The organism is Pseudomonas sp. NFXW11, assembly GCF_049887815.1.
Classification (GTDB): domain Bacteria; phylum Pseudomonadota; class Gammaproteobacteria; order Pseudomonadales; family Pseudomonadaceae; genus Aquipseudomonas.
The window spans coordinates 170309-212093 of the sequence record NZ_JAGEKI010000012.1; the positions used below are offsets into that span (position 1 = coordinate 170309).

Annotated in this window: 54 protein-coding genes and 1 pseudogene (1 of these 55 only partly in view); 46 read left to right on the forward strand and 9 right to left on the reverse strand. The window is 62.3% G+C overall.

The annotated features are described in order from the left end of the window. From J4P02_RS19380 to recX, 41 genes and pseudogenes are all read left to right on the forward strand, one after another. Positions 1-1340 carry the 3' portion of a phage tail tape measure protein gene (locus J4P02_RS19380; protein WP_426193169.1) on the forward strand. It extends 1297 nt beyond the left edge of the window, so only the last 1340 of its 2637 coding nucleotides appear in the window; the start codon falls outside the window, past its left edge; its stop codon occupies positions 1338-1340. Positions 1341-1349: 9 nt separating this feature from the next. Next, a complete protein-coding gene (locus tag J4P02_RS19385; protein WP_426193171.1) occupies positions 1350-2195 on the forward strand; it encodes a phage tail protein in 846 nt (281 codons plus the stop codon). Further along, complete coding sequence (locus J4P02_RS19390) at positions 2170-2376, forward strand: tail protein X (protein ID WP_426193173.1); 207 nt, start codon at positions 2170-2172, stop codon at positions 2374-2376. The genes J4P02_RS19385 and J4P02_RS19390 overlap by 26 nt, the downstream gene beginning before the upstream one ends. A 61-nt stretch (positions 2377-2437) precedes the next feature. Further along, positions 2438-3481 carry a phage late control D family protein gene (locus J4P02_RS19395; protein WP_426193175.1) on the forward strand — a complete coding sequence of 348 codons (1044 nt, stop codon included), beginning with the start codon at positions 2438-2440 and terminating at the stop codon, positions 3479-3481. An 87-nt stretch (positions 3482-3568) separates the two neighbouring features. Continuing rightward, positions 3569-4720 carry a glycosyl hydrolase family 18 protein gene (locus J4P02_RS19400; protein WP_426193177.1) on the forward strand — a complete coding sequence of 384 codons (1152 nt, stop codon included), beginning with the start codon at positions 3569-3571 and terminating at the stop codon, positions 4718-4720. A gap of 49 nt (positions 4721-4769) precedes the next feature. After that, a complete protein-coding gene (locus J4P02_RS19405) occupies positions 4770-5354 on the forward strand; it encodes a phage tail terminator protein (protein ID WP_426193179.1) in 585 nt (194 codons plus the stop codon). After that, positions 5351-5533, forward strand: coding sequence for a DUF2635 domain-containing protein (locus tag J4P02_RS19410; protein WP_110724295.1), 183 nt, complete (start codon positions 5351-5353; stop codon positions 5531-5533). The genes J4P02_RS19405 and J4P02_RS19410 overlap by 4 nt, the downstream gene beginning before the upstream one ends. Beyond that, positions 5533-7029 (forward strand): phage tail sheath subtilisin-like domain-containing protein, encoded by a 1497-nt coding sequence (locus J4P02_RS19415; RefSeq protein ID WP_426193181.1) that lies wholly within the window; start codon positions 5533-5535, stop codon positions 7027-7029. Before J4P02_RS19410 ends, J4P02_RS19415 begins: the two co-directional genes overlap by 1 nt. A 66-nt stretch (positions 7030-7095) precedes the next feature. Then, positions 7096-7443, forward strand: a complete 348-nt coding sequence (locus J4P02_RS19420; protein WP_426193183.1) for a phage tail tube protein — start codon at positions 7096-7098, stop codon at positions 7441-7443. Beyond that, positions 7440-7736, forward strand: coding sequence for a phage tail assembly protein (locus tag J4P02_RS19425; RefSeq protein ID WP_426193185.1), 297 nt, complete (start codon positions 7440-7442; stop codon positions 7734-7736). The genes J4P02_RS19420 and J4P02_RS19425 overlap by 4 nt, the downstream gene beginning before the upstream one ends. Positions 7737-7866: 130 nt before the next feature. Next, positions 7867-9384 carry a hypothetical protein gene (locus J4P02_RS19430; protein WP_426193187.1) on the forward strand — a complete coding sequence of 506 codons (1518 nt, stop codon included), beginning with the start codon at positions 7867-7869 and terminating at the stop codon, positions 9382-9384. Further along, complete coding sequence (locus J4P02_RS19435; protein WP_426193189.1) at positions 9377-10621, forward strand: DNA circularization protein; 1245 nt, start codon at positions 9377-9379, stop codon at positions 10619-10621. Before J4P02_RS19430 ends, J4P02_RS19435 begins: the two co-directional genes overlap by 8 nt. A gap of 3 nt (positions 10622-10624) precedes the next feature. Then, a complete protein-coding gene (locus J4P02_RS19440) occupies positions 10625-11665 on the forward strand; it encodes a phage baseplate assembly protein (protein ID WP_426193191.1) in 1041 nt (346 codons plus the stop codon). Between the two features lie 37 nt (positions 11666-11702). Continuing rightward, on the forward strand, positions 11703-12209 hold the full coding sequence (locus J4P02_RS19445; protein WP_426193193.1) for a phage baseplate assembly protein V: 507 nt from the start codon (positions 11703-11705) through the stop codon (positions 12207-12209). 2 nt (positions 12210-12211) lie between these two features. After that, positions 12212-12610, forward strand: a complete 399-nt coding sequence (locus J4P02_RS19450) for a phage GP46 family protein (RefSeq protein WP_426193195.1) — start codon at positions 12212-12214, stop codon at positions 12608-12610. After that, on the forward strand, positions 12600-13640 hold the full coding sequence (locus J4P02_RS19455) for a baseplate J/gp47 family protein (RefSeq protein WP_426193197.1): 1041 nt from the start codon (positions 12600-12602) through the stop codon (positions 13638-13640). Before J4P02_RS19450 ends, J4P02_RS19455 begins: the two co-directional genes overlap by 11 nt. Further along, positions 13628-14227 carry a YmfQ family protein gene (locus tag J4P02_RS19460; RefSeq protein WP_426193199.1) on the forward strand — a complete coding sequence of 200 codons (600 nt, stop codon included), beginning with the start codon at positions 13628-13630 and terminating at the stop codon, positions 14225-14227. The genes J4P02_RS19455 and J4P02_RS19460 overlap by 13 nt, the downstream gene beginning before the upstream one ends. Positions 14228-14278: 51 nt before the next feature. Next, positions 14279-15125 (forward strand): annotated as a pseudogene (locus J4P02_RS19465) (phage tail protein); the annotation flags it as partial. Between the two features lie 271 nt (positions 15126-15396). Then, entirely contained in the window at positions 15397-15774 is a 378-nt protein-coding gene (locus J4P02_RS19470) for a phage tail assembly chaperone (protein WP_426193200.1), read from the forward strand. Positions 15775-15824: 50 nt separating this feature from the next. Next, a complete protein-coding gene (locus tag J4P02_RS19475) occupies positions 15825-16388 on the forward strand; it encodes a glycoside hydrolase family 19 protein (RefSeq protein WP_426193202.1) in 564 nt (187 codons plus the stop codon). Between the two features lie 41 nt (positions 16389-16429). Continuing rightward, the gene (locus J4P02_RS19480; RefSeq protein ID WP_426193204.1) at positions 16430-16942 is read left to right on the forward strand and encodes a hypothetical protein; all 513 of its coding nucleotides are present in this window, start codon (positions 16430-16432) and stop codon (positions 16940-16942) included. A 21-nt stretch (positions 16943-16963) separates the two neighbouring features. Next, positions 16964-17491: a hypothetical protein gene (locus tag J4P02_RS19485; RefSeq protein WP_426193206.1), complete on the forward strand. Its 528-nt coding sequence runs from the start codon at positions 16964-16966 to the stop codon at positions 17489-17491. A 3-nt stretch (positions 17492-17494) separates the two neighbouring features. Beyond that, positions 17495-18106: a phage baseplate assembly protein V gene (locus tag J4P02_RS19490; RefSeq protein WP_426193208.1), complete on the forward strand. Its 612-nt coding sequence runs from the start codon at positions 17495-17497 to the stop codon at positions 18104-18106. Positions 18107-18116: 10 nt separating this feature from the next. After that, entirely contained in the window at positions 18117-18449 is a 333-nt protein-coding gene (locus tag J4P02_RS19495; protein ID WP_317071666.1) for a phage baseplate protein, read from the forward strand. Beyond that, a complete protein-coding gene (locus J4P02_RS19500) occupies positions 18446-19441 on the forward strand; it encodes a baseplate J/gp47 family protein (RefSeq protein WP_426193210.1) in 996 nt (331 codons plus the stop codon). Before J4P02_RS19495 ends, J4P02_RS19500 begins: the two co-directional genes overlap by 4 nt. Then, on the forward strand, positions 19438-20073 hold the full coding sequence (locus tag J4P02_RS19505; RefSeq protein WP_426193212.1) for a phage tail protein I: 636 nt from the start codon (positions 19438-19440) through the stop codon (positions 20071-20073). Before J4P02_RS19500 ends, J4P02_RS19505 begins: the two co-directional genes overlap by 4 nt. Next, a complete protein-coding gene (locus J4P02_RS19510; protein WP_426193214.1) occupies positions 20074-21957 on the forward strand; it encodes a phage tail protein in 1884 nt (627 codons plus the stop codon). 4 nt (positions 21958-21961) lie between these two features. Continuing rightward, the gene (locus J4P02_RS19515; RefSeq protein ID WP_426193216.1) at positions 21962-22378 is read left to right on the forward strand and encodes a tail fiber assembly protein; all 417 of its coding nucleotides are present in this window, start codon (positions 21962-21964) and stop codon (positions 22376-22378) included. A 97-nt stretch (positions 22379-22475) separates the two neighbouring features. Beyond that, positions 22476-22697 carry a hypothetical protein gene (locus J4P02_RS19520; protein WP_426193218.1) on the forward strand — a complete coding sequence of 74 codons (222 nt, stop codon included), beginning with the start codon at positions 22476-22478 and terminating at the stop codon, positions 22695-22697. Between the two features lie 2 nt (positions 22698-22699). Further along, positions 22700-23866 (forward strand): phage tail protein, encoded by a 1167-nt coding sequence (locus J4P02_RS19525; protein ID WP_426193220.1) that lies wholly within the window; start codon positions 22700-22702, stop codon positions 23864-23866. Further along, on the forward strand, positions 23866-24372 hold the full coding sequence (locus J4P02_RS19530; RefSeq protein WP_426193222.1) for a phage major tail tube protein: 507 nt from the start codon (positions 23866-23868) through the stop codon (positions 24370-24372). The genes J4P02_RS19525 and J4P02_RS19530 overlap by 1 nt, the downstream gene beginning before the upstream one ends. Positions 24373-24462: 90 nt before the next feature. Next, a complete protein-coding gene (locus J4P02_RS19535) occupies positions 24463-25059 on the forward strand; it encodes a phage tail assembly protein (RefSeq protein WP_426193224.1) in 597 nt (198 codons plus the stop codon). After that, the gene (locus J4P02_RS19540) at positions 25056-25181 is read left to right on the forward strand and encodes a hypothetical protein (RefSeq protein WP_426193226.1); all 126 of its coding nucleotides are present in this window, start codon (positions 25056-25058) and stop codon (positions 25179-25181) included. The genes J4P02_RS19535 and J4P02_RS19540 overlap by 4 nt, the downstream gene beginning before the upstream one ends. Positions 25182-25187: 6 nt before the next feature. Next, a complete protein-coding gene (locus tag J4P02_RS19545) occupies positions 25188-27683 on the forward strand; it encodes a phage tail tape measure protein (protein ID WP_426193228.1) in 2496 nt (831 codons plus the stop codon). Beyond that, positions 27680-28063, forward strand: a complete 384-nt coding sequence (locus tag J4P02_RS19550) for a phage tail protein (protein WP_426193230.1) — start codon at positions 27680-27682, stop codon at positions 28061-28063. Before J4P02_RS19545 ends, J4P02_RS19550 begins: the two co-directional genes overlap by 4 nt. Then, the gene (locus J4P02_RS19555) at positions 28056-28268 is read left to right on the forward strand and encodes a tail protein X (RefSeq protein ID WP_426193232.1); all 213 of its coding nucleotides are present in this window, start codon (positions 28056-28058) and stop codon (positions 28266-28268) included. The genes J4P02_RS19550 and J4P02_RS19555 overlap by 8 nt, the downstream gene beginning before the upstream one ends. A 9-nt stretch (positions 28269-28277) precedes the next feature. After that, positions 28278-29288: a phage late control D family protein gene (locus J4P02_RS19560; protein ID WP_426193234.1), complete on the forward strand. Its 1011-nt coding sequence runs from the start codon at positions 28278-28280 to the stop codon at positions 29286-29288. Between the two features lie 54 nt (positions 29289-29342). Continuing rightward, positions 29343-29516 (forward strand): Com family DNA-binding transcriptional regulator, encoded by a 174-nt coding sequence (locus J4P02_RS19565; RefSeq protein WP_426193236.1) that lies wholly within the window; start codon positions 29343-29345, stop codon positions 29514-29516. A 119-nt stretch (positions 29517-29635) separates the two neighbouring features. Then, positions 29636-30136: a CinA family protein gene (locus J4P02_RS19570; protein ID WP_426193238.1), complete on the forward strand. Its 501-nt coding sequence runs from the start codon at positions 29636-29638 to the stop codon at positions 30134-30136. A gap of 83 nt (positions 30137-30219) precedes the next feature. Then, positions 30220-31272: a recombinase RecA gene (gene recA / locus J4P02_RS19575; protein WP_092320155.1), complete on the forward strand. Its 1053-nt coding sequence runs from the start codon at positions 30220-30222 to the stop codon at positions 31270-31272. Positions 31273-31280: 8 nt separating this feature from the next. Continuing rightward, positions 31281-31748 (forward strand): recombination regulator RecX, encoded by a 468-nt coding sequence (gene recX / locus J4P02_RS19580; protein ID WP_426193240.1) that lies wholly within the window; start codon positions 31281-31283, stop codon positions 31746-31748. A gap of 43 nt (positions 31749-31791) precedes the next feature. Here the strand turns inward: recX and J4P02_RS19585 are convergent, their stop codons facing one another. After that, positions 31792-32910 carry an LOG family protein gene (locus tag J4P02_RS19585; protein WP_426193242.1) on the reverse strand — a complete coding sequence of 373 codons (1119 nt, stop codon included), beginning with the start codon at positions 32908-32910 and terminating at the stop codon, positions 31792-31794. Positions 32911-33349: 439 nt separating this feature from the next. Here J4P02_RS19585 and J4P02_RS19590 point away from each other — a divergent pair, with 439 nt between their 5' ends. Next, complete coding sequence (locus tag J4P02_RS19590; protein WP_426193244.1) at positions 33350-33544, forward strand: hypothetical protein; 195 nt, start codon at positions 33350-33352, stop codon at positions 33542-33544. On the opposite strand, the gene J4P02_RS19595 is transcribed toward J4P02_RS19590, so the two are convergent. Next, entirely contained in the window at positions 33545-33970 is a 426-nt protein-coding gene (locus J4P02_RS19595; RefSeq protein WP_426193246.1) for a PA3611 family quorum-sensing-regulated virulence factor, read from the reverse strand. A 191-nt stretch (positions 33971-34161) separates the two neighbouring features. On the opposite strand from J4P02_RS19595, the gene J4P02_RS19600 reads away from it, so the two are divergent. Then, positions 34162-34872, forward strand: a complete 711-nt coding sequence (locus J4P02_RS19600; protein ID WP_426193248.1) for a tRNA-uridine aminocarboxypropyltransferase — start codon at positions 34162-34164, stop codon at positions 34870-34872. Here J4P02_RS19600 and J4P02_RS19605 read toward each other — a convergent pair. Further along, entirely contained in the window at positions 34856-35761 is a 906-nt protein-coding gene (locus J4P02_RS19605) for a DMT family transporter (RefSeq protein ID WP_426193277.1), read from the reverse strand. The two genes, J4P02_RS19600 and J4P02_RS19605, sit on opposite strands and share 17 nt — an antisense overlap. Before the next feature lie 238 nt (positions 35762-35999). Here J4P02_RS19605 and erdR point away from each other — a divergent pair, with 238 nt between their 5' ends. Together erdR and J4P02_RS19615 are read left to right on the forward strand one after the other, a co-directional pair. After that, positions 36000-36650, forward strand: coding sequence for a response regulator transcription factor ErdR (erdR, locus tag J4P02_RS19610; protein WP_426193250.1), 651 nt, complete (start codon positions 36000-36002; stop codon positions 36648-36650). Positions 36651-36724: 74 nt separating this feature from the next. After that, positions 36725-37087: a diacylglycerol kinase gene (locus J4P02_RS19615; RefSeq protein ID WP_426193252.1), complete on the forward strand. Its 363-nt coding sequence runs from the start codon at positions 36725-36727 to the stop codon at positions 37085-37087. Between the two features lie 12 nt (positions 37088-37099). Here J4P02_RS19615 and J4P02_RS19620 read toward each other — a convergent pair whose 3' ends face one another. Further along, positions 37100-38026, reverse strand: coding sequence for a LysR family transcriptional regulator (locus J4P02_RS19620; RefSeq protein WP_426193254.1), 927 nt, complete (start codon positions 38024-38026; stop codon positions 37100-37102). Positions 38027-38145: 119 nt separating this feature from the next. Here J4P02_RS19620 and fpr point away from each other — a divergent pair, with 119 nt between their 5' ends. Further along, entirely contained in the window at positions 38146-38925 is a 780-nt protein-coding gene (gene fpr / locus J4P02_RS19625) for a ferredoxin-NADP reductase (protein WP_003198368.1), read from the forward strand. A gap of 67 nt (positions 38926-38992) precedes the next feature. Here fpr and tsaA read toward each other — a convergent pair whose 3' ends face one another. The 5 genes from tsaA to J4P02_RS19650 all read right to left on the reverse strand — a co-directional run. Continuing rightward, on the reverse strand, positions 38993-39688 hold the full coding sequence (tsaA, locus tag J4P02_RS19630) for a tRNA (N6-threonylcarbamoyladenosine(37)-N6)-methyltransferase TrmO (RefSeq protein WP_426193257.1): 696 nt from the start codon (positions 39686-39688) through the stop codon (positions 38993-38995). A 76-nt stretch (positions 39689-39764) separates the two neighbouring features. Next, entirely contained in the window at positions 39765-40226 is a 462-nt protein-coding gene (locus J4P02_RS19635) for a DUF1456 family protein (protein WP_426193259.1), read from the reverse strand. Between the two features lie 62 nt (positions 40227-40288). Further along, entirely contained in the window at positions 40289-40999 is a 711-nt protein-coding gene (locus J4P02_RS19640; protein ID WP_426193261.1) for an rRNA pseudouridine synthase, read from the reverse strand. Between the two features lie 82 nt (positions 41000-41081). Beyond that, positions 41082-41555: a GNAT family N-acetyltransferase gene (locus tag J4P02_RS19645; protein WP_426193263.1), complete on the reverse strand. Its 474-nt coding sequence runs from the start codon at positions 41553-41555 to the stop codon at positions 41082-41084. 110 nt (positions 41556-41665) lie between these two features. Beyond that, the coding region (locus J4P02_RS19650) for a transposase (protein ID WP_141228961.1) at positions 41666-41785 on the reverse strand (120 nt) is incomplete at its 5' end.

The window sequence follows — 41785 nt, forward strand, 5'->3', positions numbered from 1 at the left end:
GCGCTTCGGCTGTTCTCGACAAAAACCTGGCCGAACGTCGACAAGCCTCCGCGCAGCTGTGGAAGGAAACCGAGCAGGCGATCGATGGTGGCATGCAGGCTGTGGGAGCGGCCTTGCAACCGGCTACGGATCTGGCGGCCAAGAGCATCACTTGGGTGGTTGGCAAGCTGACCCAGCTGGCGGAGACGACCCCGTCGCTGGTGCTAGGGGGGACGGCCCTGGGCGCGGCTTTTGTCGCGGTGAAAAAGCTGATGGCGGTCTACAGCGTCGGCAAGGGCCTGCTGGATGTCTTGCGCGGTGGGTTGAACACCGACCCCAAGGTGGCAAAGCGCGTGTCTGGCCGCAAGGCTGGAGGTCTCGACGGATGTAAGCCCGTGGTCGACTGCTGTCTGGGTAAATCCAAGGCGGCAAAGCGCGCGCCTGGTCGCAAGGCGAGCGTCATCGATTGCTGTGACGCTTGGCTCGATTGCGGCCCGGAGAAAAAATCTCGCAAGGGGCGTGGCAAGCGCCAGGCACCGAGGCGCGACTCTCGTTCGAAGGGCCCAGGTCGCCAGGGGTTCAAGAACCCTTTGACGCCCAGTGGCTTGGAGAAAGTGGCCAGCGGGGCGAAAGCCTCTGGTGCCATCGGCACTTTGGCAAAAGGCACAGGTTCCCTGGCCAAGGGGGCCGCATCCCTGTTCAAAGGCGGTGCGATCCTTTCGCTGCTCGGTGCTGGTATCCAGGTTGCGGACACCTATCTGAATGCCCAGACCCAGGATGAAAAAGCCGAGGGTTATGGCGAGGCGGCCGGCAATCTTGCTGGTGCCGCGGCGGGTGCTGCGGCAGGGGCCGCCATTGGTTCGGTGGTGCCGGTCATCGGTACTGTGATTGGTGGGCTGGTGGGCGGCGCCCTGGGCGCCTGGGGCGGTTCGGCTGCGGGGGGCGCCTTGGGTAAAAAGCTCTTCGGCTCCGACGATTCCCTCAAGCGAATGCCCGACGCCGGCCCGCTGATGATGCGTGACGCTGGAAAGAACATCCCGCCCGTCATGGGCGATATCGCCAAGTCCTTCCAGCCAGGCCAGCCCTCACCGCTGATGGGGCAGGTGGTGCGTTCGATGGCGAGCCCATTGGCGTCTGCATCGACACCGGCCGGCATCAGTGCGCCGCCAGCCATCAAGGAAGCAGCGCCGGCGATCGAGCAGCAGTTCAGCTTCGCGCCTTACTTGTCGATCTCGGTCCAGGGCGATGTCAAAGACCCCGCCCAGCTGGCCCGGGAGCTGGAACCCTACCTGCGTTTTCAGTTCGACGAATACAGCCGTCAGGCGGCCGGTCGTCAGTTGTTCGACGCCGCACACATTTAAGGAGCTGGCATGGCCTATATGGAGCAACTGCAATCAGGGCTTGGTGCCCTGGTGGCTGCCGCAGAGGCTGGGCGGCGCAGCGCGGACGAGATGCTGGGCCCGATGAACGGCGCCGTCAGCGATATCCGTGGCGCCGCCCTGGAGCTGGAGAACCTGCCCATTGTCGGGCCGGTGATCGGCGCCAAGCTGCAACGGACCCTGCGCGGCATCAGCGCCGCGCAATCTTTGGTCGGTGAAGTGGCCGCCAAATACAGCCAGGCGGTGAGCGTGGCGGGGGAGGTCCGGCAACGTCTCGAGGCGGTGCAGGAACAGGTGGCCAAGGTTGGCGCGGTGATCAACCGCGTCGGCGGGCAGATCAGCCCCGCGCTGGGCAACATCTTTGCCAGCGAGGTCCTGGCCGATCCGCAGACACCGGCGGCCGAGGCGGTGAAGCCTTTTCCCCACCTGCTGATCCTGCAACCACTGGGCGCCGTTTCACAGCCCTTCTACTTCAACCTCGACACTGCGGCCTTCAATGAACTGCGCCGTCAAACCGGGTTTCGCTGGGCCGGCCAGGAGCGCCTGAGCCGCAGCAGCGCTCAGCAGGCGGTGGGCCTGGGCGATGAGCGGATCACCCTCAAGGGCGCGGTATTTCCGGGGTTCAAGGGCGGCCTGGGCCAGTTGCAGACCTTGCGCAGCATTGGCCGGCAACTGCAGCCACTGAGCCTGACCACGGGTTATGGCGAAGTGCTGGGAACCTGGTGCCTGACCAGCATCGACGAGGACCAGGGTTATTTACTGGCGGGCGGCATTCCCCGCAAACAAGGTTTTTCACTGGAGTTTGTGAGCTATGGCGACGACCTGCAGAACCTCTGACGGAGACCTGCTCGACACCCTGTGCCAGCAGTACTACGGGCACCTGAACGGCAGTCTCGAGGCGGTGTTGGATGCCAATCAGGGCCTGGCCGATGAGCCTCAGCCGTTTCGTGCCGGCGTATTGATCGTGCTGCCGCAACTGCCGCTGCGAACGGCCGCCATGGTTCAGCTATGGGACTGATCGGCCGCTCAACCCCAAGACCCTGGCACGCCCGGGGTGGCTTTTTTCCGGAGCATGCAACATGACCCCAGCCTTTCGAATCGTCGCCGACGGTCGGGATATCACCGCGCTGATCAACGACCGGTTGCTGTCGCTGCGGACCACGGACAAGCCCGGCATGGAGTCGGACGATTTCGAGCTGCGCATCGATGATCGCGACTCAGCCGTGAACCTGCCCAAGCGTGGCGCGCAGATCGAAGTCTTCCTCGGTTATGCCGGCCAGCCCCTGACCCGCTTGGGGCGCTACACGGTGGACGAGGTGGTGGTCAGCGGGCCGCCGGACAGCATCGAGATCCGCGGCAAGGCCAGCGATATGCGCGGCAGCGGCAAGACCACCCGCAGCGGCAGCTGGGAGCAAGTCGCGTTGCAATCGATCGTCCGTGACCTGGCGGCCCGTAACGGCTGGATAGCCGTATGCCCGGTCAGCACCAAGGTGCCTAGGGTGGACCAGCTGAATGAATCCGACTTCAACTTCATCACCCGCCTGGCCCGACAGTACGACTGCACCGCCAAGGTCGCCGCAGGCAAGCTGCTGGTGCTGCCGCGCCAGGGCGGCCAGAGCGCCAGCGGCCGGGCCCTGGGGGCGATAACCCTGACCCGGCGGGACGTCACTCGCTATCAGTTCCGCCTGAGTGACAACAGTACCCACAAGGCGGTGCAGACCCGCCACCAGGACCCCAAGAGCGGCAAGCTCAGGGTTATCGAACTGGGTAACGATGCGGCCCCGGCCGAAGTGCCCGCGGTGCATACCGATCGCCATCTCTACCCCAACCAGGCCGCTGCCGAGCAGGCGGCCAAGGCGCGCCTGGCCAGCTTCAACCGCAGCACCGCCGGCCTGCACCTGGAGATGCCGGGGCGCATCGACCTGTTCGCTGAACGCATGATCAACGCCCAGGGTTTCAAGCAGGGGCTCGATGGCCAGTACCTGGTGGACTCGGTCGAGCAGCTGTTCAACGCCTCCGGCTGGACCACTCGGGTCGAGTGCAACGCCGGGCAGAAAGGCAAGGCCCGCGCCAAGGCCAAGAGCAAGCCCGCCAGCAGACCACTGCGAGTGGTGCAGCTGTAAGTCGCCATCCACTTTTCCGCCCTGCGCTCGCAGGGCTGGCCGACAACTCACCTTTTCCAAGCATGCGGTTCACCCGCAGGAGTACTCATGAACTCAGGCAGTGCCCAAGCGGCCTCGAGCAGAGGCGTGCGAGGTTTTTTCCAGTGCCTGATCGGCACCTACACCTTGCTGCTGGCCAGCGCAGCCAACGCCGCGCCCTTTGTCCTGGCCTACACCGATGGCCAGGTCGAAGCCTCCTACAGCAATCTGCAAGCCTTCCATCGCAACCTGTCCGCCGTGGGCCTGGGCAGCACCTACGGGCTGACGGTCACCGGCCAGTTGCACCAGGACGGCATGAACGACACCACGGCCAATATCATCCGCTTCGCCAAGGCCAAGGCCTTGCCGCTGTACCCCACCGTTTCCGACTACAACCAGGACATCGCCGCATTCGACCCGGCGATTTCCCATTCCATAGTCAACGACCCGGTCCTGAGCGCCAGCAGCATCAAGCAACTGCTCAAGCTGACCCGGGACGCAGGCTTTGCCGGCATCAACCTGGATTTCGAGCAGGTCGAACCGCGCAATGCCGAAGCTTTCTCCGCCTATGTCAAAGCCCTGGCCAGCGCCCTGCATGGCAGTGGCAAGAAGCTGATCATCAGCATCCCTCCCAAGCTCGACGACCACCAGCCCGAGTACCTGCAAGGCTATGACTACCGGACCCTGGGGGCGGTGGTCGATTACTTCCAGGTCATGACCTACGACCAGGTCGGGCCGGGCTGGAGCAGCGGCGGCTTCCACCATGAAGTCTGGCCCGGCCCCGAGTCCGGCGCCGACTGGCAGCAGGCGCTGCTGCGTTATGCGGTATCGCGAGTGCCGGCGCGCAAGGTGCTGTCCGGGCTGCCGGCCTATGGGCTGGACTACAGCATCGGCAACCGGGTGCACTGGTCGGCCTACCAGGAAATCATCACCGAGCATGGCGCCACCCTTCACCTGGATACGGCTTCGGCCACCCCTTATGCCACCTGGGGGCCGGTCAAGCATTTCGCCGATGGCGTGCAATGGATACCGCAGCGGGCCCAGCCGGTGCTCTGGTACGACGACGCCAACAGCCTGAAAACCAAGACCGCCCTGGTCGGCACGCTGGGCCTGGGTGGCACCAGTGTCTGGGCCATGGGCTATGAGAACGCCGAGTTTTGGGCGGCAGTGCAGGCGGGGTTGAGCAAAGGCACGGCGCTGTTGCCGGCCGGGCCGAACTGAGCCGCTGCAGCGTTGCCCCGAACATGCATAAGAATCCTGGAGCCTTTCGATGAAATTCAGCGCTGTACTCACCCAGCTGAACAACCAATGCCCCAGCCTGGCTGGACGCATCCTTGCCGGCATCAACCCCGACACCCTTGCCGGTAATACCAGCCAAGCCGTTCCCGCGGCCCAGGTCTCGCCGATCAATGATCTGGCCAGCGCCAGCGCGGCACAGAACGCCCAGGGCCAGGCTATTCGCGAGCGTTGCGAAGTACTCCTGGTGCTTGACGCAACGGACGCTACAAAAGCGCTGGAACTCATGCACGACCTGCGCGCCGAAATCTGGCGCGCCCTGGTCGGTTTCAAACCCGGGCCCGACTACAACCCCATCGAATACGAAGGCGGCGAGTTGGTGTCTCTCAATGCCACTCGCTTGCTCTACCGCCTGCGCTTTTTCGCCGAGTTCCAGCTGGGGCGCAACCTGCCCAGCCAGCCGGCGGAAACCTGGCATGAACGTGAACTCGACGGCTTGCCGTCCTTGACCGGGGTCACGGTGCGGGTCGATGCCATCGATCCGGCAGACCCCAATTTGAAGAAACCGGGCCCCGACGGGCGCCTGGAACTGACTTTCTCAGGAGAGCTGAAGCAATGAGCAAACGCATCACCGTGCTGCCGGTCGCCGGCCGCGCCGTACCGGACCCGGAGGCAGGCGATCTGCTGCCGATGGAAGGTCGTGAAGTACCGGACAACGCCTGGTGGCGTCGACGTCTGGCCGATGGCGATATCACTAGCAAAGCCGTGAAAGCGGCAAAATCTCAAGGAGCCAAATAATGGCGATCGGTTTCAGCAATATCCCGGCGGACATCCGTGTACCGCTGTTCTACGCCGAGATGGACAACTCGGCGGCCAATAGCGCCTCGTCGGCCCTGCGCCGGCTGATCGTCGCCCAGGTCAACGACAACCAGAACGGCGATGACCTCGGCAAGCTGGTGCTGGTGTCCAGCGTGGCCTTGGCCAAGAGCATCGGCGGCCAAGGCTCGATGCTCGCCTCGATGTACGAAACCTGGCGCAAGACCGACCCGGTCGGGGAAATCTGGTGCCTGCCGCTGCGCAGCACCGAAGGCAGCGTGGCCAAGGCCGAGCTGAAGATCACCGGCACTGCCAGTGAAAGCGGCCTGCTCAACCTGTATGTCGGCGGTGTGCGGGTGCAGGCCTCCATCGTCAGCGGTGCCACGGCGGCCCAGGCTGCCAGCGCCCTGGCGCTGAAGATCAATGCCGCGGTGGACCTGCCGGTCACGGCGGCCGCGGTAGAGGGCACCCTGACCCTGAGCGCCAAATGGACCGGCGACAGCGCCAATGACATCAGCCTGCAACTCAATCGCCTGGGCAAGAGCAACGGCGAGCAGACCCCGGCGGGCCTGGCCCTGGTGGTGGGCAAGATGGCCGGCGGCACTGGCGTGCCGGATCAGGTCGCGGCACTGGCCGCCCTAGGCGACGAGCCGTTCGAGTTCATCTGCATGCCCTGGACCGACACCGCCAGCCTGAATGCCTGGCAAGCGGTCATGGGCGACAGCAGCGGCCGCTGGTCCTGGGCCAAGCAGCTGTTCGGCCATGTCTACAGCGCCAAGCGTGGCAGCGTCGGCACCCTGGTGGCGGCCGGCCAGGCGCGTAACGATCAGCACATGACCATCCAGGCCCTGGAAATCGGTGTGCCGCAACCGGTCTGGGTGCAAGCTGCGGCCCTGGCCGCACGCACCTCGGTATTCATTTCCGCCGACGCCAGCCGTCCGACCCAGAGCGGTAGCCTGCCAGGCATCGACCCGGCCCCGGCCAGCGATCGTTTCACCCTGACCGAGCGCCAGTCGCTGCTGAACTACGGCATCGCCACCGCCTACTACGAAGGCGGTTACATGCGCATCCAGCGGGCGATCACCACCTACCAGAAGAACGCCTACGGCCAGGCCGACAACTCCTACCTGGACAGCGAAACCATGCACCAGTCGGCCTTTATCGTGCGCCGCCTGCAAAGCGTGATCACCAGCAAGTACGGGCGCCACAAACTGGCCGCCGACGGCACCCGTTTCGGTGCCGGCCAGCCGATCGTCACCCCGAGCACCATCCGCGGCGAGCTGATCGCCCAGTACGCCAAGCTGGAGCTGGAAGGCCACGTGGAGAACGCCGAACTGTTCGCCGAACACCTGGTGGTGGAGCGCGACGTGCAGGACCCGAGCCGGGTCAACGTGCTGTTCCCGCCGGACTACATCAACGGCCTGCGGGTGTTCGCCCTGCTCAACCAATTCCGTCTGCAGTACGACGCCGCGGCCTGAGCCGGCTCTGCTTCACTGCGCTTTTCCAGCCCGCCTTGAGCGGGCTTATTTTTTGGGAGAAACAACATGGGTCAACTGATTGCGGGCACCTGCTACGTCAAAGTGGACGGCGCTCAACTGACCATCAACGGCGGCTGCGAAGCACCGCTGATGGCCGTCAAGCGGGAAACCGTGGTACCGGGCTTCTACAAGGAAACCGACCTCACCCCGTCGTTCAAGGTCACCGCGCTGCACACCCCGGACTTTCCGCTGAAGCAGCTGATTGCCGGTTCCGACATGACCGTCACCTGCGAATTCGCCAACGGCAAGGTCTATGTGCTGGCCGGTGCCTACCTGGTGGAAGAGCCGGTAGCCAAGGGCGATGACGCCAGCATCGAGCTGAAGTTCGAAGGGCAGAAGGGGACCTGGCAATGAGCAGCATCATCAAGCTCCAGGTGCCGATCGAGGCCCATGGTGAGCCCCTGGCCGAACTCAGCCTGCGCCGCCCGACGGTGCAGGAAGTGCGGGCGATCAAGGCGCTGCCCTACAAGATCGACAAGAGCGAAGAGGTCAGCCTCGATATGGATATCGCGGCCAAGTACATCGCGGTCTGCGCCGGCATTCCACCGTCCTCGGTGAACCAGCTGGACCTGGTGGACCTCAACACCCTGAGCTGGGCGGTGGCGAGTTTTTTCATGAGTGCGGCATCGCAGCCATCGCCGACCTGATCGCTGTCGCCTATGACTTGGCCTGGTTCTGGAAGGTTGACCCCGAACAGATGATGGCCAGGCCACTGGATGTGCTCCGGGAGTCCCTGGAGCACGCGCAACGGATCAATGCGATGCAGCAGGTGCAGTGATGGCGTATCGAAAAAGAAACAAGACCAAGGGCCGGCGGCCCAAGCAGGTCAGACAGAGCAAACCGGCAGCGCCTGTACCGCAGGCCAAGGCCAAGGCCGAGACTGAGACGGTCAAGCCCGCTGTGGCTGATAGCCCGAGCAAATCCCTTGATCCGGAGCTCACGGGCGTCCGCAAGGTGGTGGGCCAGTTCAGGAAAGGCATGGAAGAAAGCGGCCTTGGAGATCTCGACTTTTCGCAAATGCTTTCCGGGACCGGTTTGATCGCTCCTTTTGTGGCAAGCGTTCAGTCGGCGATCAAGGCGGAGGATCTTAAGGCGGCAAGTGCTGCCAAGGCCAAGGGCGTGGCCCGTCCGCACAATCAACTGGGCAGTACTTCGCAACACCTGAAGCAGTTTGATCGGGCGGTAGAGAAAATCACCCTCGATGTAGGGGGGGCATTGCTGCCGGCCATCAATGGCATTGTCACGGGGCTACTACCCGTGCTGACGGTAGTCGGCCAGTTCGTGGCTGAAAACCCAGGCCTGGTGCAGGGCCTGGCAGCGGCGGCGCTGGCCTTTACGGCAGCGACAGCGGCGGCCACGGTATTTGCCGCGCTGTCTTCACCCATAGGCCTGGCGATGCTGGCGATCGCTGCGGTGGCTGGTGTGGTGGTGGCCAACTGGAAGCCGGTCTCGCGGTTTTTCATCGATCTATGGGGGAAAATTTCGCCCACGGTCATGTCGCTGTTCGATCTCTTCAAGGAGGTTTTTGCCTGGACTCCCATTGGCCTGCTGATGACCAATTGGGGGCCTGTGAGCAGTTACTTCCAGACCCTTTGGCAAGAGTTGAATGCCGGTACCGGGCGCGTCTATCAAGCCTTGAACCTGTTCTTCAATTTGAGTGGTTTTGGGGTGTTGATCCGTAACCTGGAATCGATCAAGGACACGGCCAGGGTGGTCTTTTCCGGGCTGCGGGAGCTCTTTGAATGGAGCCCGCTCGGCCTGGTTGCCAGCCAATGGCAGCCTGTTGTGGGGCTGTTCAAGGCTATCTGGGATCTGATCTGGGCGCTGTCGGTAACGGCAAGGACATCGGTGGAGAATCTGTTCAGCTGGTCTCCTGGTCTGGGGATAAGGAAGGACCTGGATGAGATGATCCAGTGGTTTGCCTCATTCCGTGAGCGATTGGAGAAGGTTCTTGCACCCATTCGCGAAAGGCTCAGGGTGACCTTTGGCGATCTGCTCGGCAGTGTCACTGGTGAGGTCAAGGCTCTGGCCACGCGTGTCGAGGAGTACAACAAGCCGATTCTGACCGACGCGCCGTCTCCGCTGCCCTCGACCAACTTGCCGCAGAGTTCCAGCTCGTTGTTGCAACTGGTTGCCGCTAACAACCGCACTCAGCTTGAGGGCGGCCTCACGGTGAGCTTTACCGATGCTCCAGCCGGTTTGCGAGTCGATCAGGCCAATACCAATCAGCCGGGCCTCAATGTGAAATCGACCGTCGGCTATCGCTCACTTTCCCTAGGAGGTTCCTATGCCTGATTCCTGGCGCGATCGTTTATTGCCGGCGTCCTTTCGCGGCGTAGCCTTCTGGGTCGACCAGGCGAAGACCCCGGTGGGCCAGAAAGGCCAGTTGCACGAATACCCCCAGCGCGACCAGCCGTTTTTCGAAGGCCTTGGCCAGCAGGCGAAGATCCACGATCTGACGGCCTTTATCGTCGGCGCCGATTGCCTGGAGCAGCGCGACCTGTTGCTCAAGGCCCTGGAGCAGGGCAGCGGCGAGCTGGTGCACCCTTGGCTGGGGCGGATGCAGGTCAAGGTGGGCGAATGCGAAATGACCCAGAACCGCCAGGACGGCGGCCTGGTGACCTTCAGCCTGAAGTTCTACCCGGACCAGCCGCTGCGCTTTCCCTCGGCGGTGGTCAATACCCAGCAGCAGGTGCTGGTGGCCAGCGATACCCTGCTGGGTTCGGCGGTGCTGCGTTTCGAGTTCGCCACCAACCTGATCAAGCAGGCGCGACTCGGCGTGGACTCGCTGCGCAAGGGCCTGGCGGAGGTGTACCAGGTGATCGAGCACGAGTTCAAACCGCTGATCGAGTTCTATGGCGACCTCAACACCCTGGTCAAGGCGGTCAAGGAAATACCCAAGGAGCTGAGCACGGAGTTCAAGGGGTTGCTGGAAGATGTACGCGGGCTCAAGGACTTTGCCCGTACCGGCTATCGGCAGATGCTCGCCGATATTTCCCAGCAAGTGGAGGCGGCCAAGCGCATCGACGCGCCCAAGCTGACCACCGGCAAGGACACCACTGCAGCGGCCGAAGCGGTGGCCAACCTGGTGCAGGATGCACTGCTGGTGCAGATCGCCCGGCTGGTGTCGGCATTGCCGGTGGCCACGCCGGTGGTGAAGCTCAAGAGCACGCCGCCCCTGGCACAACAGGCCAGCCAGCCGGTCAAGCGCCTGGAAGTACCGGTGGCCGACGATGTGCTGGCCCTGCGTGAGCAGTTCAACGAGCTGATCTGGCAGGCCTCGCTCAAGGCCGATGCCAACCATTACCAGGCGCTCAACAGCCTGCGCCAGCAGGTGCAGGGGCATCTGAATGCCGTCGCTTCATCCGGTGTGCGCCTGGTCAGTCTCAGCCCGAAAAGCAGCACGCCGGCGCTGGTCCTGGCTTACCAGCGCTTTGCCGACGCCACGCGGGTTGGCGAGGTGATACAGCGCAATCGGGTGGCCCATCCGGGTTTCCTGCCGCCGGCCGATCTGCAAGTCGCACGGGAGTGAGTCATGGACGAACTGGCTAATATCGTCACCCTGACGGTGGACGGTCTGGATTACAGCGGTTGGAAAAGCGTCGAGATCACCGCCGACCTGGAGCGTCAGTTCCGCACCTTCAACCTCAATATCACCTGGCAATGGCCGGGGCAGGATGCGCAGGTACGGATTCGCCCCGGCGCTCGCTGCCAGGTGCGTATCGGTTGCGACCTGGTGCTGACCGGGCACGTGTACAAGGCGCCGGTGAGTTACGACGGCAAGCAGATCAGCCTGAGCATCCAGGGCAGCTCGCTGACCCAGGACCTGGTGGACTGCGCGGCGATCAACCAGCCGAGCCAATGGCGCCAGCAGGATCTGCTGAGCATCGTCCGTGCCCTGGCCGGCGCCTATGGGGTAGGGATACGCAGCGAGATCGCGCCCACCAGCAAACTGCACACCCACAGCCTTGTGCCGGGGGAGACGGTGTTCGCCTCCATCGACCGCTTGCTGACCCTGTACCGGGTGTTCTCCACCGATGACGCCGACGGCTACCTGCTGCTGGCGGCACCGGGCAGTGGCGGGCGCGCCAGCGATGCCCTGGAGCTGGGCAAGAACATTCTCTCGGCCAATGCGCCGATGGATTTTTCCGCGGTGTTCTCCGAGTACCGGGTGATCGGCCAGCACAAGGGCAGCGACCAGAGCAGTGGCGCGGCGGTGAGTGAGGTCTTTGGCCACTCCACCGATGCCGGCGCTGTGCGCAAACGGGTCACGGTGATCAGCGAGGCGGCGCAACTGACCGCGCAACTGGCCCAGCAACGGGCCGACTGGGAGCGCGGCACCCGTACGGGCAAGGCCCGCACCACCACCTACCAGGTACAGGGCTGGCGCCAGAGCAATGGCGACTTGTGGAAGCACAACAGCCTGGTGCGGGTGATAGATCCGGTGCTGGGCTTCGACCAGGACATGCTGATCTCCAAGGTCACCTGGTCGCTGTCCGAGCAGGGTTCGATCACCACCTTGCAAGTGGCCCCCCCCGAGACCTTCGACGCCAACCCTGTCCCGCCCAAAGCCTGAAAACCACGCACCCATCCGCACACCGAAGGAACCTTGCATGAGCCTACTGACACGCCTGTTGGCGCGGGGCACCGTGGTGCTCGCCAACTCGGCCAACAAACTGCAATCGCTGCAAATGCGCCTGACCGCCGGTGAGGTCAACGACGATATGGAGCACTTCGAACCCTACGGTTTCACCAGCAACCCTCTGGCCGGTGCCGAAGGCATCGCTACCTTTCTTGGCGGCGACCGTTCCCATGCCGTGGTGCTGGTGGTGGCCGACCGGCGCTATCGCTTGCAGAGCCTGGCCGCCGGTGAGGTGGCGATCTACACCGACGAGGGCGACAAGATCCACTTCAAGCGCGGGCGAGTCATCGATATTGAAACCACCACCTTGAATATCCGAGCCAGCAGTGGCGTCAACATCGACAGCCCGACGCTCAGCATGAGCGGCAAGATCGTCTCCCAGGGCGATCAGCTGGCCGCCGGCATCAGCCAGATCAACCACGTCCACAGCGGCGTGCAAGCCGGTCCCGGGCAGACCGGCGCACCCGTGGGAGCCTAAGCATGTTCGCCACCTATGACCTGAAGAACGCCCTGACCCGGGCGGTGGAAATCAGCCTGTTCACCTGGCGCCGCGCCGCCGATGACGATGCCCTGGACGATGACCAGCGCTATGGCTGGTGGGGCGACAGTTTTCCCACCGTGGCCGATGACCGCATCGGCTCGCGGCTGTGGCTGCTGCGCCGGGTCAAGCTCTCCCGGCAAACCCAGCTCGACGCTGAATTCTATGCCCGCGAAGCCCTGCAATGGCTGATCGACGATGGTCATTGCAAGGCCGTGGAGATACTCAGCGAACGCCTCGACGCCCAGCGCTTGAACCTGCGCACGGTGCTGATCCTGGCCGATGGCGAGCGTCTGGACCTCAACCCCATTCACAGTTGGCAGGTGACCTATGCCGTTTGAAACGCCTTCGCTGCCGGTGCTGATCAAGCGCACCCAAAGCGACCTGGCCAGCGATTCGCTGCGCCAGTCCGATGCCCAAGTGCTGGCCCGCACTCTCAGTGGCGCCGCCTTTGGCCTGTATGGCTACCTGGACTGGATCGCCGAGCAGATCCTTCCGGACAAGGCCGATGAGTCGACCCTGGAGCGCATCGCCGCCTTGCGCCTGAATCAGCCACGCAAGGCAGCCCAGGCCGCCACGGGCAGCGTCAGCTTCACTGCCGCCGCCGGAGCCGTGCTGGATGTCGGCACCTTGCTGCAGAGCAACGACGGTCGCAGCTACAAGGTGACCGCCGCCCGCACCACCAGCGCGGGGCTCAACAGCACCACGATCCAGGCGGTGGATGGTGGCGCCTTGGGCAATGCCGAGGCCGGCCTGAGCCTGATTGCGGTGCAGCCGGTGCAAGGCATCAGCAACCCCTTCACCGTGCTTGCGCCGGGCCTTGGCGGTGGCGTGGCCGAGGAAAGCCTGGAGTCGCTGCGGGCCCGGGTGATTCGTTCCTATCGGCTCATTCCCCATGGTGGCTCGGTGGACGACTACGAGACCTGGGCCATGGAGTGCCCCGGCATCACCCGGGCCTGGTGCCGGCGTACCTACTTTGGGGCCGGCACTATCGGACTGTTTGTCATGCGTGACGACGATCCGCAGCCGCTTCCCACTCTTCAGCAATTGGCTCAGGTCCAGGCCCATATCGATCCATTGCGTCCGGTGACCGCCAGAGTGCGTGTCTTGGCTCCGGTGTTGCAGCCGGTGACCTACACACTGCGCCTGACCCCCGATACCAGCGCGGTGCGCGCCGCGGTCGAGAGCCAGCTGCGGGATTTGCACAGCCGTGAGGCGGGCCTGGGCCAGACCTTGCTGTTGAGCCATATCCGCGAAGCCATCAGCAGCGCCACCGGCGAGCAGGACCATAGCTTGCTGGCGCCTTTGGCCGATGTGCCGGCGGCGAACAACCAGTTGCTGGTATTCGGAGGTTGCCAATGGCAGCAATAAGAAGCGCCGCCCAGTACCAGGAGCAGCTGCGCAGCCTGCTGCCCAGCGGCCCGGCCTGGGACCCGGAGCGGGTGCCGGAACTGGAGCGGGTGCTGCAGGGCGTTGCCCAGGAGTTGGCGCGCATCGACGCCCGGGCCGTGGACCTGCAAAACGAAATGGACCCCGCCAGCGTCAGCGAACTGGTGACCGATTGGGAAAAGGTGATGAACCTGCCCGACCCGTGCCTGGGGCTGACCCCGCTGTTCGAAGACCGGCGCCTGGCCGTGCGCCGACGCCTGCTGGCGGTGGGCAGCCAGCGCGCGGCCTATTTCGTCGAAATCGCCCGCAGCCAGGGTTACCCCAATGCCAGCGTCACCGAGCTGCATACCCCGCGTATGGGCAGCTCACGCTTCGGTGACGGGCATTTTGGCACCTGGCAGGCGAATTTCATGTGGACCCTCAATACCGGCGGCCGCCTGCAACTGGGCCGGCGCTTTGGCGCGAGCTATTGGGGCGAACGTTTTGGCATGAACCCGGGCAGCGCCCTGGAATGCCTGATCCATCGCAGTGCACCGGCGCATACCCGGGTGTACATCAACTATGACTAGAGAAGGCCAGAACAAGTGGATTATCCGAAAAGTGTTCCCAGCGTAGGGCTGATGAATGGCAGGTTTGTCGACGAAAACCCGGTGACCGGGCAAGTCGGCTCTTTGATTTCCTCGGAGTGGGGAAACGCGGTTACCGACGAACTGCTCAATGTGATTCGTGCGGGTGGGAAGGAGCCGGCCGAGGCCGAGCATGATCAGTTGCTGGCGGCAATCAAGGCGATAGTCCGTGATTCGATTCCGCCGGAGAAAATTCGCAGCACCTTGGCCGAGTACGGCATCACCGACGCCTATACCAAGTCGGTGACCTACACCAAGGCCGAGATCGAGGCGCTGCTGAAAAACATGTCGGCCTTGCCGGTGGGGGCCATGGTGCCTTTTCCCAAGGGCGTGGTGCCGGCAGGATTTCTGGAGGTGGATGGCAGTGTGCAGAGTATTGCCACCTATCCGGATCTGGCGGCGTATCTGGGCACTACCTTCAATACCGGCGGTGAGGGGGCGGGGAGTTTCCGCTTGCCGGAGTCGCGGGGGGAGTTTCTGCGTGGGTGGGATCACGGGCGGGGGGTGGATGCTGGGCGAACGCTTGGCAGCCTTCAAAGAGGGTCGGTGGCGATATATGACGCTGACAATAATGGACTGAGCGCAGTGATGGGGATTGGCGCTGCGAATGGTAACGATGGTGCCTTCTTTGGCATGGATGTTATTTCGAAGTCCGGTTACTCGTACGCTGTTCCACTTGCTTACTCTGCGATTCAGGCGGGCGCTGGTCAGGTGGCCTCCAACGATGCATATGCGGGTGTGACTCGACCACGCAACCTGGCGGTGATGTGGTGCATCAAAGCCTGGAACGCTCCCATCAATCAGGGAAATATCGACATCGCAGGCCTGGCCACAAACGTTGCGACACTAGAGGCGAGACCACGTGGCCTGGGCGATGGTCAGACCTGGCAGAACGTCACGGCCAACCGCGTTTCTGGCACTGTCTATACCAACACCACAGGCCGCCCAATCCAGGTTCAGATATCTATCACCACCGGTGGTGTTTCTGCGGTTTGTGCAGGTGTGACTGTGACAACTTCTGCATACCACGCCGCGTTTATTGTGCCGACCGGTGCAACCTACTCAGTGATCCTTGGCAGTCCAGTCAATCCCGTATGGTCGGAGTTGCGCACATGAAGTATTTCCATAATCCCGAGACAAATGATGTTCATGCTTACGATGATGATGCTCCTGCACATTTCATCCCGAGCAGCTTAGTGCCCATGTCCGAAGCCCAGGTACAAGCCTATGTTGAAAAGGCGGCAGCCTTGCCTGCAAAAGAAGATTTGGAGCGCAACTGGCGTGATACCGAACTGACTTCGTTGATGTGGCTGCGCGAGCGGCATCGCGACCAGCTCGAAATCCAGGCCCCGACAAGCATTGACGCGGGGCAGTTCAAGGAACTGCTGGTGTATATGCAAGCCCTGCGCGACTGGCCGCAATCAGCAACCTTTCCCGACGCTCAGTTCCGCCCGTTGGCACCGCCCTGGGTGGCCAAGCAGACTCAATAGACGCCCCGTACCCACGGGGCGTTTTCTTATCCGAACAATGAACTTCAACCATGCCAATCAGTGAACTGCAACTGCTGCAAATCATGCCCAACGCCCGCCACCAAGTGGGCGTTTTTGTTTCACCTCTCAACATTGCAATGGCTCATCGGCAGATCGATACGCCCAAACGCCAGGCGGCCTTTCTCGCGCAGATCGGTCACGAGTCCGGGCAACTGCGCTACGTACGTGAACTGGGCAGCGACCAGTACCTGAGCAAGTACGACACCGGCACTCTTGCCGCGCGGCTGGGCAATACGCCTGAAGCCGATGGCGACGGCCAGCGCTATCGCGGGCGCGGGCTGATCCAGATCACCGGGCGCAGCAACTATCGCCAGTGCAGCCTCGGGCTGTTTGGCGATGAGCGCCTGCTGGAGCTGCCGGAACTCCTGGAGCAAGCGCAATGGGCCGCCGAGTCGGCGGCCTGGTTCTGGGAGCGTGGCGGGCTCAATGCCCTGGCCGATCGCGATGAGTTCCAAAGCATCACCCGCCGCATCAATGGCGGCTTGAACGGTTTGCAGGATCGCCTGCAACTCTGGGCCCGGGCGCGCTCGGTGCTGGGGTTGCCGGCGATCTGAGCGGGCAGCACTTGCAGGATTGCACAACAAGGGAGCGTGCCATGGATTTTCGCAACTGGCTGGCCATCGCGATTGCCGCCGGGGCGCTGTATGCCCTCGGCTATGTCAGCGGTGCCGGCCATCAACGCAGTCAGCAGCAGGCGCTGGACGAGGCCCGGCTCAGGCAGTCCTTCGAACAGGGCCAGGCCCTGGGGACGGTCAAGGAAAAGGTGGTGGTCGAGTACGTCGACCGCATCGTCAAGGTCCGTGAGGCGGGCGCCAGCATTATCAAGGAGGTTCCTATCTATGTGTCCAAAGCGGCGGATGACGCTTGCGTGGTGCCTGCTGGTTTTGTCCGGGTGCACGACGCCGGCGCCGCCAACCTGCCCCTGGCCGCAACCCCCGGCAGTGCTGATGGCGCCGCCTCGGGCGTTGCACTCTCTAGCGTCGCCGCCAGCGTCGTCGACAACTACAGCCAATGCCACGCCAACGCCGAGCAATTGAAGGCGTTGCAGCAGTGGTTGCGTGAGTCCCAGGCGCTGCTTCAGGACGCTTCGGTGGCTCATCGGCCCTGAGGCCTGAACAGGAAATAATTTATGTCCGTAGCGGATTTTTACCCCCCTTCGGCGCTGTTGGCGGCGATCGAGCAGGGGCTGCGTAATGCCGAGCCTGGGGTTCTGATCGCCACCCGCGAGCGCTTCGATGCCGGCCGCGAGCAGCCCTGGGTACTTCTGGATATCGAGCGCAACACCCAGGCCGGCCATGCCATCGATGGACGCCGTGCCCAGGTGCTGCGCATCGCCCTGCAAGTGCTGGTGCCGCGGCAAGCGGGCAATGCCGCGTTTGCCGCCTGCGACTTGGCCAGCCGCCTGATGGATGTACTGCTGCACAACCGCTGGGGCTGGCCGGCCGAGCGCTGCGGCCTGCCCGCGCAGATCCAGGCCCTGCCCTCGAGTTTCAGCGACCCTCAGCATGCCTTTGATGCCTGGACCCTGAGCTTCGATCAGGCCCTGTACCAGGGGCAGCCGCTGCTCGACGATCCGCTGGGCCGGCCGCTGTTCGCCCGCAGTTGGGAGGTTTCCAACATCGACGACCCGAACCAATACCGCCCCCTGGAGGACTAGCCCATGTTCGACGCTTTGCTGCGCTTGCACCTGGCGCCGCTGATCGAGCGCCTTGCCGAGATGGAAACCGAACTGGATGACCTGCATCGGCGGGCCGAGAGTTTCTGTCGCATCGGCATTTGCCATTCAGTGGATGCCGCGAGCAATACCTGCCGGGTCCGTCATGGCGATCTGCTGACACCTGCCATACGTTTTTTCAACCCCAGCGCCGGGGAGCAGAGCGAATCGCGTATCCCTTCGCTGGGTGAGCAATGCCTGCTGCTCAATCACGGCGCGGGGGAGGGCGGTGGGCAATCGGTGGCGTTGTTCGGCCTTAACAGCAATCAGTTTCCCCCCGCTTCCCGGGTTGCCGGGTTGACCCGTCGCCAGTACCGCGACGGCACCCACAGCAGCTACGACGACAACGCCCACACCCTGGCCTGGAGCAACGGCCCGGCGGCATTCACCGGCTCCCGCGAGCGCCTGGAACTGAGCCTGGGCGCGGCCCGCTTGAGCCTCAGCGACCAGGCCATCGAACTCAGCCTGGGGGCCAGCGGCCTGGTATTGGACGCCGCGGGTGTGCATCTGCGTGGCCCGCTGGTGGAGCACCAGGGCCGCGTTATCAGTACCGCATAAGGAGCTCGCCATGATCGGCGTAGACAGACACACCGGAGCAACAGTCGATGACTGGTTGCAATTCGTCCAGCGCGCCACCCGGGCGCTGACCACTCCCCTGGGCACGCGGCAGAAGCGCCCGCACTACGGTTCGCGGATTCCCGAACTGCTGGGGCGCAACCTTGGCGATGACCTGCTGGTGTTGGCCCAGAGCCACGCCGCCGAGGCCTTCTACAACCCGGCCAATGGCATCGCCGATTTTGTGCCCGAGGTGATAGTCGCCGACCGCCAAGGCGCCGGTTTGCGGTTGCGCTTTGCCGGCACCTGGAGCAACCGCCAGCAATCTTTCGAGGTGGTGACATGAGCATGCTGATTCCCGGGCAGAACCAGCTGGCGGAGCCGGAGATCGTCAAGGTCGACGAGTTCGAGCCCTTGCTGGCGGAGTTCAAGGCCTTTGTCGTCGACTATGTCGCCGCCCGTTCCCCCGAACAGGCGGTGAGATTGCGCACCAGCCTGGACAACGAAAGCGAGCTGCTGACCATGGCCCTCGAGGCCTTCTGCGTGCGCTTGCAGAGCCACGAACGCAAGTACAACGCGCGCATCCAGCAGATGCTGGCGTGGTGGGCCACCGGTAGCAACCTGGATGCGCGCCTGGCCGATATGGGCCTGGAGCGCCAGCTGTTGGTGCCGGGGGATGACCAGGCCTTTCCGCCAGTACCGCCGGTGTATGAAAGCGACGACGATGCGCGCCTGCGCTACTACCTGGCGCCCCATGCGCCGGCGGCGGGGTCGCGTATGCAGTATCGGCGAGAGATTTTTACTTTGGGCGAACGGCCGAGGATCGCGGTGCACAGCAGTGCCCCGGGCGTAGTGGCGGTGACCTACACCTTTGATCCGGATGGTTATGCGGCGCAGGTCAAGGATGGTAACGGGCGTCGAACCGCACCTGGTGAGGTTGCGGTAACGGTGCTGGCCAGGAGTGGCGATGGCAGCCCCTCCGAGGCGTTGCTGGAGGCCGTGCGCAAGCATTTTGCGCGACCGGATGTGCGGCCCGAGACCGATAAAGTGACGGTGCAAGGCGCGCAAATCAAGGGTTACAAGATTCGGGTCGTGGCCAAGATCAATGCCGGTCCCGATTCCGGATTGACCAAGGCCGCGGTCGAGCAGCAACTGCGAGAGTATGCCGAGTCTTGTCATCGCCTGGAGGGGCGTGTCGACCCTAGCTGGATCGATTACACCCTGCATGCAGCAGGCGCTGTTCAACTGGAAATCCTCGAACCTCAGCAGCCGGTGATTACCTCGGCCTTTGAGGCGCCCTACTGCAAGGGGGTGGAAGTTGAGGTGCGCACATTATGAGTGACGTCGCGACTTGTCCCAGCCTGCTTCCCAGCAACAGCTCGGCGCTGGAGAGGGCCCTGGACTTGGGGTTTGGCCAACTGCTGGAGCGGGTGGTTGCGCCTTTCCCCAGCTTGATGAATCCCCGGGAGACTCCCCGCGATTTTCTGCCTTACCTGGCCGCCGATCGCGGGGTCAGCGAATGGAGCACGGACGCTGCCGAGTCGGAGAAGCGCCTGACCGTTGAGCTGGCCTGGCCCACCAAGCGTCAGGCCGGCACCCGGCTAGCGTTGGAGAACGCGGTACGTGGCCTGGAACTGGTGCCGGAAATCGTCGCCTGGCATGAGCGCAAACCCCAGGGCACTCCGTACAGCTTTGCCGTACGGGCCTTTTCCGAGCGGCCTTACAGCGAAGACATCAATCAGCGCCTCGACCGGCGCCTGGCCGATGCCAAGAGCGAGCGCGATGTGCTCTCGGTCTCGGTGGGCTTGGGCAGCAGCGGTGAGCATTACCTTGCCGCCGCCACTGTCTGCGGCGAGATGTCGATTATTTATCCATTGGTTCTCGATGGCTTGCAAAGCTCCGTTACGGCCTTTGTGGCGGCCGGGGCCTATGTTGTCGAAACCGCGACTATTTATCCTCAGGGGGCATGAATGTCCGATTACTACACCCTGTTGACACAAGCAGGGATTGCCTATGAAACCGCATGCAAGGCAGCCGGTACACCGATCCGTTTGTCGAAGATTTCCGTGGGCGACGGCAATGGTGCCGTCTATAACCCGGATGCCACGGCCACTGCATTGCGCCGAGAAGTGTGGCGCGGTGACTTGAATGCGCTGTACCAGGATCCGAAGAACCCCAGTTGGCTGATGGCCGAAGCCACCATTCCTGATGATGTGGGCGGATGGTATGTGCGCGAAGCGGGCATCTGGACCGACACCGGCATTCTGTATGCGGTGATCAAGTATGCGGAGTCCTACAAGCCGGTGCTGGCCACTTCCGGGCAGGGCAAGGAGTTCTACCTGCGGGCGATTTTCCAGACCAGCAATGCGCCCTCGGTCACCTTGTTGATTGATGACAATGTGGTCAAGGCGACCCGGGCCTGGGTTGCCAGCCATGTGGTTGAAGAATTGGCCAAGCGCGACAGCAAGCAATCGGTTCGGGCGGCTACCACCGCTGCGGTGCTCACTCAGAATGCGCAGGCGATTGATGGTGTGGCGTTGGTTGCAGGCGATCGGGTCCTGGTCAAGGATCAGGTCGATGCTAAAAACAACGGTATTTACATCGTCACCAATGGGGTCTGGACACGGGCTCTGGACGCTGACACCAGTGCTGAGGTGACTCCAGGGCTGCATGTTCTAGTGGAAGAAGGGGCGAGGAACGGCGATTCGATGTGGCAACTGGTGACCGACGGTCCGATCACCCTTGGGGTGACATCGTTGGTTTTCGAGATGCTGGCTGGGCGCACGGGCATCAATATCGGCACCTACTTTGGGGTGACGGTGGACAAGTATGGTCGGGTGGTGGCGGGCAAGAACCCGAACACTCTGGCTGGTTTTGGCATTGTCGACAGCTACACCAAGGCAGAAGTGGATTCGATTGTGGCCCGGGCTTCGGCGTTGCCTGTGGGGGCTGTGCTGGCGTTTCCCAAAGGTACCGTTCCACCGGGTTTTCTGGAGTTGGATGGGAGTGTGCAGCGTTCGGAGTTGTTGCCGGATTTGTATGCGTACTTAGGGTCTACCTTCAATCTTGGGGGAGAGCCTTCAGGTTTCTTTCGTTTGCCCGATTCACGGGGTGAGTTTTTGCGGGGTTGGGATCATGAACGTGGCATCGACTCTGGTCGGGTCATTGGTAGCTGGCAAAAAGGTAGTTTGCAGTCATTTGATCCAAGTACAGGATCTCCTTGTGTCTCCGGTCTTTGGCATACAGGAGCTGATGTAGAAGTCCACTCAAGTCATGGTCTGGATCGTTCTTTCGCTGCTAACTATCCGGTGAGCTACTCCGTTTTTGCAGGTGGAGTATCGGCAGTTCAGGAGTCTGCATTAGGCGTTACTCGTCCCCGAAACCTGGCGGTAATGTGGTGCATCAAGGCCTGGAACGCACCGATCAATCAGGGAAATATCGATATTGCGGTGCTTGCATCCCAAGCCACCGAGGCCAATAGAGGCACAGCTAGGATCGCGACTCAGCCTCAGGTCAACCTTGGCCAAGATGACGAGACAGTGGTTACTCCGAAAAAGCTGCGCTTTGGTTTTTCCTTCAGTTTTGCTTCCAGCGGCTATCTAGCCTTTCCAAGTTGGCTGGGGGGCCTGATCGTGCAATGGGGCTATGTTCCCAAGCCCAGTGCGGCGGCGATACCCGTTACCTGGCCACTGGTATTCCCTAATGGATTTGGACGCTGTATCGCATCCTTTGGTGGTGCTGGTTCGCCTGCTGGTGGTGTTTCGACAGGAGGGCCGACGAAAGAGGGGGCAACCTTCAACTCCGCAACCGGAGGTGCTGGCTATGACATTTCCTATTTTGTAATCGGGTGGTGAATCAATGTTCTATTCAGGAGCAACGGGCCTTGGTGGTTTTTACTCCGTCAAGGTTCATGGTGGGAATATTCCTGCCGACGCTGTGGAGATCACGGACAAGGAATATGCCGATCTTCTGCAGGGGCAGGCGCAAGGGCTGCGAATCATTTGTAGCCCAGATGGCAGGCCTGTACTGGCGGCACAAGCCCTGCCAACTCGGGAAGAGCTGGAAGGGGCTGCCATCAGCGAGCGTGATCAACGCCTAGCTATCGCGGCATTGCGCATTGCGCCTCTACAAGATGCCGTCGATGAGGGCGTCGCAAGCGAAAGCAAACGGAGTTTCTTGACGGCCTGGAAGCTCTATCGGATTGCCTTGAGCGATATTCAGGAGCAGTCCGGCTATCCGGATTCGATCGACTGGCCAGAAATGCCCAGCCCCTAAAAACGCCCCGCACCGCCGGGGCGTTTTCTTTTCCCCTCGCAACACCCCTTAACAGCCCCGCTTACCCCGGGGCTTTTTCATATCTGGAGAAACGCAAATGGCAGACCGCCAGAAATACACCGTGCTCGTTCCCTTTCCCACCGGTGGTGGGCACTGGTCGAGCATCGGCCAGGAACTCGAACTGCTCGATGTCCAGGCCAGCGCGCTGCGCAGTGCCGGGCGCCTGGAGCTGAGCAGCGTGCTTGCGGCGCAGCAACAGGTCAAGCCGGCCACCCCGTCCACCCAGGCCGTGAAGGCCGCCACCAAGAAGGCTGAATAACCATGGCTGAGGTTTTGAACTTCGAGCACAACGGCATCACCGTGAATGCCAGCGAATCCCCCGAGGCCATGGGCGGCCTGGGGGACAACGTGATCGGCCTGGTGGGCACCGCGCCCAACGCCGACAAGTCGTTGGCGAAAAACACCCCGATCCGCATCAACAGCTTTGCCACCCAGGCGCTGCTGGATCCCACCGGCGCCGAGGCCGGCACCCTGTACCAGGCGGTGCTGCAGATTCTCAAGGTGGTCAAGGTGCCGGTCTATGTGGTGATCGTCGACGAGGGCGCGACCCCGGCCGACACCCTGAACAACGTGATCGGCGGCGATGAAGGGCTGACCGGGCGCAAGCTCGGCCTGGCCGCCCTGGGCAGCGTCCCCGAAGACCTGACCATCATCGGCGCCCCGGGCTTTACCGGGAGCAAGGCCGTGGCCGGCGAGTTCGCCGCCTTTGGCAAGCGCATCAAGGCGCGGGTGGTGCTCGATGGCAAGGATGCCTCGGTGGCCGACCAGGTGCTGTACAGCAAGGAACTGGGCGGTGCCGACCTGGGCTTCGACCGTTGCCTGGTGGTGCACAACCTGCCTGCGGTGTACTCCAAGGCAGCCAAGGCCAATGTGTTCCTCGCGCCTTCGAGCCTGGCCATCGCTGCCCTGGCCAAGGTCAAGCAGTGGGAAAGCCCGGGTAACCAGGTGACCTTCGCCGAGGACGTATCGCGCACTGTGGAATACAACATCCTCGACAAGTCCACCGAAGGCGACCTGCTCAATCGCTACGGCATCAGCTACTACGCGCGCACCGTACTGGGGGGCTTCTCGCTGCTGGGCAACCGTTCCGTCACCGGCAAGTTCATCAGCTATGTCGGCCTGGAAGATGCCATCAGCCGCAAGCTGGTCAAGGCCGGGCAGAAGGCCATGGCCCGCAACCTGACCAAGTCCTTCATGGAGCAGGAGGTCAAGCGCATCAACGACTGGCTGCAGACCCTGGTGGCCGACGAGACCATTCCCGGCGGCAAGGTGTACCTGCACCCCGAGCTCAACAGCGTGGAGAAGTACAAGAACGGCACCTGGTATGTGGTCATCGACTACGGCCGCTACGCGCCCAACGAGCACATGGTTTATCAACTCAATGCCCGCGATGAAATCATCGAGCAGTTCCTGGAGGACGTTCTCTAATGTTTACCAACCGAGTCAGACAGGCCATCGCGGCCACCCTGCAAGGCCTGCCGCTGTCGGCGACGGTGGAGGAATTCACCCCGCCGAAGATCGAGTTCGAAATGCAGGAAATGCGCGGCGGGCGATTTATCGGCGAAGAAATGGCCAAGGGCGGCAAGGTCCTCGGCGCCAAGCTGGTGCTGCAGGGCGCCGGCCCGGAAGTGCTGCTGGCCCTGGGTGTCAGCGTGGGTGACGACATTCTGCTGAATGTGCGTGAAGCCGGTCAGGACCAGGATGGCAACACCTATTTCATCTACCACACCGTGGGCGGCAAGCTGAAGTCGCTGGACGAGGCCGCGCTGAAGATGGGTGAGCAGCCCAAGACCACCCTGGAGCTGAGCTGCCGCACCTACAACCGCCTGGAAAACGGCGTGCCGGTGATCGATATCGATGTGCGCACGCAGAAATTCATGCTCAACGGCGTCGACATTCTCGGCGCTGCCCGTCGCGCGGTGCTGCTGCCTTAAACCACGCTGTCCCTCTCGGGCCGCCAAGGCGCTGCGGGCATTCGCCCGTGATGCCGCTGGCGGCCTGTTTATTTGCAAGGAATTCATTTCATGTCCTGGAAGCCTCCCGTGCATGTACTGTTGGCGCCGATCAGCGCCGACGACGGTGCATCCATCGAGCGGATCACCCTCAAACCCCTGTTCTACGCCGCGCAGAAAGAGGCCCTGGCCCGCGCCGGCGAGGATGAGGACGAGCAGTTCTTCGCCCTGGCCAAGCTTGCCACCGGCCTGTCCGACAAGGAGCTGGATCAGCTCAAGCGGCCGGACTACGTGAGCATTGCCCAGTACGTACACGATATGTCGACTCGTCCGACCAGCTATTTCCTGGAACAGGTTGCAGACAACGCCGAGCCCGAGATGGGCGAACCGCAGGACCCGGATCAAGTGCCACTGCTGCTGCCCCTTGAGTTGGCCGGTCAGGTGCACAGCTCCCTGACCCTGGAAATGCCCGCGCTGCGCGCCACCAAGGCGATGCAGAAGCTCAAGACGCCCAAGGAACGCGCCGAGTTCATCACCTCCCATTGCACCGGCCTGATGATCCCCGACCTGGCCCTGCTGACGGTGCCGGACTGGACCCAACTGCAGGTGCGCATCGACGATTTTTTAAATCAACCGGCGGACTTCTTTCGCAGCGCGACATCGAGGTGATTCTCGATGTGGTGCCGCTGATCTATGCAGTCAGCGAGGCCGAGATTCTGCAGTGGGACGCCGGCAAGGCAATGCGTCGCTACCAAATAGTGGCCAGCCGCCTGGGCCTGAACAAGGAGTAGCCGCGAATGGCACAAGGTAATTTTTCCCTGAGGATGGCGGCGCTGCTGGAGCCCGGGCGCTTCTCCGTCGAGACCGGTGCGCTGCTTGAATGGCCCGGCTCGGGGCCTGCGTCGGGTGCTGTATCAAGTGGCATCCCAAGTGGCCTGGCGAGCATCCTGGCTGACGCCCGTGTCGGCTTGCAGCAACTGGTGCGCGGGCAGGAGCGGTTGCTGGCACTGGTCGATTCCATCAAGGGTCGGTTGGCGTCCCAGGGCTCGTTGCTGATGACCCTCAATGAGCGGCAGGCGCTGACCGGGCAGGGCGGTGCTGGTGCTGAAACCGCCCAGGCGTCGGTGCTGGATAACCAGCCCTTCAGCCATCTGAAACCGGCCATTGCCCTGGAAACGGCGATGGTGGAACTCAAGCGGGAAGTCCCGCTTTCCATAGAACAGCAACGTGAATTGCTGACGCAGAATATCAAGCTGGCCAACCAGCCGCTGGTGGCGCCCACCGGGGCTGTGGCCAGTGATTTGTTGCGGGTTGAGCTGGCGGCGGCCAAGGCCGGTATCGGGGTCGAAGGTTCCGGCGCTGCCGCCCGCGCCCAGCCGCAGCAACTGCTGGATTTTGCCCGAGATGCGGCCGTGCTGGGTTCCGGTTTGGAGCTCAAGGTCAAGCAGGCCGGCGAGTTGCTGTTGGGCTGGCACAAGAGCATGAACCTGGACCGTGGCCAGCGCCTGGACCTGGCGGATGCCACCCAGCACCTGGGTAGCGGGCTGAAAGTGTCGGCAGCGGATATCGGCTCCATTCTCGGTCGCCACGGCGCTGCCGGAATGGCCGCGGGCATGGCGCCGGAACAATCAGCCGCATTGTTGGCGGCGTTGCTCAAATCCGGTGCCGATCAGGCCAGTGCCGGGGTGGCGTTCAACCAGTTTGCGCAGTCCCTGTCTCTGGGCGACAAGGCTTCACCGCAACAGCGTGCGGCCTGGCAGGAACTCGGGCTCGACCCGCAGGCCCTGGCCCAGGATATGCGCAGTGACGCGCCGCAAACTATCCAGACGGTGCTGGCGGCCTTGCAGGCGCAACCGGCCGAGCGGCGCTCGGCATTGGCCAGCGAGCTGTTTACCGACAATGGTGCGCTGCTTGGCTTGCTGCCACGCCTGGACGGGCTGGCACAGGCCTTCGCCCTGGTGGCGGACAAGCAGCAATACGCCGCTTCCCAGGGCCAAGGGCAGGGCGCCTTGAACAAGGCTGCCGAGGAGGCTGCGCAGACGCCCCAGGCCCAATGGAACCGCCTTGATGGGCAGATGAATGGCTTCAAGAGTTCCGTGGGCTCGGCGGTGCTGGCGGATTATGGCGGCTCCCTGAATGGCGCGGGGGCGGTGCTGCAGAAGCTGGGTGAACTGGCGCAGAGCTTTCCCCATGTCGCGGCGGCCCTGGCGGTTTCGGTGGCGGCACTGCAGGCAGCGGTGAAGGTCAAGACGGCCTACAAGGATGTGCGCGACCTGTTCTCACGTTCGGGGAAACCGAGCGGGGGTTCCGGTCCTTCGGCGGGGTCCAAGGCTGGAGGTGCTGCCTCGCGCCTTCGGGCACGGCTCGGCCCGCAGTTCAGCCGCATGGCATCGAGTCTGTCGAACCTGGCTTCGAGGGGTGCCAATGCCGCGCAGCAGGCTACCAAGGGGCTGGTTACGGCCTTGGCCGGGCTCGGTCTGCGGGTGGCGGCAATGGCAAGTCAGGCCGCTGCCCGAGTGGGGAGTAGTGCCGGGCAGATGGCCCGTGGCCTGGTATCGGCGTTGTCGGGCCTGACGGCTCGGGTATCCGCCAGTGCGCGCCAGGCGGCGACAGGCTTGGGTACTGCTGCGGCCGGCCTGAGGTCGAGGGCAGCAACCACGGCGCGAAGTGCCGGTGCAAAGGTTCGCTCCATGGTCGGGCGCGGTACCAATCGCACCGGGTTTTCCGGTCAGGCTGGTGATCTGGGGCGCTCCGCCGGCAAAGGCCTCGGTCGTCGGTTATTGGGCAAGTTGTTCAGGCCGCTGTCGCTGGTTGAGGCGGGTAGCGATGCGCTTGCCGGCTGGCGTGAAGGTGATATGGGCAAGGTCGGCGCGGCAGCGGGTTCCGTGGGCGGTGGGCTGGGGGGCGGCTACGCCGGGGCCGCTGCGGGTGCCGCCCTGGGCACCCTGATTTTCCCGGGTGTTGGCACTGCCATTGGCGGTTTGCTCGGCGGAACGCTGGGCAACCTGGGTGGCGGTGAGGCCGGCGCCTGGCTCGGCGACAAGCTCGGGCACCAGGTGGACCGGCTGGCGACGCCCGAGGCGGTGAGCCAGGACCTGTCTGCGGCGCAGCAGGACAACCGCCAGATCAACTTTGCTCCGGTGCTGCAGATCTACGGTCAGGACCAGGCCAGTGCCCAGCAACTGGCCGATCGGGTGGTGCAGCAACTGCAGGCGCAGTGGTTGTCGCTGGCGCCGCTCGATTCACTTGCCGTGCGCCGTGGCGCGGCGCTTAGCGATGGGGTGGTTGGATGAAGCAGCAGATGGCATTGGGGGATTTCATCTTTGGCCTGTCCCGGGGTTTTGCCTATTCGGCGCTGACGCGCACCACCGATGGGGGCTGGACCAGTCTCGACATCTTGGCCAGCAAGCCCCGCTCCAACCAGGGCGGGCAGAAGCTGGAAACCCTGCAGATCACCGGCCAGGCCATGTATGGCGTGGCCATGCAGCGCCTGGATGAGTTGCGGGCCTTGCAGGCCCGGCGTGCGCCGCTGCCGTTGATCGATGGTGTGGGCCGTAACTGGGGGCGCTGGCGGATCAACAAGGTGACCGAGAAGCAGAGCGCGGTGATCGATGACGGCACCGCAATGCTGATCGATTGGGTGGTGGATCTGGAGGAGTTCGTCAATGCGTAGGGTTCGGAGTGTGGCCGGCGATTCACTGAATCTGCTGCTGTTCCGTGAGGTGGGGCGTTGCGACGACGAGGTGGAGGAGGCGCTGTGGCGTCTCAACCCAGCTCTGGCGGAACTGGGGCCGGTACTGCCGGCCGGCGTCTGGGTGATTTTGCCCGAAGTAACCCTGCGACCGGCCGCCGTGGCGCCGGTTTCGGCCTGGGATTGAGGAGGTGATATGGCACTTGGATTCACTCCCCAGGTGGAGATTTATGGGGCCAATGCGCAGCTGATCATGCAGCGGTTGATCGACTGGGAGCATATCGATGCGGCCGGGATCGAGTCCGATCAGCTCAAGCTGACCCTGGATATCGAGGGGCTTGAAGGCTTGCCCAGCATGGGCGGTAGGATCGGCTTGCGCGTCGGTTATCAAGAGTCGGGGCTGGTGGACAAGGGGCTGTTCGTGGTGACACGGCGTACGCCCCAGCTGTTTCCCCTGCGCCTGGTGCTGGTGGCCACCGCCGCACCCTTTGGCGAAGCGGACGAAAGCGGTTTTCGCCAGCGGCGCAGCGCCAGTCATGGGCCGACGACGTTGGGGGCGCTGTTTCGTCAACTGACCGCCCGCCACGGCTTTTCACCGCGGGTGGCGCCGGAGCTCGAGGCCCTGGTGATCGAGCATGTCGACCAGACCAATGAGACCGATATGAGCTTCCTGACCCGTTTGGCCCGGCGTTATGACGCGGTGACCAAGCCGGTCAACGGGCTCTACGTGTTGGCGCGCAGCGGTCAGGTCAAATCCATTTCCGGCAAACAGCTGGAAGAGGTGCCGCTGTCCGTGACCCGTGACAGTCGGCCGGGGGATCGGGCCTTTATCAGCGCTGCACTGGAAGAGAGTGCACGAATGAAATACCAAGGCTGTACCGGTACCTGGTGGGATGGCGCCGCGGGGCTCGAGCGGCGGGTGAATGTGGGAGGCAAGCCCTTCATGACGCTGCGCAAGCGTTATCAGAGCGAAGACGAGGCGCAGGCTGCGGCCGAGGGCGAAGTGCGCAAGCTGGAGCGAGCGGCGCGCAAGGTACGGATCGAGTGCCCGGGCAATCCTGCGCTGGCGGCCGAAGGCCTGATCCGCCTGGATGCTAGCTGGCCGGATTTCATGCAGGGCCCCTGGTCGATCGACAAGGTGACCGCCAGCGGCAGCCCGGAAAAGAGCTATCGCTGCCTGATCCAGGCCAGTTGCCCGGGAAGCTAGGAGCCTGCGCTGTGTGTATAGGGATAAACCGATGACTATCAAAAGGACGTGCGAATGTTGAAAGAATACCGCTGTGGCCATTGCAAACGGCTGCTTGCCCGGGTGGGCGAATTCACGGAACTGCAGATCAAGTGCACCCGCTGTGCGACCTTGAACCATGTGCGCGGTACGAGCTTCGGAAAGCCGCCCGCCTGTGCGGAGCAAGCGAGCTCCGGCAATCCGGAGTGATTCGCTTACCGCTTGTAGCTTGCCGCTCGAAACTTCAAGCTGGGTCCTTCTCTCTGTCACTTGCTTGCCGACTAGTCTGGTGTAGGTTAGGCGCTTGCCAGCCCCATCAGGAGAGGACTGTGAAAGAAATTACCCAGCTTGCCGCTGAACTTGGCCGCCGCCTGCAGGTTCTGAATGCCCACGTCACAACAGCGGAATCCTGCACTGGCGGCGGCATCGCCGAGGCGATCACCCGGATTCCCGGTAGCTCGGCCTGGTTCGAGGCCGGATATGTGACCTATTCCAACCGCCAGAAAACCCAGCAGTTGAATGTGCCAGCTGGACTCTTCAGCACGGTAGGGGCGGTCAGTCGCGAGGTGGTCGAAGCCATGGTGCGTGGCGCCCAGGTCAAGAGCCAGGCGCATTTCGCGGTGGCGGTCAGTGGTGTTGCCGGGCCCGATGGCGGTTCGCCGCAGAAACCCGTGGGTACGGTGTGGCTGGCCTGGGGCGCCGGAGAAACCCTGACCTGCGAGTGCCGGCACTTCCCGGGAAATCGCGATGAGGTCCGCCGACAAACGGTGAAGGCCGCGCTAGAGGGGTTGCTGCAACACGCCGCAGCAGAAATCGCAAATCAGGGGTAGGCGATCCTCGAGCGCTGTGGAATAATACTGGCTACTTATACAGGTGTTGGCCGTCAGGCCTTATTGATTACGTGAGGACTTTAATGGACGACAACAAGAAGAAAGCCTTGGCTGCGGCCCTGGGTCAGATCGAACGTCAATTCGGCAAGGGTGCCGTAATGCGTATGGGCGATCACGACCGTCAGGCGATCCCGGCCATTTCCACCGGCTCTCTGGGTCTGGACATCGCTCTGGGCATTGGCGGCCTGCCAAAAGGCCGTATCGTTGAAATCTACGGTCCTGAGTCGTCCGGTAAAACCACCCTGACCCTTTCGGTTATCGCTCAGGCGCAGAAAGCCGGCGCCACTTGCGCATTCGTCGACGCCGAACACGCGCTGGATCCGGAATACGCCGGCAAGCTGGGCGTCAACGTCGATGACCTGCTGGTGTCCCAGCCGGACACCGGCGAGCAAGCCCTGGAAATCACCGACATGCTGGTGCGTTCCAACGCGGTTGACGTGATCATCGTCGACTCCGTGGCGGCCCTGGTGCCCAAGGCTGAAATCGAAGGCGAAATGGGCGACATGCACGTGGGCCTGCAAGCCCGTCTGATGTCCCAGGCACTGCGCAAAATTACCGGCAACATCAAGAACGCCAACTGCCTGGTGATTTTCATCAACCAGATCCGCATGAAAATCGGCGTGATGTTTGGTAGCCCGGAAACCACCACCGGTGGTAACGCGCTGAAGTTCTACGCTTCGGTCCGTCTGGACATCCGCCGTACCGGCGCGGTGAAGGAAGGCGACGAAGTGGTAGGTAGTGAAACCCGGGTCAAGATCGTCAAGAACAAGGTGGCTCCGCCGTTCCGTCAGGCCGAGTTCCAGATTCTTTACGGCAAGGGCATCTACCTCAACGGCGAGATCATCGACCTGGGCGTACTGCATGGTTTCCTCGAGAAGTCCGGTGCCTGGTACAGCTACCAGGGCAACAAGATCGGCCAGGGCAAGGCCAACTCGGCCAAGTTCCTTCAGGACAACCCGGAGATCGGCAACGCGTTGGAGAAGCAGATCCGCGACAAGCTGCTGACCGGTTCGCCAGACGTCAAAGCCAATCCGGTCAAAGAGACCGAAGACGATATGGCCGATGCTGATATCTGATTGAAACCATGACCGCCGTACTCGATACCCTCGTCGCAGTGCGGCGGACTGCAATGGACCTGCTCGCGCGACGCGAGCATGGTCGAGTCGAACTGACGCGCAAGTTGCGTCAGCGCGGCGCCCCTCCTGAAATGATCGAAAGCGCCCTGGACCGTTTGACGGAAGAGGGGCTGCTATCCGAGTCCCGTTATCTCGAAAGCTTTGTTTCCTACCGTGCCCGCTCAGGCTATGGGCCGATGCGCATTCGTGAAGAACTTGGCCAGCGCGGTTTGCAACGCAGCGATATCGACCTTGCCTTGCGTGAGTGCGGTATCGACTGGCAGGAGCAACTGCGTGATGTCTGGCAGCGCAAGTTCGCCGGGCAGCTTCCTGTGGATGCTCGGGAGCGCGCCAAGCAAGGGCGTTTTCTCGCTTATCGCGGGTATTCCATGGACATGATCAACCGCTTGCTGAGCGGCCGCGGGATGGATGATTGAGGCTGCCGTACCCGCTGCATAACGCAGCGGGTGCTGGGCCGAATCAGCCGACCTGGCTGGTTTCCCTGGGCTGTTGTGTGGCTTGCAGTTGGGGCATGGACCAGTTTTCCGGCAAGTTGATGTAGTCGATCAATTCTCTCAAACGGCCGTTATCCCGTGCATTGAAGGCGAATGACAGCCGTGTCAGATGACTGAACTGTGCTTCGTTGTGCTCTTCTTCTCTGTAGGCATGTTGTTGGAACTGGCCGTTCAGGCACAGGTCGGCGAATGCCGTCTGCATATGCTCCAGTGCCCGGTCATTGAGGTTGTAGTTCATGCGGATAACGAACTGCTGTTTCAACCAGCGGCTGGAATGGAAGTTGGCGTAGAACTGCTGGATTTCCTTCACCGCGTCCTCGGTGCTGTGGACCAGGCGCACCAGTTTCATATCGCTGGGCAGGATGTAGCGATTGGCCTCCAGTTGGTTATGGATGAAGTCCAGGGCGCCTTGCCAGAACTGCCCGCCAGGAACGTCCAGCAATACCACAGGTACCAGTGGGCTCTTGCCAGTCTGGATCAGGGTCAGCACTTCAAGGGCTTCGTCCAGGGTGCCGAAACCGCCGGGGCAGAGCACCAGGGCATCCGCTTCCTTGACGAAGAACAGCTTGCGGGTGAAGAAGAAATGGAATGACAGCAGGTTCTCGGTGCCACCGACCGTCGGGTTGGCGTGCTGCTCGAAGGGCAGGGTGATGTTGAAGCCCAGGCTGTGCTCCAGGCCCGCGCCGTCATGGGCGGCAGCCATGATGCCGCCGCCGGCACCGGTAATGACCATCAGGTCCGAGCGGGCCAGGGCTGCGCCCAGTTCTCTGGCCATGGCATACAACGGGTGTTCGCTGGGGGTACGCGCCGAGCCGAATACCGTGACCTTGCGCCGCCCCTTGAACTGTTCCAGAACCCGGAAGGCGTGTTCCAGCTCCCGTAGGGCTTGCAGGGTGATCTTGGCATTCCAGCGGTTGAGGTCGTCTTCGGCCATCCGCAGGACGGTGAGAATCATGTCGCGATAAAGAGGCAGGTTCGCGCTGTTGGGGGCAATCTGGTTGAGTTGTGCTTCGACCTGGTTTGTGAGGTCGACATCCTTGCTTTGGAAATGACGAGCCAAAAGTTCATTCGATTGGTAGGGCATTCAGCTTCTCCTTCTGCACGGAACCTGATGCACGGCCGGCAAAGCCGAACGTGCCACGACACGGCCTGTGTCGCTGCCTGCCCAGCCCAGCATGTGAACCGTTGTACTGGCTCTATCACCACTACAACTGCTGCTTGGCAAGCGAGTTATCCACCGAGGTTCTGCTTTCCTTTATTTGAGAAAAAACTCGCACTGCAAGACGCACAAGAACGGCCTCCTGAACCGTCCGGGAACAATCATAGATGGCTTGATCATGTGCCCATAAAGTCTTGGCTGGCAACCGCTTCTTGGTGAATTCAACGGCTCCGGCGCCATTGGTCAGGAGCCTCGGCAAGGGCTTCCAGCTCTGATTTACTAAGTTACAGCGCTTGGTTCAGGAGCCGGCCCAGGAAGGGCTGTGGGCATTTACCTGTGCAAACCGAGGGCAGGGAGGCAGGGGATGACCATGGTCATGCTGGAAATTGACCCGCAGTTGTATCAGCAGTTGCTAAGCGCTGCGGCGGCCCATCATTTGAGCCTTGAGCAAGAGTGCAGGCGCCGGTTGGCGGGGGAGGAGCGGCCATCGCGCTATCTACAGGCGCTGCTGGCGGAGTTGCGCGCCGATGATCAACAGCGGCGCGCGACGGGGTCTTGATTACTTCTTCTTCGGTGCGTTCTGCGCAGGGCAGTCCGATTCCTGGAAGCGTGCCGAGGCGACCGGGCGATTGGTGCGGTTCTCGGTGAACTCGTAGCGCATGATCGCGCCCTTGGCCATCAGCTTGCGGTAGTTGGGGTTGCGGCAGACGCTGGCGCCCAATTGCAGGTAGACCGCCTTGGGGTTGGCGCGCATCTGCGTGGCGTGGGCAGCCTGGACGCTGAGGTGGTTGATCAGCTCCTTGCCGTCGACGGTATAGCCCTGGTCGAGGATGTTCTCGTTGATTTCCCGGGGAGTGCCGACGTTGCTTTCCGCAGCTACCTTTTCCAGCATCTTGCTCAGTTCGAACTCTTGCAGGGACGCAGCCTGGGCAGCCAGGGGCAGGGCCAGCAGAAGGGCAACGGTAGGGATGGTAAAGCGCAACATGAAACTCTCCTGGTGCAATGACTGATGCTTCGACCAGTCAGTCGACTGTGCGTTCAGTGGCGACGGATTATAGGGGGAGAGGCCAGAAGGCGGTACAGGTTTGAGCTGATAGCTCTGATAAACTTGCCCGACTTTTTACCCCCTCGAGTTCCTTTTGTGTCGATTTCTTCTTTCCTGCGGTGTGATCTGTAATGAGCCATGCGGTGTCCCGTCTACGTGATCAGCGTATGGAACGTGCGGTAAAACCCTTTTCCGTGCGGGGTTCACGGGCTGAGCGTTGCCCACGTTGTCGGGTATTTCCCAGCCATTGCCTGTGTGCCTGGCGCCCCAGAGTTGATGCCCAATCCGCCATGTGCCTGGTGATGCACGACGTCGAGCCGCTCAAGCCGAGCAACACCGGCTGGTTGATCGCTGATGTGATTGCCGATACCTGGGCGTTCAACTGGGCTCGCACCGAGGTCGACCCGCAACTGCTGGCGCTGCTTGCCGATCCGCAATGGCAGCCCTATATCGTCTTCCCCGGGGAGTTCGTGGCGCCGGAGCGGGTGGTCAGCGAAGTTCGTCAGGAGCAGGGCAAGCGGCCCTTGTTCATTTTGCTGGACGCGACCTGGAGCGAAGCCCGCAAGATGTTTCGCAAGAGCCCCTATCTGGAGCACTTGCCGGTTTTGAGTCTGTCTTCGGAGAAACTCTCGCGTTACAAGTTACGCCGGTCCAAGCGCGATGATCATTTCTGCACGGCCGAAGTGGCCGCGTTATGCCTGGAACTGGCGGGGGATGAACAGGTCAGCCAGGTGATGGATGCCTACCTCGATGTGTTCAGCACCCATTACCTGTCGGCGAAATTCCAGAAGGCCATCGACCCGGAGGACGAGGTGCACTCCAGGCTCAAGCCCTTTGTGTAGCTGCGGGGGATGGTCGTTTCTGTGGCCATAGCTGCGCCACCAGCATGCCGCTGAGCATCAGGGCACAACCGAAGTAGCCGCGCATCTGCAGCGACTCATCCAGCAGCCAGGCCCCGGCAATGGCGGCAAACACCGCTTCGAGGGAGAAGATGATCGCGGCGTGGGAGGCGATAGCGTGTTTCTGGGCTATGACCTGCAAGGTGTAGCCGATGCCGACCGCGATCACGCCGCCGTAGAGAATGGCCGGGCCGGCAGCGACTATGGCGTTCCAGTGAATCGGCTCCAGGCACAGTGCCAGGATCAGGCTGACCACCGAGCAGGTGGCAAATTGCAGGAAAGCCAGGCGAATCGGGTCGTGCCGACCGGCGAACACGCCCACCAGAATCACGTGACCACCCCAGACCAAGGCGCCAATCAACTGCAGCCAGTCGCCGGAAGCCACCTGGAAGCTGTCGCTGACACTCAGCAGGAACATGCCCAGCACCGCCAACACCGCGCCGAGCCAGGTGCCCAGGCCGGTTTTGTGGCCAATCAGCAGTCCCAGCAGCGGCACTACAATGACGTAGAGGCCGGTGATAAAACCGGCATTGGTCACGCTGGTGAACAGCAACCCCACCTGCTGCAGATTGATCCCCAAAGCCAGGGCCAAGCCCATCAGCAGGCCACCCAATAGCAGGCCGCGATTGAACAGCGGTTCGGGTTGGCGGTCGGCGGGCGCTCGGCGCAGCACCAGCGGTAACAGACAGAGCGAGCCCAGGGCGAAGCGCAGGCCTGAATAGAGGAAGGGGCCGATGTGATTCATACCGGAGCTCTGTGCGACAAACGCCGAGCCCCAGATAACAGCAGTGATCAGCATCAGGACATCGGCACGCAGGGCTTGGCTTCGCATCATGGCTCTCTTATTAGTTAGCCAGCTAAGATGCCGCAAAGCGTCAAGCTTGACCACCTAGGCTTCGCTGGGCATGCTTGGCGCCGGTTAGGGCGCCAGCGCTGTTTGAGCCGCTGCTTTGCGCCGGTTTTTCACGGCGTTCGTGCTCTTTGGGTCATGCATTCTGGCGTGTGCCCGTGTTGTTTTGGTGAGGGTTGAATGCATCGGCCCTGCCATGAAAAACAGGATCATCTGAAAAATGGCCACATACGAAATCCTGATTGCCGATGACCACCCGCTGTTTCGCAGCGCACTGCATCAAGCGGTCACCTTGGGCCTGGGGCCCGATGTGCGCCTGGTGGAAGTGGCGAGCATCGCCGAGCTGGAAACCCGCCTGACCGAAAAAGCCGATTGGGATCTGGTCCTGCTGGACCTGAACATGCCCGGTGCCTATGGCTTCTCCGGCCTGGTGCTGTTGCGTGGTCAGTACCCGCAAATTCCGGTGGTGATGGTCTCGGCCCAGGAAGAAGCCTCGGTGATGGTGCGTTCCCGAGAGTTCGGCGCCAGCGGTTTCATTCCCAAGTCCAGCTCCCTGGAAGTCATTCAAGAAGCCGTGCGCAGCGTGCTTGACGGCGATGTCTGGTGGCCGCCCCAGGCGTTCGAGGAAGTGGCGGTGTCGGACGAAGCCAAGGCCGCCAGCGCGGGCCTGGCCAGCCTGACGCCCCAGCAGTTCCGGGTGCTGACCATGGTCTGCGAGGGCTTGCTGAACAAGCAGATCGCTTATGAGCTGAATGTTTCGGAAGCGACGATCAAGGCTCATGTGACCGCGATCTTCCGCAAGCTGGGGGTGCGTACCCGGACCCAGGCGGCGCTGCTCTTGCAACAACTTGAGTCAATTTCCAGCCATTGACCGGCTGTATGTTCACGCTTTTTTGACTTTGGTTGAACTAGCTTCCCCACTTCCTTTTTTCAGTTGCCCAGCTTATGTCGCCTTTCAAAGGTCAAACCGGTCTTAAACGTATCCTTAACGCCGCCGGCTATTCGTTCGATGGCTTGCGCGCGGCCTTCACTGGCGAGGCGGCCTTTCGCCAGCTGGTGCTGCTGAACGTGATCCTGATTCCCCTGAGCTTCATGCTCAATGTCAGTCGGGTCGAGCGCGCGCTGCTGATTGCCGTGTGCCTGCTGGCGCTGATCGTCGAGCTGCTCAACTCGGCGGTGGAAGCGGCCATCGACCGGATTTCCCTGGATCGCCATCCCCTGTCAAAAAACGCCAAGGACATGGGCAGCGCGGCGCAGTTCGTCGCCCTGAGCATGATCACCATCGTCTGGGCGGTGATCCTGCTCTAAGCCCGTTGCCTGTCAGGGAATGCTCGGCAGGACAATCTCATCGCTGCGCTGCGCGCCGGCGGTAAAGGCGCGGCACAGCTCGAGAAATTCGCGCATGGCGGAAGTCTGGTACTTCTGCTTGTGCCAGATGAAATAGAACTGCCGGGCCAGGTCCAGGCCTGGTGTCTCCACGGGGACCAGGCTGCCGCGACGGAAGGCGTCGCGCAGTGCCAGTCTGGAAATGCAGCCAATCCCCAATCCCGACTCCACCGCGCGCTTGATGGCCTCGGTGTGTTCCAGTTCCAGACGGATATTCAGCGCGTTGCGATGATGGCGCATGGCCTGGTCGAAGGTCAGGCGGGTTCCGGAACCCTGTTCACGCAGAATCCAGGCTTCGTGGGTCAGTTCCTCCATCGTCGCCTGGCCACGTTTGGCCAGGGGGTGCTGGGGTGCGCAGAACACCACCAATTCATCCTCGACCCAGGACTGCACTTCGATATCCGGATGGCTGCAGTCGCCTTCGATTAGACCCAGATCAATTTCGTAATGGGCCACCTGTTGCACGATATGCGCAGTGTTCTGCACATGGAGCTTCACCTGGCTCTCCGGGTGCTGTTGCATAAAGCTGCCGATCAGCAGGGTGGCCAGGTAGTTGCCGATGGTCAGGGTGGCGCCCACCGAGAGCGAGCCGAAGCCGGACTTGCCATTGAGCAGGTCCTCGATCTCCTTGGCCTGGTCCAGCAGCGCCACCGCTTGCGGCAACAGCTGCTTGCCCAGGGCATTAAGGCTCAGGCGCTTGCCGGCGCGGTCGAACAGTTGGCAACTGGACTGACGTTCGAGCTCGGTGATCGAGGTGCTCGCCGCCGATTGCGACAGGGCCAACAGCCCGGCAGCACGAGAAACGCTCTCTTGCTGGGCGACGGCGACGAAGACTTGCAGTTGACGGAGAGTAAATCGCATATCGATATAACCGATAACCCTTATCTTAATAATCCAGTTAACAGATATTGTCGCCGCCATTAGAATGCTGTGCAATTGCGCTCATGGTCAGCGCAGGCAATTTCTAGGAGCCCCCGTACATGAGCAACATGAACCACGAGCGTGTCCTCAGTGTTCATCACTGGAATGACACTCTGTTCAGCTTCAAGTGCACCCGCGATCCGGGTCTGCGCTTCGAGAACGGTCAGTTCGTGATGATCGGCCTGCAACAGCCCAATGGCCGTCCGCTTATGCGTGCTTACTCCATTGCCAGCCCGAACTGGGAAGAGCATCTCGAATTCTTCAGCATCAAGGTTCCAGACGGTCCGCTGACTTCCCAGCTGCAGCACCTGAAGGAAGGCGACGAGATCATCATCAGCAAGAAGCCCACCGGCACCCTGGTGCTGGATGACTTGAAGCCCGGCAAGCACCTGTACCTGCTCAGCACCGGTACCGGCCTGGCGCCGTTCATGAGCGTGATCCAGGACCCGGAAACCTACGAGCGTTTCGAAAAAGTGATCCTGTGCCACGGCGTTCGCTACGTCAACGAAGTGGCTTATCGCGAGTTCATCACCGAGCACCTGCCGCAGAACGAGTTCTTCGGCGAAGCGCTGCGCGAGAAGCTGATCTACTACCCCACAGTGACCCGCGAGCCGTTCGAGAACGAAGGCCGCCTGACCGACCTGATGCGCAGCGGCAAGCTGTTCCGCGACATCGGCCTGCCGCCGATCAACCCGCAGGACGACCGCGCCATGCTGTGCGGCAGCCCGAGCATGCTGGATGAAACCAGCGAAGTGCTGAACAGCTTCGGCCTGACCGTTTCGCCGCGCATGCGCGAGCCGGGCGACTACCTGATCGAGCGCGCGTTCGTCGAGAAATAACCCGCAGCATCCAATAAAAAGCCCGCGTTGCCTGGAAAGGCAACGCGGGCTTTTTTGTTTCCGCGATTCAGCTGGCCGGAACCACTTCCAGCACCCGGATCAGCCCCGGCTCGGGGTAATGCCAGCGCACATCCAGGTCCCAGAACTGCGCGCCGTACTCCCGTTCCGCTGTAGGCGTCTGGTAGGCCGGACGCGGGTCCTGGGCCAGGCACTGCTCGATCAGTTCGAGCAAGGGTTCCTGGAGGCGCTGAGCGTGGATATGCGCCTGTTGCAGGGCACTATCCTGCCATTGCACCGGGATCAGCGGTGGTGCGGCGCTGGCGATCGCATTGCTCGCCGTGGCAACGATGTCGGCATAAGGCACATAGGGCTTGATATCCAGCACCGGCGTGCCATCCAGCAGATCGATGCCGGAAAGCCACAGGCGGCCGGCTTCAACCTTGTCCAGCCTGACCACCGACTGACCGATGCCATTGGGCCGGTGCGTGGCCCGGGTGGCGAACACCCCCATGGACCTGTTGCCCCCCAGGCGCGGCGGGCGCACCTTGAGCCGCGGCTTGTCTTCCAGGGCCTGGTGAAACAGGAACAGCAGCCACACATGGCTGACCTGCTCCAACCCTTGTACCGCGTCGCCCTGGTCGAAAGGCGCCACCAGCTCCAGCACCCCGCGAGCGGCGGGAGCCAGGTGCGGCTGGCGCGGGATGGCGAACTTCTCCTTGAAGCAGGAGCGCACGAAGCCGATGGGGGAAACGCTGTAGGTCATTTGGCAAGCCTCAAGCTTTGAGCTACAAGCCGCAAGCTACAAGCTTTGAACTTGCAGCTTGAAGCTTGCAGCTGTCTTAAGCTCTAACACGCAGGGTCAGGCCCTTGAGGAAGTTGCGCAGCAACTGGTCGCCGCAGGGGCGGTAGTTGTTATGGCCGAACTTGCGAAACAGCGCGCTCAGCTCCGGCTTGGACACCGGGAAGTCGGCAGCCTTGAGCACCGCGTGCATGTCGTCTTCCTTGAGCTCGAACGCCACCCGCAATTTCTTCAGGATGATGTTGTTGGTCACCGGCAGCTCGATCGGCAGTGGCGGGCGACTTTCGTCCTTGCCCCGCTTGAAGATCACCAGGCCATCGAGAAAGTGCGCCATGACCTCGTCCGGGCAGTGTACGAAGCCTTCTTCCTCGTCCTTCTTCAAGTAGCTGACGACCTGTTCCAGGCTGACCTTGAAGCCGGTGAGGCCGATGATTTCCACGACCTTCTTGTCGTTGATGTCGAGCATGTAGCGCACGCTGCGCAGTACGTCGTTGTGAATCATGGTGAGGGTCCTGATCAATGCGGTTGCACGCCGCGCCGGGGCGCGACGTCTGAAGGGGGGGGTTAGAACTTTTCCTTGGCCGACAGGTAGCGCCACTGGCCCAGGGGCACCTTGCCGATGGACACGCCGCCGACACGGATGCGGCGGATGGCGACCACCTTGAGGCCGACGGCCTGGCAGAACAGCGCAATCACCCCGGGCTGCGGGTTCTTCATGGCGAAGCGCAGGCGGTTTTCGTTCTGCCAGCTGGCTTTCACCGGTGGCAGCTCGCGGCCCTTGTAGGTCAGCCCATGGGTCAGGCGGTTGAGGCCGTGATCGATCATCTCGCCCGAAACTTCGACCACATATTCCTGCTCGATCTTGGCCGCGTCGGCGGTCAGCTTGCGCAGCACTTTCCAGTCCTGGGTGAACACCAGCAGGCCGCTGGCGTTGGGCTGCAGATCATCACTGGCGGTCAGGCGCAGGAAATGCCCACGCAGCGGGCGCTTGCCGTAGCGGTGCTCCTGCGACAGGTTTTCGGCGCTGATCGACTGCATGGCGCTGTCCAGGTCTTGGCCGGCGGGCACGTTGAGCAGAATGGTTACCGGCTCCGGGGCGACGGCCTTGGCTTGCGGGTCGAGTACGACGGTCTGCGTGTCGACCTTGAACTGCGGCTCATCGATGACTTCGCCGTCCACGGTGACCCAGCCGCCCTCGATAAACAGCTCGGCCTCCCGGCGGGAGCAACCGACCAGTTCGATAAGGCGTTTGGAGAGGCGAATCGGGTCAGTCATGGCGGCGGCCGTAATAAAAGAGGGCAGCTATTGTACCTGCCCGGCGCCGGTTAATCCCGGGTGCATTTGCCGGCTGTGGCTTTTAGCCGCGCAGGAACCGCAATTGCGGCTGTTTCAGGCGCATATGCAGCAGCGGGTAGGGCTGGCCCATGCCGTCCTGCTCGGAACGCCCGACCACTTCGAAACCCTGCTTGAAGTAGAAGCCCAGGGCTTGCGGGTTCTGTTCATTGACATCCAGCTGCTGGGCATTCAGGTGCTCCACCGCATAACGCAGCAGCTGCCGGCCCAGGCCCTGGCCGCGATGGGCGGGGGCGATAAAGAGCATCTCCACCTTGCCCGCTGCCACCCCGGCAAAACCGGTGATGCGCTGGCGCTGATCGCGGGTGCAGATCAGCATCACCGCATCCAGGTAGCGGGTCTGCACCAGATTCCTCAGCTTTTCTATGTAGCTGTCGGGGAGAAAGTCGTGGGTGGCGCGCACCGAGGCCTCCCAAACCTGGGTGAGTTCGGCGTAGTCGCTGAATTTCGGTGTGTGGATGACCGCGTGTTGGCGCATGCCGCTGCCCCCTTGTGCTGAGAATGACCCGCAGTGCAGAGCAAACGATAGACCGAAAAAAGCCCCGCATCTCGTTACGAGAGCGGGGCTTGGCGCTTTTTTTTGGTTCTTCACGGATTACCGGGAAAGACGCTCTTGATCTTCATAAAAAAGAATTCGCTATCCCGGTAACCGTACGCCATCCGTTTGATGACCTTTATTCGATTGTTTATCCCTTCCAGTTGCCCCGT

What these genes read in the sequence shown, in the direction of transcription:
- J4P02_RS19470 (WP_426193200.1), top strand. Translation starts at nt 15,397, where the DNA reads ATGAAGTATTTCCATAATCCCGAGACAAATGATGTTCATGCTTACGAT.
- J4P02_RS19605 (WP_426193277.1), bottom strand. Translation starts at nt 35,761, where the DNA reads ATGCGAAGCCAAGCCCTGCGTGCCGATGTCCTGATGCTGATCACTGCT.
- J4P02_RS19475 (WP_426193202.1), top strand. Translation starts at nt 15,825, where the DNA reads ATGCCAATCAGTGAACTGCAACTGCTGCAAATCATGCCCAACGCCCGC.
- J4P02_RS19450 (WP_426193195.1), top strand. Translation starts at nt 12,212, where the DNA reads ATGTTCGCCACCTATGACCTGAAGAACGCCCTGACCCGGGCGGTGGAA.
- J4P02_RS19585 (WP_426193242.1), bottom strand. Translation starts at nt 32,910, where the DNA reads ATGCCCTACCAATCGAATGAACTTTTGGCTCGTCATTTCCAAAGCAAG.
- erdR (WP_426193250.1), top strand. Translation starts at nt 36,000, where the DNA reads ATGGCCACATACGAAATCCTGATTGCCGATGACCACCCGCTGTTTCGC.
- J4P02_RS19640 (WP_426193261.1), bottom strand. Translation starts at nt 40,999, where the DNA reads ATGACTGACCCGATTCGCCTCTCCAAACGCCTTATCGAACTGGTCGGT.
- J4P02_RS19555 (WP_426193232.1), top strand. Translation starts at nt 28,056, where the DNA reads ATGCGTAGGGTTCGGAGTGTGGCCGGCGATTCACTGAATCTGCTGCTG.
- J4P02_RS19455 (WP_426193197.1), top strand. Translation starts at nt 12,600, where the DNA reads ATGCCGTTTGAAACGCCTTCGCTGCCGGTGCTGATCAAGCGCACCCAA.
- J4P02_RS19515 (WP_426193216.1), top strand. Translation starts at nt 21,962, where the DNA reads ATGTTCTATTCAGGAGCAACGGGCCTTGGTGGTTTTTACTCCGTCAAG.
- J4P02_RS19440 (WP_426193191.1), top strand. Translation starts at nt 10,625, where the DNA reads ATGGACGAACTGGCTAATATCGTCACCCTGACGGTGGACGGTCTGGAT.
- J4P02_RS19400 (WP_426193177.1), top strand. Translation starts at nt 3,569, where the DNA reads ATGAACTCAGGCAGTGCCCAAGCGGCCTCGAGCAGAGGCGTGCGAGGT.
- J4P02_RS19620 (WP_426193254.1), bottom strand. Translation starts at nt 38,026, where the DNA reads ATGCGATTTACTCTCCGTCAACTGCAAGTCTTCGTCGCCGTCGCCCAG.
- J4P02_RS19395 (WP_426193175.1), top strand. Translation starts at nt 2,438, where the DNA reads ATGACCCCAGCCTTTCGAATCGTCGCCGACGGTCGGGATATCACCGCG.
- recA (WP_092320155.1), top strand. Translation starts at nt 30,220, where the DNA reads ATGGACGACAACAAGAAGAAAGCCTTGGCTGCGGCCCTGGGTCAGATC.
- J4P02_RS19410 (WP_110724295.1), top strand. Translation starts at nt 5,351, where the DNA reads ATGAGCAAACGCATCACCGTGCTGCCGGTCGCCGGCCGCGCCGTACCG.
- J4P02_RS19490 (WP_426193208.1), top strand. Translation starts at nt 17,495, where the DNA reads ATGTTCGACGCTTTGCTGCGCTTGCACCTGGCGCCGCTGATCGAGCGC.
- J4P02_RS19550 (WP_426193230.1), top strand. Translation starts at nt 27,680, where the DNA reads ATGAAGCAGCAGATGGCATTGGGGGATTTCATCTTTGGCCTGTCCCGG.
- J4P02_RS19485 (WP_426193206.1), top strand. Translation starts at nt 16,964, where the DNA reads ATGTCCGTAGCGGATTTTTACCCCCCTTCGGCGCTGTTGGCGGCGATC.
- J4P02_RS19645 (WP_426193263.1), bottom strand. Translation starts at nt 41,555, where the DNA reads ATGCGCCAACACGCGGTCATCCACACACCGAAATTCAGCGACTACGCC.
- J4P02_RS19510 (WP_426193214.1), top strand. Translation starts at nt 20,074, where the DNA reads ATGTCCGATTACTACACCCTGTTGACACAAGCAGGGATTGCCTATGAA.
- J4P02_RS19390 (WP_426193173.1), top strand. Translation starts at nt 2,170, where the DNA reads ATGGCGACGACCTGCAGAACCTCTGACGGAGACCTGCTCGACACCCTG.
- J4P02_RS19405 (WP_426193179.1), top strand. Translation starts at nt 4,770, where the DNA reads ATGAAATTCAGCGCTGTACTCACCCAGCTGAACAACCAATGCCCCAGC.
- J4P02_RS19590 (WP_426193244.1), top strand. Translation starts at nt 33,350, where the DNA reads ATGACCATGGTCATGCTGGAAATTGACCCGCAGTTGTATCAGCAGTTG.
- J4P02_RS19530 (WP_426193222.1), top strand. Translation starts at nt 23,866, where the DNA reads ATGTTTACCAACCGAGTCAGACAGGCCATCGCGGCCACCCTGCAAGGC.
- recX (WP_426193240.1), top strand. Translation starts at nt 31,281, where the DNA reads ATGACCGCCGTACTCGATACCCTCGTCGCAGTGCGGCGGACTGCAATG.
- J4P02_RS19560 (WP_426193234.1), top strand. Translation starts at nt 28,278, where the DNA reads ATGGCACTTGGATTCACTCCCCAGGTGGAGATTTATGGGGCCAATGCG.
- J4P02_RS19480 (WP_426193204.1), top strand. Translation starts at nt 16,430, where the DNA reads ATGGATTTTCGCAACTGGCTGGCCATCGCGATTGCCGCCGGGGCGCTG.
- tsaA (WP_426193257.1), bottom strand. Translation starts at nt 39,688, where the DNA reads ATGACCTACAGCGTTTCCCCCATCGGCTTCGTGCGCTCCTGCTTCAAG.
- J4P02_RS19435 (WP_426193189.1), top strand. Translation starts at nt 9,377, where the DNA reads ATGCCTGATTCCTGGCGCGATCGTTTATTGCCGGCGTCCTTTCGCGGC.
- J4P02_RS19595 (WP_426193246.1), bottom strand. Translation starts at nt 33,970, where the DNA reads ATGTTGCGCTTTACCATCCCTACCGTTGCCCTTCTGCTGGCCCTGCCC.
- J4P02_RS19420 (WP_426193183.1), top strand. Translation starts at nt 7,096, where the DNA reads ATGGGTCAACTGATTGCGGGCACCTGCTACGTCAAAGTGGACGGCGCT.
- J4P02_RS19565 (WP_426193236.1), top strand. Translation starts at nt 29,343, where the DNA reads ATGTTGAAAGAATACCGCTGTGGCCATTGCAAACGGCTGCTTGCCCGG.
- J4P02_RS19415 (WP_426193181.1), top strand. Translation starts at nt 5,533, where the DNA reads ATGGCGATCGGTTTCAGCAATATCCCGGCGGACATCCGTGTACCGCTG.
- J4P02_RS19385 (WP_426193171.1), top strand. Translation starts at nt 1,350, where the DNA reads ATGGCCTATATGGAGCAACTGCAATCAGGGCTTGGTGCCCTGGTGGCT.
- J4P02_RS19600 (WP_426193248.1), top strand. Translation starts at nt 34,162, where the DNA reads ATGAGCCATGCGGTGTCCCGTCTACGTGATCAGCGTATGGAACGTGCG.
- J4P02_RS19635 (WP_426193259.1), bottom strand. Translation starts at nt 40,226, where the DNA reads ATGATTCACAACGACGTACTGCGCAGCGTGCGCTACATGCTCGACATC.
- J4P02_RS19500 (WP_426193210.1), top strand. Translation starts at nt 18,446, where the DNA reads ATGAGCATGCTGATTCCCGGGCAGAACCAGCTGGCGGAGCCGGAGATC.
- J4P02_RS19505 (WP_426193212.1), top strand. Translation starts at nt 19,438, where the DNA reads ATGAGTGACGTCGCGACTTGTCCCAGCCTGCTTCCCAGCAACAGCTCG.
- J4P02_RS19495 (WP_317071666.1), top strand. Translation starts at nt 18,117, where the DNA reads ATGATCGGCGTAGACAGACACACCGGAGCAACAGTCGATGACTGGTTG.
- J4P02_RS19425 (WP_426193185.1), top strand. Translation starts at nt 7,440, where the DNA reads ATGAGCAGCATCATCAAGCTCCAGGTGCCGATCGAGGCCCATGGTGAG.
- J4P02_RS19615 (WP_426193252.1), top strand. Translation starts at nt 36,725, where the DNA reads ATGTCGCCTTTCAAAGGTCAAACCGGTCTTAAACGTATCCTTAACGCC.
- J4P02_RS19430 (WP_426193187.1), top strand. Translation starts at nt 7,867, where the DNA reads ATGGCGTATCGAAAAAGAAACAAGACCAAGGGCCGGCGGCCCAAGCAG.
- J4P02_RS19460 (WP_426193199.1), top strand. Translation starts at nt 13,628, where the DNA reads ATGGCAGCAATAAGAAGCGCCGCCCAGTACCAGGAGCAGCTGCGCAGC.
- J4P02_RS19525 (WP_426193220.1), top strand. Translation starts at nt 22,700, where the DNA reads ATGGCTGAGGTTTTGAACTTCGAGCACAACGGCATCACCGTGAATGCC.
- J4P02_RS19445 (WP_426193193.1), top strand. Translation starts at nt 11,703, where the DNA reads ATGAGCCTACTGACACGCCTGTTGGCGCGGGGCACCGTGGTGCTCGCC.
- J4P02_RS19535 (WP_426193224.1), top strand. Translation starts at nt 24,463, where the DNA reads ATGTCCTGGAAGCCTCCCGTGCATGTACTGTTGGCGCCGATCAGCGCC.
- J4P02_RS19545 (WP_426193228.1), top strand. Translation starts at nt 25,188, where the DNA reads ATGGCACAAGGTAATTTTTCCCTGAGGATGGCGGCGCTGCTGGAGCCC.
- J4P02_RS19520 (WP_426193218.1), top strand. Translation starts at nt 22,476, where the DNA reads ATGGCAGACCGCCAGAAATACACCGTGCTCGTTCCCTTTCCCACCGGT.
- fpr (WP_003198368.1), top strand. Translation starts at nt 38,146, where the DNA reads ATGAGCAACATGAACCACGAGCGTGTCCTCAGTGTTCATCACTGGAAT.